Raw genomic sequence first — 51,301 nt, forward strand, 5'->3', positions numbered from 1 at the left:
ACTGCTCCCTCAATAGAATTGAGCTACAGTACCTCTTTAGATAACGGGACTTTTTCAGTGGCCTCCTGATAAAGTGGGGATGGAAGCTTCTTTTTCTGTTCATTTAGTACTCGAAGTGGGAAGGAAAATGACAAAAATGACTTTTGGAGCAGCCCCTTGATGAAAGAAGCTGATGAGTAAGGCTAGCCGGATTCGATTGAAAATAGTCGGTGGTTTAGAAATCTATGGCGGAATCCGTCGTTTTAGACTTGTAACGGAGCAATACGGCGAGGGAGGAAATGTAATTCAATCTTGCAGCCGGGCAGGAATTACGAAAGCTGCGGTGAAGTAGTAAAGTAATGACGGAAGGGCGATGACGATAACTTCACGATCCTACTACCAAGCGCAAGTCTCTCCGATCCGTTCATCGCAGGCAAGACGGCGGAAATCGTTTTTGTTTCGTTTGATGCTTGCAGCGAATAAGCTTCGGAGGTCGATATTTTGATAAAGGCTGTCATTCCCAATACGGATCTGCATGCTTCATCGATATGTCTGGGTGCCGTTCCTTTCGGCAGCACGATGGATGAGAAGGAATCGTTCCATTTTCTTGACGCGTTCGTCGATCGCGGAGGCAATTTTCTCGACACGGCGTTAAACTATGCCGACTGGTGCTCCGACGTCAAATCGGCCAGCGAAAAAACGCTCGGCAAATGGCTGAAGCAAAGGAAAGGACTCGAAGGCATCATCGTCGGCACCAAGGGAGCCTGCCCGACGGCGGAGCGTTTTTTTCGGCTGGAAANCCCGACGGCGGAGCGTTTTTTTCGGCTGGAAAGAGAGGACATATTGTCGGATCTGCACCGAAGTCTCAGCCATTTGCAGACCGACTGCATCGATCTGTATTGGCTGCACCGGGACGATCCTTCACGTCCTGTCGAAGAGATTGTCGATGTGCTCAACGAGCAGGTGCAAGCGGGTAAGATCCGGTATTTCGGCTGCTCCAATTGGACGCTGGAGAGGCTTGAAGAAGCGCAGCGTTATGCGGCGGAAAACGGTAAGCAAGGCTTTTGCGCCAATCAGATGATGTGGAGTCCCGCTCAGCCGAACGTAGATGCGATTGAAGACAAAACGCTGGTGTGCATGGATGAGGCGACCGCTCGTTACCACGAGGCTTCGGGGCTGGCTGCCGTGCCTTTCTCTTCGCAGGCCGGCGGATTTTTCAGCGGCCGTTACCGCCAGGGGGCCATACCTCCGGGGAAAGAAACGATAGCCGCGCTGTACGGCAACGACAAGAATTTCGCCAGGCTGGGCAAAGTGCTCGAGATCGCCCGGGATACGGGGAAAGCGCCGGCTGTAGTCGCGCTTTCGTATATGTTCTCGCATGCGTACCCCGTATTTCCGATTATCGGCTCTCGTACGATCGAGCAATTGAATGAAAGCTGCGAAGCGGGAAGTTTCAGGCTGGACAGCGAAATGAAACGGTACTTGGAAGCGACGTGATTCCTATGGAAAGCCGGCTGCTCTTCTAAATGAAGGGAGCCGGTTTTTGCTTTTGTATAGGAAATGATCCGAAGGTTTTCTGAGCAAATTCGCACTCGAGGCGCCATCGATCGCCGTAGTCCGAAATCGCACATTTGGAGTACGGAAACGAGGTTCCCCATGCGTTTTAGTCCGATTTTGCCTATTTGGAGAGAGGATTTCACCGTGTGCCGAGCCGAATAGCCGCTTGAAGTGGGCATTTTCGGACTGCAAGCGGGGAAAGGGGTTCAAACTTGATTCCAAGTGGGCAAAATCGGACTGGAGTAGAGGAAAGGAAAGGTATTTAGGCTCTCTTTCAAGTGGGTAAAATCGCACTACAGCCCCATGCAGCAGCGAAAGAGGAGGACGCCTAAAAAATGAAGCTAGACCAGATCGCTTAAACGGTGAAGCGTATCCTTGAGCGTCGGATAAAGGCTGCGATAAACGTCGTAATGGGCTTCATACCTCCGCTGATCGTGCGGATTCGGCTCGACGCGGTCGACCACGCGGATCCACTCCTCGCAAAGCGACGGGATGTCGCGCTTGGTGACGCCGGAGGCAGCCATGACGGCGGCGCCGAATGCCGGTCCGTCGGTCGAATTGACGGTGATGACGGGCAAACCGAAAATATCGGCGATCATTTGCCGCCAAAACCGGCTTCGCGCACCGCCGCCGTTCACGCGCAGCTCGCTTATTTGGACGGAGGACGCCTTCATCAGCTCGAACGAATCGCGCAAGCCGAATGTAATGCCTTCCAGAACGGCACGCGTTAGATGCGCTTTGCCGTGACGGAGATTTAAGCCGATGAAGGCGCCGCGCGCTTTCGGATCCGGATGTGGCGTCCGTTCGCCGGTCAGGTAAGGCAGGAATAGCAGCCCCTCGCTGCCAAGCGGCGCAGTTTCGGCTAGCTCCGTCAGCAGCTCGTATATCTCACGACCTTCCTGCTCGGCACGCTGCAGCTCTTCGAAGGCGAAGTGGTTGCGCCACCATTGAAACGAGCCGCCTGCCGCCAGCATGACGCCCATCCGGTGCCATTTGCCGGGAACGCCGTGGCAAAAGCTGTGGAGGCGATATTCGGCATCGGCGGCGTAATCGTCGTCGTGGACGAACACGACGCCCGAAGTGCCGAGCGCGACCGAGGCGATTCCGCTTTTCACGACGCCGACGCCTACCGCGCCGCAAGCCTGATCGCCGCCTCCGGCGACGACGGGGGTGCCGGCGGCAAGCCCGGTAGCATGCGCGGCTTCCTCCGTGACATAGCCGGCAATATCGTTGCTTTCATAAAGCGGAGGCAGCCATTCCGCCGGGATGCCGAGTTTCCCGGCGACTTCGCCGGACCAGCGGCGGTTCGCGACATCCAGCAGCAGCGTGCCGCTTGCATCGGCCATATCCATGCCGAAATCGCCGGTCAGCTGCAGCCGGATATAGTCCTTGGGCAGCAGCAAATGACGCGTTCTGCCGAAATGCTCCGGCTCATGGCGCTTTAGCCAAACGGCTTTCGGCGCCGTGAACCCGGTTAATGCCCGATTGCCTGTCAGCTGCCCCAGACGTTCGGCGCCGATCGTCCGTTCGATCCATTCGCATTCTGCAGCAGTCCGCTGATCGCACCAAAGCAGCGCAGGGCGAACCGGCTTGCGGTCGGCATCGAGAAAGACGGAGCCGTGCATTTGCCCGGATAACCCTATGCCTTTAATGTCTTGGCCTGAAATGTCCGCTTTCTCCAGAAGCTTGCGGATGGCGGTTGCGGAGCCGTTCCACCAATCCTCCGGTTGTTGCTCGGCCCAGCCTGGAAACGGCTGGTGAAGCGGATATGCCTCGCTGGCATCCGCGATAACATGGCCTTGCCCATCGACGATAATGCATTTTACCGCCGACGTCCCCAGATCGATTCCCAAGTAATAATCCATCATGCCACCTCGACATATAAAAGTTGATTAAAGTTTGTTTATTTGCTATACAAAGGGTTGGTATACTATATTCGCAGAAGGAGATAAAAATCCTTCTTGCCTTACAAGAAAACTTTCATAACGAACGAATACGCTGAAATTTGGTGATAGTACAGTGAACGATCAACATTTGACGAAGCAAAAGCCGGTTTCCGGCGACAGCTCGCTCCTGAAATCGATCAACCAGACGACGCTGCTTGAGCTGATCCGCCAGCTGTATCCAATCTCCCGAGCGGATTTGGCGAAGCGGACGAAGCTGACCAGGGCCACCGTGTCTGCGCTTGTAGAAGATTTAATCGCCCGCCATCTGGTTGTGGAAACGGGAATCGGCGAATCGAGCGGCGGCCGGCGACCGATGATGCTCGAAATTAACCGGGAGGCCGGCTACGTATTCGGGGTCGATCTGCGGGCGACGGATATGCTGGTTATATGCGCGAATCTTCGCGGCGAATGCATTCGCGAAACGCGTTACGATTACGACAATCCCGAAGACTCCGAGAAGACGCTCGGCCAGTTGATCGAGACGATCCGGAACGAGCGGCGGGAGCTCCCCGAAAGTCCGCTCGGTCTTTGCGGCGTCGGCATCGGCATACACGGCTTTGTCGAGCATCCCGGACAGCAGCTTGTGTTTGTGCCTCATTTCGGCTGGCGAGGGCTGCACTGGAAAGAAAAGCTGGAGGCGGCGTTCGGCGCTCCGGTATGGCTTGATAACGAAGCGAATCTCGCTGCGCTCGGCGAGCTCGAATCGGGCGCTGCAGCAGGCTGCACCGATATGGTGTACATCAGCGTCGGTGCGGGCATCGGGGCAGGCATCATCGTCGGAGGCGACGTTTTTCGCGGAAACGGCGGCTATGCGGGTGAAATCGGGCATACGACGATCGAGCGAAACGGACTGCCATGTAAATGCGGAAATTCCGGCTGCTGGGAGCTTTACGCTTCGGAAAAAGCGCTGGCCGCTTTGGCCGGTATGCCATATGCACCCGGCGTTACGGAACGTATGCTGGACAGGTTAAGATTAGGAGACGGCAAAGCGATGGATGCGCTGAACGAGGTAGGCGATTGTCTCGCAATCGGCGTCGGCAATATGATTCATACGTTTAATCCGCAGGTCGTCGTTATCGGCAATGCGCTTGCCGTCTACAGCGAGTGGCTGAGCAAGCCGGTCGAGCGTACGCTCGTTACCAGATATCCTTTTCGGCATGTTCAATCGGTCGACATCCGGTATTCCGGACTTGGAGAGAACGCGGCAGCTTTGGGCGCCGCATTTATGGGCATTCGAAATATGATGAAGCGATGAGCGGGAAGCGATCGTGAAAGATGTAAATAAAGTTAAACGGTCAAGAGAATGACTGACGGTTGAGGAGGATGCCGCATGTTTGCCGAAGAGAGGCTGCAGCGAATCGTGGAGCTGGTTAATCGCCAAGGAAAAGTGACGGTCGCGGGTCTGAGCGAAGCGCTCGGCGTTTCGCCGGTTACGATCAGACGGGATTTGGAAGGGCTTGAGCAAAAAGGCTTGCTGATGCGGACGCACGGCGGTGCGATGCCGCTGCAAAACAGTCCGTTCGATGTGGCTCGCGAAATGTCGTTCGACGAGAAGGGCGAGGCGCTGGTCGCCGAGAAGGAAAGGATTGCCGAAGCGGCGGCGCAGCTTGTGCATGACGGCGAGGCGGTTTTACTGACGCCGGGGACGACGAATATGTTTTTATCGCAAAAGCTTGCGGCGAAGAAAGAGCTGACGGTCGTTACGAATGCCGCCAATATTGCGGTCCAGCTTAGCCGGGTGACGGATTTCGACGTTATCTTGATCGGGGGAAAGCTGCGGCCCAAATCATTTGCGCTCGTAGGTCCGATGGCCGATCATGCGCTGCGGGGCATCCGGGTGGACAAGCTTTTTCTCGGGGTGGACGGCTTCGATATCGAGGAGGGGCTTACGACGCCGAATGTTTGGGAGGCGAGCGTTAACGCGCAAATGATCGCGATCGCGAAGCAAGTGATTTTAGTGGCGGATCACAGCAAGTTCGGCAAGGTGACGTTCTCGCGGATTGCGGGGCTCGACGTCGTGCATACGATCATTTCTGATCGATTGCTGCCCGATGCGGCATGCGAACGGATTCGCGGGATGGATATTGAGCTTATTCTTGCTTAAAAAGTAAGCTTCGCATGGCATGATCCCACACACGCGGTGCGAAGCTTATATGGAAACGGTCAGTTATATTAGAAATCCCCGGCGTTTACTAAAATCTCAGCAAGCATATTATCCGTTGATGGTTCGATTTCCCGGTAAACGCGTCTGCCGATAGGTTGGCGTATCCGTTTATCCTTGAAAAATGCTGTTGTCAAACATGCAGAGGATAGCATAAAATGAAATTAAACGTAAGTAAACGATCATATTCGATACTGTGGGGGAGTTATAAAGTGACAAATGTAGAGCAATTGAAGGATAAGTTTTTGCAGCTGTACGGGGGAACGCCGGAAGGGATACGGGTGTTTCATGCGCCTGGGCGCGTCAATTTGATCGGCGAGCATACGGATTACAACGGAGGTTATGTTTTTCCGGCGGCACTGACGTTCGGTACGACCTTGCTGCTGCGCAAGCGCGAAGGCTCGGCGATCCGGTTCGCTTCGACGAATTTTCCGACACATAAGGAAATCGTTCTTGAGGGCGCGTTTTACGATAAAGCAGATGATTGGATCAACTATCCGAAAGCGATGCTCGTGCATCTTGCCAAAAGAGGGTTTTCGTTCTCCGGATACGATGCATTGTATCATGGGGAAATTCCGAACGGAGCCGGATTATCGTCGTCCGCTTCGATTCAAATCGCTACAGGCTACGGTTTTATGAGCATGGAAGGGCATGAGATCGACAAAGTTCAGCTTGCGTTAACCGCTCAAGAGTCGGAAAATCAATTTATCGGCGTCAATTGCGGCATCATGGACCAGTTTGCGGTTACGATGGGGCAGGAAAATCGGGCGATTCTGCTTATGTGCAGCACGCTGGAGTACGAGCTGGTGCCGTTCGAAAGCCAAGGCTATAAAATTGTAATCGGCAACACGAACAAAAAACGCGGTCTCGTCGATTCCGAATACAATGCCCGCCGGGCGCAGTGCGAGCAGGCTGTAGCCGATTTGCAGTCTGCGTTCCCTGACCTTAAGCTGCTCGGGGAGCTTAATGCGGAGCAGCTCGCAGCGAACGAGTCGCTGATCGGGGATGCAACAGTCCGCAAACGGGCGCGCCATGTTATTGAAGAGAACGATCGCGTGCTGAGCTCGGTGAAAGCGCTGAAAGCCAGCGATATCGCGGAATTCGGCCGGCTGATGACCGCTTCGGGCGAATCGCTTCGCGTGCAGTACGAAGTGACTTGCAAGGAACTGGATGTTATGGTGGAGGAAGCGCTGAAGGCGGAAGGCGTACTCGGGTCGCGCATGACGGGCGCAGGCTTCGGCGGCTGCACGGTATCGCTCGTTCGCGCCGATGCAGTCGATGCGTTCATCGAGCAAGTCGGCAAAGCGTACGCGGAGCGGACCGATTACGAAGCGGACTTCTACGTAGCCGATATCGGCAGCGGAGTCGCCGAGCTTAAAGGCTGAGAGGTTTTAAGCATACGATACGACGGATTCGCGGATTGATTTTGAAGGAGGAAACGGTAATGGCGATTTTAGTGACAGGCGGAGCGGGATATATCGGCTCTCATACGGTGGCGGAGCTGCTTGCAAGGGACGAGCAGGTTGTCGTAGTGGATTCTCTTGCGCAAGGACACCGGGAGGCAGTACTCGGCGGCAAGTTGTACGTCGGCGACATTCGCGACGGCGCATTCATGGATCAAGTGTTCGGCGAGAACGATATCGACGCGGTCATCCATTTTGCGGCTAACTCGCTTGTTGGGGAAAGCATGTTAAATCCGGGCAAATATTTTGACAATAACGTATACGGTACGCTTTGTCTGCTGGAAAAAATGAATAAGTACGGCGTGAAAAAAATCGTATTTTCGTCTACTGCAGCCACGTACGGCGAACCGGAGCGGGTGCCGATCGAGGAAACCGATCGTACGGATCCGACCAATGCATACGGCGAAACGAAGCTGGCGATGGAGCGCATGATGCGCTGGTTCGATTCGGCTCATGACGTCAAGTTCGTGTCGCTCCGTTATTTCAATGCGGCCGGCGCGCATGAAAACGGTCTGATCGGCGAAGATCATGATCCCGAGACGCATCTGATTCCGGTTATTCTTCAAGTTCCGCTTGGCAAAAGAGCCCATGTCGGCATCTACGGAGAAGACTACCCGACAGAAGACGGCACCTGCATCCGCGATTACTTGCATGTTTCCGATCTGGCGGACGCGCACGTGCTGGCGCTCAAGCGTCTTCGCGAAGGCGGTGAAAGCGCCGTTTACAACCTGGGCAGCGGTACGGGCTTCTCCGTGAAGCAGATCATCGAAGCGGCTCGCCGCGTAACCGGTCATCCGATTCCGGCGGTCGTTTCGGAACGGCGGGCGGGCGACCCGGCGGTGCTGATCGCGTCGTCGGCCAAAGCGAAACGCGAGCTGGGCTGGCAGCCTAAGCGGGAATCGCTTGACGTGATCATCGGTTCCGCATGGAACTGGTTTAAAAACAATCCCGGAGGATACGAAAGCAAAGAGTAGGACGGTAAGCGGGAAACGACATCTTAAGCTGGAAAGAAGGAATGTGCCATGCCTTTGGAGGTGGCGGAAGCGCAGCGGAACGCGGCGAGGCTCATACAATACGGGGTCGCGCACGGGATGCTGGACGAAGCTGACCGGTATGCGGCAACGAATGCGTTGCTAGACATACTGGGGCTGGAGGAGCCGTTCGAGGGCGAGCTGGCGGAGGATACGCCGGATAGCGCGGTCGGCATCCTGGAGCCGCTGCTCGATTATGCGGCGAAGAGAGGTATTTTGCCCGAGAACACGTCGACTTACCGGGATTTGCTCGATGCCAAGCTGATGGGCGTCCTGCTGCCCCGTCTGTCGGAAACGATCCGGGCATTTTGGCGGACGGCGGAGGAAGGCTCGATCGAGCAGGCGACGGACGATTTTTACCGGCAATCGATTCGCTCGAACTATATCCGGATGGACCGGATCGCCAAGAACAAATATTGGCTTGCGTCGACACAGTACGGCGATTTGGAAATAACGATCAACCTTTCGAAGCCGGAGAAGGATCCGAAGGAAATCGCCGCAGAGCGTAGCTTGCCGCAAAAGCATTATCCGAAGTGCCTGCTATGCCCCGAAAATGTGGGTTATGCCGGAAGGCTGAACCATCCGGCGCGGCAAAATCTGCGCATCATTCCGCTGGAGCTTGCCGGAAGCGATTGGTATTTGCAATATTCGCCTTACGTTTATTATAACGAGCACAGCATCGTATTCAGCAAACATCATACGCCGATGCGGATCGGGCGGGAAACGTTCGTGCGGCTGCTCGATTTTGCCGGGAAGTTTCCGCATTATTTCATCGGCTCCAATGCGGATTTGCCGATCGTCGGCGGCTCGATTCTGAATCACGACCATTTCCAAGGGGGAAGGCATCGCTTTCCGATGGAAAAGGCGCCAGTCGAGCGCAGCTTCGCGCATCCCGAGTTTGCGGACATTCGAGCAGGCATTGTGAAGTGGCCGATGTCCGTCGTGCGATTGCAGGGACGCGACGCCGGTCGGCTGGTTGAGCTGGCGGACCGCATGCTGCAAGGCTGGCGCGGCTATAGCGATACGGACGCTGAAATTATTGCGGAAAGCGTCCAGGAAGGCGGCGTAAAGCAAGCGCATAATACGATTACGCCGATCGTGCGGCGCAATGGGGACGGAGAATTCGAGCTCGATCTCGTGCTCCGCAATAACCGGACGACCGAGGAGCATCCGTTCGGGCTGTTTCACCCGCATGAGCCGCTGCATCACATCAAAAAAGAAAATATCGGCTTAATCGAGGTGATGGGTCTAGCCGTGCTGCCGGGAAGGCTTATGCAGGAGCTGGAGCAAATCAAGACGCTGCTGAGCGGGCCGCAGGATTCGAATGGAGAGATACTCGAGCCGCTGCGTCAGGCGGAGCATCCGCTGCATAAGCATGCGGCATGGGTTGCGGAGCTCATTCAAGCGCACGGTACAGGGCTGGAAGCCGAGGGGGCCGATACGCTGCTTCGCGACGAGGTCGGACGCAAGTTCATGCAAGTGCTTGAAGATGCCGGCGTTTATAAAAGGCACGAAGCGGGCCAGGCTGCATTCGACCGCTATATGGCGCATCAAGGCTTTCACAAGCTAGCCGAATGAGGCCGCATAAGGGCCGAACCTATGACATACCAAACGTCAGAGGTCGGCCTCATGCGGTCTCTCAGTCGTGCAGGACAGCAAGACAGCGGTCAGACGAAGCGATAGGCGCCGCGCTTAAAGAAAGCTGGTGCTGCAGCTCAAGACCGTGTTATGCTGTCCGAGTAAGCGAAGCGAGAATCATGCATCGTGGCGTAAACCGGAAAAGGCTCGTTTCGGATTTTTGAGCATAACTATTTTCAAGGGGGAAGCCGAATTATGGGGAGCATTACGGTACGGCAAATCGATTATGATATGTGGGGCGCTTGCGTTCAAGTGACGAACGGGACGGTCGAGCTGGTGGCGACGATCGACAAAGGGCCGCGTATTATTCGCTACGGCTTTATTGGCGGCGCCAACATGTTTTTCGAGGACAAGAAGGATGTCATCTCAAGCTTCGGGGAAGCGTTCGAGCCGGTGGGCGGCGGCAAGTGGCATATTTACGGCGGCCATCGTTTGTGGACAAGCCCGGAATCGATTCCGCGCACGACTTATCCCGACAATGAACCGGTCGCATGGCGGGCGACGGAGCAAGGTGTCGTATTGACGCCGCCTGCTGAGCGCTGGAACCAGCTGCAGAAGGAAATCGAAATCGTGCTTGATGCCGAAAACGGCGGAGTGACGGTTCATCATCGTGTGACCAACCAGGGACCGTGGGGAGCGGAGTTTGCGCCTTGGGCGTTATCCGTCATGGCGCCGGGCGGTACGGCGATCGTGCCGCAAGCGACGCGCGATGCGGGCGTGCTGCCGAATCGGGCCATTTCCTTGTGGTCGTACACCAAGATGAACGACGAGCGCGTTACCTGGGGAGAGCGCTTCATCGTACTTAAGCAGAGCGACGTGCGCCATCCGTTCAAAATCGGCACGAACAACGAAGCCGGCTGGGCCGCTTATAATCTTGGCGATACGTTGTTCGTGAAGACGTTTCCTTATGAGCTCGAAGCGAAATATCCGGATAACGGCGTCAATTTTGAAATCTATACGAACGAGCATATCCTCGAGCTGGAGTCGCTTGGCGAGCTGAAGACGGTCAAGCCGGGCGAGACGGTTTCCCACACGGAAACATGGAAGCTGTCCGGCAATTTCGAGCTGCCTGCCGTCGCCGACGAGGCGGAGATCGCCAAACGTTTAAACGCGATTCTCGGAAGTGCGTAGAAGATTTTTTAAGGGAAAGTCGGGGTTTTTAAAGCTTTTTGCGCGAAAATGAAAGTTTTGCCGGCTGTCCCCTTTTTCTTCAAGCAAAAGAATGGTAAGATGGTCTATAGTTTAAATTGAGATAAAGGGGGAGCGGCGCTTTGCTGAAGAGAATCTTGATCGGCTTGTTCCGCAGTTTCGAGACTACAGGAGATAGAGCTAAGGATCCCGCTTTAAAAACGAAATTTTACAAGCTTTCCAAAGATAGAACCTGGGAAGAAGTCGTAACCGTTTTGAAAAAAATGAACGGCTACAAAATCCTTCACGAAGTCCCGAATGTCGGTGAAATTGTCGTCGAGAAAAAGACGGTGACGGGCCGCAAGCAGGACATCACGCTTACGATCATTCCGATCACGCCGGCCAAAACTGCGGTCGATATTTATTCCGCATCGCGCGGCTCGCTTGGGGATCTGGGCGCCAATTACCGCACCATACTGGAAATTTACCGCACACTGGAACGAAAGCTTGCCGATCATCGCTCTACATAGGTTTAGCGACTCCGATTCGAATGCAAGGATAAACGTTTGTGCCCGTAAGGGCATGGATTGCCTATGACGCAGTTTTTCAGCGCGTACGGTTTTACAGAGGAATCGAGCAATCCTTTTCGGGATTATCATAAAAAAACAGCGTGGGAACTTGCGCTCCCCCGCTGTTTTTTTAGTTTATCAGAAAGAAGATCGTGGAAAACGTCACTATACCTACGGTATACGCCTGCGTCAAAAAGACGCCGATAGGTTTATATCCTTGTGCCGTTATGTAGGCTGACCACGAACTGGCCGAACGCCGATTATACGAGTTTTTTGACCGCTTCGATCGCCGATTCGTAGTTCGGGTGGTTCGTCATTTCGCCCAGGTACTCGACGTATTGAACGGTATCGTTAGCGTCGATAACGAAAATGGAACGCATCAGCAGCTGTACTTCTTTGATCAGTACGCCGTAAGCTTCGCCGAAATTGCGCGTTTTGTAGTCCGAAAGAGTGACGACTTTATCGATGCCTGCAGCGCCGCACCAGCGGGCTTGAGCCATTGGAAGGTCAACGCTTACGGTAAGGACGGCCACATTGTCGCCGAGATTAGCGGCTTCTTCGTTGAAACGGCGGGTTTGCGCGTCGCAAACGCCCGTGTCGAGGGAAGGAACTACGCTGATCAGTTTCACTTTGCCGGCATAGTCGGAAAGGGATACTTGGTTCATCAAATCTTTGTTCAGTTGGAAGTCCGGCGCTTTGTCGCCGACTTTAACTTCGTTGCCTACCAGAGTAAGCGGGTTACCTTTAAGCGTTGCAACGCCTGTGCGTTCTTGTGCCATGATGGGAATCCTCCTCGTATTCGATAAGAATGGTTGGTAATGGACCAACTCTTATTATAATATTGGTAATGGGAGTTGTCCAATGGAAGGACGCCGGGACGGCCGAATGCTCGGCCGCGATGAAGGAATGTTCGACGGAGGGTAAGATGGAGCTTCGACAATTGCAATATTTTGTAAAAGTAGCGAAAAAACAGCATGTGACGCAAGCCTCGGAAGAGCTTCACATTGCGCAGTCGGCCGTAAGCCGCCAAATCCACCAGCTTGAAGAGGAGCTCGGGGTTAATTTATTTGTGCAGAAAGGCCGGAATTTACAGCTCACGCCGGTCGGCAAGCTTTTTTTGAACAGAGTGGAGAGCATATTCAGCGATCTCGATCGCGCGGTCAGCGAGGTGCACGAATTTCTCGATCCGAACGTCGGCGTGATCCGTATCGGTTTTCCGCATAGTCTGGGAATGAATTTGCTTCCGACGGTTGTCGCCAGCTATAAGAAAGAACGTCCGGGCGTAAAGTTCAGGCTGAAGCAAGGGACGTTTACGAGCTTGATTCGCGACGTGATGAGCGGAGAGATCGATTTGGCGTTCATTTCGCCATTTCCTGATTCGCATGATTATGTGGCGGGAGAGCTTCTGTTAACGGAGGAGCTGTATGCCATTTTGCCAAAGCACCACCCGCTAGCAGGCGAATCGGTCATTCGGCTGGAGCAGCTGAAGGACGAGCCGTTCGTCATGTTCAGCGAAGGATTTTCCCTGCAGACGATCGTGCTGGATGCGTGCAAGAAAGCGGGCTTCGTTCCAAATTTGAGCTTTGAGGGCGAAGAAACGGACACGATACGCGGCCTCGTCGCCGCGGGCATGGGAGTCAGTTTGCTGCCTGAAATGGCTTCCACCGGGTCGGGGCCGCTCCAGCCGGCCAGACTCCAGCTGCTTGAGCCGAGAGTAACGCGTACGATCGGCTTGATCCGGCGCAAAGGCGAGAAGCTGCCTCCGGTGGCGGAAGGGTTCCGCGCGTTTTTATTGGGCTACTTTAAAGGCGAGTAGCTGCGCGGCTCAAAAAGCCGCGGAGCAGCTGCCACAGGTGCCGTTGTAGGGTGCTGGTTTCGTGTGCCGGGTGGAGGTGCCGAGTGGAGGTGCCAGGTGGTAGTGCCGGGTGGTGATGCCGAGTGCTGTGGGCTGAGTGTCGGTGTCGGTGTGGTACCGGGTGGTTGTCGGGTTCTGGTGTCGGATCCCGGTGCCGAGCGCCGATGTTGGGTGCCGATGCCGAGTGTCGGTGTCGAGTGCTAGGTGCCGAGGGTCAGTGTCGGTGGTGTACCGGGTGGTTGTCGGGTTCTGGTGTCGGATCCCGGTGCCGAGCGCCGATGTTGGGTGCAGATGCCGTGGTGGCAGAGTGCCGCTTTCGTGCGTCGGTGTCGTGTGTTAGGTGCCGAGTACCGGTGCCAGTGATGATGTCGGATCCCGGTGTCGTGTGCTAGGTGCCGAGTGCAGATGCCGTGTGCTATATGCCGAATCAACCTGCGGTAGTACGCTGTATTCCCGTTCCGGCGCTGCCTCTGGCGGTAACATGCGCGTCTTACCGCGCTGAATGGGTGCTGGCTGCCCCGAAACGGGCCGGCGGAACGAAGCTCCTGCCGCCTTCTAGCTCGCCTGATACCAGGTTTCAGAGCGATTGGAAGACATCTAATTCGTAGAGAATGGCCGGCTGCTTCGATTCGCAAATCCCGTAAGCGTAATTGCTCTATCCCGATACCTTGCTGATAGAATATTGAACCAACGAGCAGGCTAATGGCTGGAGAAGCGGCGCTTACTGGAAAACATGCAGTTATTATCGGCTACAAGACTAGATAAAGGCAATTAACGGGAAAAACTCCAGCAAATTTTGGGTATAAACGCTAATTTGGGTTATTTCACTGTTTTTAGCTGTAGTTTTTCCATCAAGATTGATAAATCGTCGAAATTTCCGAAAAATAACTGTATATTTTCCATTTCGCATGTAATCGAACCGCAAGGATAAGAGCACGCAAAAGAACCTCCATTTCCGCTTGTAAGCGGGATGGAGGTTCTTCTTTGTTATATAAGCCCTTGCTTAGTCGATTAGTCGTCGTTGCGGCCGGTAAAGATCATGATGTATTTCAGCAGCTCCAGCACGGAGATTAAAGCGGCTGCGACATAAGTCAATGCTGCGGCATTCAGTACTTTCGCAACGCCATTTTCTTCTTCGTTCGAAATGAAGCCTTCGGCTACCATCAGCTCGCGCGCCCGGTTGCTTGCATTAAATTCGACCGGCAGCGTAACGAGCTGGAAAAGAACGGCGGCGGAGAAAAAGATGATTCCGAATAATAACAAGAAAGGAACTTGCTGAAAGAGCAAACCTGCAATGATCAGCAAAGGCGCAACGCCTGAAGCGATGTTGACGACCGGGAACATTTTGTGGCGGGCGACAAGCATCGGATAGTGCACTTTATGCTGAATGGCATGACCGACTTCATGACAAGCGACCGAAATGGCGGAAATCGAGTTTTCGTAATAAACCGGTTCGGATAAGCGGACGACGCGGTTGATCGGATCGTAATGGTCGCTCAGCGTGCCCGGCACAGCCTCGATCGGCACATCGTACAAGCCGTTGGCGTCAAGCATTCTGCGGGCTGCATCGTAGCCGGTCATTCCGGACATCGTCCGTTCCTGCGACCAGCGGTTAAACGTGCTTCTGACCCGGAACGACGCCCAGATCGACAAACCGAATGCGATAAAAATCAGAATGTCCATTTTGTGAAAAAACATATCAGTTCCCTCCAAAGAATCGTCTAGACGTTTCTCTTAAAGAAGCGGGCCCTTATTGAGCAGAATGAGGAGAGCTTCAATCACGGCGGCGCTTTGCGGTGTAAGCATGCTGTAAAGGTGTTTAGCCTGCTTCGGCTTCATCTGTTCGATCATCGGACCGAGCTCTTTGACTTCTTTCTCGAGCTGGTGCATATGATGCTGGATAGATGTAAGCTTATCTGCCACACCTTCGTCCGGATTGATTTTATCCCAATGCTTCAGCTTCTCCTTGATTTCCTCCAAGGTATACTTCTCTTTTTTCAATAATTCAATACGTTTCAAACGAGCGAAGGTTTCATCCGAATAGAAACGATAATTTTTGTCCGATCTCGCTTCCGGGCCGATCAAACCAAGCTTCGTATAGTAGTCGATCGTTCTGGGGCTGACCCTCGACAATTTCGCCAATTCGCCAATACGATACATCTTCATATCCCCATCGGAAATCACCCTTTCTAAGATTTTGGAGGAGCGTCTTCCCGCATAAACGCCGATTGCCGGAAAAGCTCTTCTTTAGGAGTAACGCCTATGTAGCCGTTATCTTTGAACGAAAAAACCGCGCCATTCTGCGAACGGCGAGCTTTAGATTCATCATACTGAATTTAAACCATACAGTCAAACGTGATAGTTTTGTGAAATTACTTATATGTTATTAAAACTAACACGAGTTCACGACACATTGAATTTACAAGCAAAATCTTCTCAAAAATAGGCGAAAATCATGAAAATAATTGTTGTGTTATTCGTTTTATGTAATGTATAATGACAACATAAAATATGTTATGTTATAAAACCTAACACAAAGGAGAGGTCAGAATGAAGAGGAAAGTGATAGCGTCTATTTTGGGGATGCTGCTTTTATTCCCGACACTAGCGTTCGCCGAAGACGCGACGGCTGCACAGCTGCAGGCGGCAATCAACTCGGTTTGGGTTATGGTTGCCGCAATACTTGTAATATTCATGCAAGCTGGCTTCGCCTTATTGGAGTCGGGATCTACCCGGATGAAAAACGCCGGACACGTTGCCGGCAAAACCATTTTGACCTTCGGTATTTGCGCAGTGGCCTTCTGGGCAGTCGGTTTCGGCTTTGCATTCGGGGACGGCAACAGCTTCATAGGCACGACGGGCTTTTTCGTAGACGGAACGATCGAGCAAGCGGAAGCGGCGTTTAGCTCGCTAGGTTTTTCCGATATTAACATCAGCATCAAGTTTATGTTCCAGCTTGCTTTTGCAGGGGTGTCGCTGGCAATTGCTTTCGGAGGCTTTGCGGAGCGCGGCAAGCTGTCGATTTATTTCATCTTCAGCATCCTGTTTACGGTTGTTATTTATCCGATCGTCGCACACTGGGTATGGGGCGGCGGCTGGCTTTCCAAAATCGGCATGCAGGATTTCGCCGGCTCGACGGTCGTGCATTTGCAAGGCGCAACGGCGGCATTGGTCGCTACTCTGCTTCTGAAACCGCGTATCGGCAAATATAATAAAGACCGCACGCCGAATTTGATTCCGGGTCATAACCAAGTGCTTTCGGTGCTCGGCGTCGTCATTCTATGGATCGGCTGGTTTGGCTTTAATCCGGGAAGTACGCTTAGCGCGATGGGAGACGGCTTCTTCGGCTACGTCGCCTTAACGACGAATCTTGCTGCAGCGGCCGGCGGCGTCGCGGCGCTAATCATCTCCTGGATGTACCTGGGTAAAGCCGACATTCCAAGTATGCTGAACGGCGTATTGGCCGCGCTCGTGGCCATTACCGCTGCTTGCGCTTACGTCGAGCCTTGGGCGGCGGTCGTGATCGGGGCAGTCTCAGGCGTCATCACCTTTTTTACGGCTCAGTGGTTTGAACGCGGCGGCGTAGACGATCCGGTATTCGCCTTTTCCGTTCATGGTATCGCAGGGGTTTGGGGAACGCTGTCGACCGGTATTTTCGCAACCGAGAAGCTTGCTGCACAGAACGGAGTAGGCAAAGCGGGTCTGCTGTACGGAGGCGGTTTTGAACAGCTTGGCGTTCAAGCGCTCGGCGTCTTCGGCGCATTCGTATTCGTCTTCATTATCAGCTTCGTTATTCTGGGCATTCTCAAATACACGATCGGCCTTCGCGTAACGGAGGAAGAAGAAATTGTCGGTCTCGACCTGAGCGAGCACGGCAGCTACGGCTATCCGGAGCAAATGAAAAAACTGGCCGGAGAAGGCGGAGAATCGGCACGCACGACGACTGTCTGATCAACGTGAACCATAAAAAGGGGGGGGGGGGAGCTGCATGCTGGCATTCGTTCCGGAGCAATCGGTGTTAGCGCGAATTGAGGATGCGGCCGATGTCAAGGCGCTTCGCAGCATACGTGAACTGCAGCACGGCGGATGGCTGAAGCAGCTTCCCGACTCGGACGGCGGAGACTGGAATGCGAAAATCAACGGCGTTCATGACGCTTTCATCCGCCGGGTCGTTGCGATAGCGGAGAAGAAGCTTGCGGAACAGGGAGAGGGAACTCCTCCTGTTCCTTACGTTTTTGTGCTATTCGGAAGCGGAGGGCGCTCGGAGCAAACGCTTTGCAGCGATCAGGACAACGGGCTTATTTACGCCGATTCGGGTCCGGTAACGATGATGAAGGCGGATGTTTATTTTCAAAAGCTGGCTTCAGAAATCGGAAAAGGGCTTCTGGAGCTTGGTTATCCGCCCTGCAGCGGCGACGTGTTGTGCAGCAACCGTCTCTGGAGACAACCATTGTCGGGCTGGATTCGCACGGTGCAGGAATGGCTGCACAATCGAAGCTGGGAAAATGTACGCTACTTGCTCGTCATCGCGGATATGAGGCCGATTTACGGAGAATCCGTATTGGCGATGAAGATAGCGGAGGAGCTGCGTTTTTTTGTCCGGGATTATCGCATCAGCTTGAAGGAATTGCTTGCCAATACCGTTCATCGCAAAGTTTGCTTGACCCCGTTCGGCCGTCTTGTAACGGAGCGATACGGAGAAGACGCGGGCGGTGTGGATATTAAATACGGCTGCTACATTCCGTTCGTGAATGCGGTGCGGTTGCTCGCGCTGCAGCGTGATCTGTATGCTTCGACGACGCTTGGACGAATCGCCGCTCTGCAAGCATGCGGAGAAATATCGGATAACGACGCAGGTTATTGGACGGATGCTTTTAAACGTATCATCAAGTTTCGGGCCCAAACGCCGATTCAAATAGAAGATGGCGCTTACCAGACGCGCGGAAAGCTGACTGCCGGACAACTGACCCGTCAAAGCGTGCGAGAGCTCAAGTTATGTTTAAGGGCGGGGAGAGAAGCGGCGAAGCATGTTCATAAATCGGTTGCGAACGAGCTGGCGGCTGTTCATGGGAAAAACAACCGGCCGTCCGGCGGCTAACGGAAAATGTGACATATGCTTATTGAACATATAGAGAAAGCTTCTTCGCGCCAGACGGAATTGTTAACGAGTGGAGGGGAACCGCATGAATGACAGGGGACGCTTGTCGAAAATGTGGGAATACTACAAGATGGGCGGGCTGTCCCCCGCCATTACTTCGCTGTATAACGGCAAAAGCGCTCAGCAAATGGCGTTTATTCGCTCGATGATGAAGGAGCAGCGCCAGCGGAGCTTGTTCGATATTTCGCTCTCCGGCATGGAGGCTGTCGTATTCGATTTGGAGACGACCGGTTTTTCTCCGTATCATGGAGATGAGATTATTTCGATAGGAGCCGTATCCGTTATCGGTTCTTTGGTTAAGGAAGACGAAACCTTTTACAGCGAAGTGAACCCGGAGCGCATGATCCCCGATCATATCGTCGAGCTTACGGGGATTACGAATGAGCAGGCAGCCGGGGCGCCAAGCTTGATGGAGGCGCTGCGTTATTTTCTTCATTTCGTTCAACAGAAAGTACTTGTCGTGCATGGTAGCGGACATGACAAGCGCTTTTTGAATTCTGCGCTGTGGCGGACCTCGAAGGTGAATATGACGCATCGCGTCCTTGATACGATGATGATCGCCAAATGGCTTCGCCCGGCCTCCAAATGTTACGGGCTGGATGAATTGCTGGACGCTTATGGGATCGAGCCGATGCAGCGGCATCACGCGCTGTACGATGCCGTTATGACGGCAAAGCTGTGGTCGGCCATGAACGAGGAAATATCGGAGCGCGGCGTCGCCACCCTTGGAGATTTGTATGTCGGCTTGAGCCACCATGAGGGAATGTCTCCTACAAGATAACGTATAGGGTCAAGGATAAACGGTTTCGCCGTCCTTTATAGAACAGGCGCGTTTACCGGGAAATCGAACAATCAGCGGAGATATGCTTTCTGAGATTTTGTAAAAAACCGTCCGTGAACTTTCGTTCCGGACGGTTCTTTGCGTATCCGTTTGTCTACACGCCGACTTGAAGCTGCTGCTCGTTATAGCGCCTGTCTGTAATCCGATATGCGCGAACGACAGGGTGGTGCGGATCGCGCAAGGACATGATCCAGTAAGTTTTAAAGTTCCAGCCGTTGCGCGTTTCGGCTTTCGTATCGGTTTCGGACGGAGTCGCATCCGCAGTCGGATGGGAATGAACGACTCCGATCACCTGACGGGACAGCTCGCTGTCAAGAACGATCGAAACCCAAACTTCCGGGTCGTAAACGAATGCGGAGCGGGGAAAATTCGCGACGTTCCTTATCGGCCTGTAGCCGGTTACCCGTATGACTTCGTTATCCTGCACGCCCAGCAGAACGGCGCAAGCTTCATTCGGCAAGGCATCCACGCAATAAGCCGTTAAGCGAATCATCATTTCTTGTTCCGCGATAATCATTTTTGCGCCCCCAGATATCCGTGCTACTGGAGTAATTCGACGCTGTCTTTAATTGACCTGCCCGGTCGGTTTAATAAGGAAAAAGACAAGCCCCAGCGTAATGAAGGACAGCGCGGAAACCGTAATAAATACGGATGCATGCGATTTATCCATCAGCCACCCGAACAGCGGCGGACCGAAAGCGACGCCGATAAAACGCAAGCTATTGTAAAGCGAAGTAATCATGCCGCGTTCCGCTTTTTCCACCGAACCGGTTATCATCGTATTGAGGCATGGAAGAACGAGTCCGGTGCCGATGCTGCTGAGCGTAAGCAAAGCGATAAAAACATAAAGATAGTGGTAAAGAAATATGGTGCCCAATGATGCGGCCGTCATTAAAGAGAGCCCCACAATCATGAGAATACGCATGAGCGGGCCGTTTTTCTTGATTTTGCTGCCCGTTGTATAGGAGGTTACCACCATCCCGAGCAGAGGAATGGCAAGAACGAACCCCTTCGTTACGCCTTCGATGGAATACGGAGGCTCCTCCAGCATGTTGGACAAATAAAAAAGGACGCCGAACAAAATAAACAAGGCAAGCGCTCCGGCGAAAAAAGACGTAATCAGCCAGCGGCCTTTGTCTTTGAGAATGAATAAAATTTTCTTGCAATATTCCTTGAGCTTAGGAGGCTCCGTTTCCTTCGGCGGCTCCTTGATGATCCACGTAATCGCAACGATGGCAAGCAGGCAGAAGAAAGGAAAAGCAAAAAAAGCGGCATACCAGACAATTAAAGCAAGCAGCGAGCCGAAAATGGGACTGACCACTTTTCCCGCTCCGTTCGACGCTTCCGTCAGGCCGAGTGCTTTGCTTTCGGTGCCGTCTTTATACATATCGCCGACTAAGGCCATCGCGATTGGCGCCGTGCCGGCCGCACCCATGCCCTGAAGGGCTCTTGCTACGATAATGATCCAATACGAACCCCAAACCGCCCCGAAACCCGCAAGCAAGCCTGCTGCGCCGTATACGATGAGCGAAGGAATCATGACCGCCTTCCGCGAGAAACGATCCGATAAATAACCGGATACGGGAATGACGAGCCCTGCCGTGATTGAGAAAAGGGTGATGACGAGGCTGCTTTGAAATTTGGAAATGCCGAGCTCCGTGATCATATCCGGCAAAATCGGAACCAGCATCGAATTGCCGAGAACCAGAACAAGCGGAACGGTGGCGATGGCGATGAATTCCCATACTTGCCCTTTTCTTTCGCCTTTGGGCTTGGATTGTTTTTGGCTGCCGCTTTGATCGTCGGCTTCTTGTTGCTCGATCATGCTTTCAAAAACGACGCTGAGCCGTTTTTCTTTAGCTTTGGCCATAGCTGTATTCCTTTCGTGAAGATTTATTGGGACGATTCGGTGCGACTATCGTTACTGTTCCCGCCGCACTGCAGCGGCATACTTGGTTCCAGGAGAGAAGGCAGCCATTTTTCCCAAATCGTTCACATTCGGACATGGACCAACTGGATGAAATTAGCCTGAGATTGGGTATAATAAGAGGAACTGCGTCAACAAGAAAGGATTCGTCCCTATGAAAAGAAACGCAATCGTGCTCCTGGCGGTATTGATTTTGGCCGGGTTCGCCGTTTATCAGAACAGCTCCGCTAACGACAAGGAATACGCTGCTGATACTGCAGTTCCGACGGAAACGGCGCCTAAGCCCAATTTTTTGGCACCGGGCTTTACGTTAACGGGTTTGGATGGTCAGACATACGAGGTGGGCGGCAAGAGGGACAAGCCTTTATTTTTGAACTTCTGGGCTTCCTGGTGCGGTCCGTGTGAACTGGAAGCGCCCGATTTGAAAAAAATGTACGATAAATATGGCGACAAATTCGATTTGTACGCTGTTAATATTACGAAAAACGACCGGCTCGACGATGCGAAAGATTTCGTTAAGCAATTCGACTTCAAGTTTCCGGTGCTGCTTGATAAAGACGGTAAAGTGACGGAAATGTACCGGTTCCAATATATCCCGACGACCTTCCTTATCGACCGCAACGGCGCCGTTCGTGAGATTATCCACGTGCTGGAGCCGAAAGAGCTGGAGAGAAAGATCAAGAAGCTGATCGAGAGCTAAAGAGAGCTATATCAATTGAGTGTTTTCGTCACGTGCGAACTCCCGCGCTAATAAATCAGTTGAAATAAATAAAATTCACCGCAAACGGGGTGAGTTTTATTTATTTTGTATACGTCTCTGGAACTGTCTATGTTTGCTCAATAATGGCAAATGAAGGGCGAGGCGTTTGTGTGGAAAAAAACTCCCGAACCGCTCAATTGTTAGTTGAACGAGGAGGCTGAGGACGGGGTCCTCATTGTTCGGGAGTGTGAGGGCAGGGCCCACAGCGGTTATCCAGAGGGCGGAGCCCTTGGGTCCCCCTTGCGAAAGGGGGATTTAGGGGATCGAAACGCTTTTAGGTTAAGGGTTGGGGGTCAGTGGTTCACCAATCCAAGATGTTGTCGCTGCGAATCGTGAGAGGCAACGATCGGCTGCTTGCCGATCAGGGCATAGCGCATACTGTCTACGAGCGCTTCCCAGCTTGCTTCAATAATATTATTCGAGACGCCGACTGTGCTCCAGCTGTTCTCGATATCTTGAGATTCGATCAGCACGCGCACTTTAGCCGCAGTCGTTTCCTTCTCATCGAGCACGCGAACTTTGTAGTCCGACAGATGCATCGTCTGAATGACGGGGTAAAATTGAACCAGCGCTTTGCGCAGCGCGTTGTCAAGGGCGTTGACCGGGCCGTTGCCTTCGGCGACGGTAAACATCGTTTCGCCCTGAACCGTCACTTTAACGATCGCTTCGGAAATAACCGGGCGATTGGACGTTTTTTCAACGGAAATTTTGAACGATTCGAGCGTGAACACTTCTTCCAGCTGACCGGAAGCTTGGCGAAGCAAAAGCTCCAGCGAAGCGTCGGCGCCTTCGAATTGATAGCCCTGATGCTCCAGGTCTTTGATTTTATCGATAACCGCACGCGTTTCGGCGTTATCGAGGTTCATATTCAAGTTAAGCTCCTGGGCTTTGACGAGCACGTTGCTTTGTCCGGCAAGCTCGGAAACGAGCACGCGCTGCTTGTTTCCGACGAGCTCGGGCGCGATATGCTCGTAGGTTTTGGAGTCGCGCATGATCGCGGAAACGTGAATGCCGCCTTTATGTGCGAAAGCGGCGTTGCCTACATAGGCCTGGCCTACCGGCATATGTACGTTCGCGATTTCGCTGATATAGCGGGCATTGCTAGTTAAGGAACGCAGCTGCTCATCCGAGATGCAGGAGTAGCCGAGCTTGAGCTGCAGATTCGGAATGATCGAGCACAGATTGGCGTTGCCGCAGCGTTCGCCGTAGCCATTGATCGTCCCTTGTACCTGGCGGGCTCCCGCCTGTACCGCAGCGAGCGTATTTGCCACGGCAAGCTCGCAGTCGTTATGCGTATGGATCCCTATCGGCGTCTGGATTTCAGCCGCTACACGCGAGACGATTTCGTGAATTTCGACCGGCATCGTGCCGCCGTTCGTATCGCAAAGCACGATCCAGTCCGTTCCGGCTTCCGCTGCTTTTTTGAGAGCGGCAATCGCATACTCCGGATTGTTTTTGTAGCCGTCGAAGAAATGCTCCGCATCGTAAATGGCTTCCATTCCTTTAAGCTTCAGGTACGCGAGCGATTCGGAAATCATCGCGAGGTTTTCCTCGAGCGTCGTTTGAAGAGCGGTATGCACGTGGAAATCCCAAGCCTTTCCGACGAGCGTAGCCGCAGGAACGCCGGATTCGACGATTCGGTTCAGGCTCGTATCGTGCTCGGCGACGGAATTTTTGCGTCTGGTGCTGCCGAATGCCGTAATTTTGGCTTGCATGGAATATTGCTTGATACGCTGGAAAAACTCGATGTCCTTGCCGTTGCTTCCCGGATTGCCGCCTTCAATATAATGAACGCCGAGCGCGTTAAGCTTTAAAGCGATTTTCAATTTATCGTCAGCTGTAAGGCTGATACCTTCGCCTTGCGTGCCGTCTCGGAGGGTCGTATCGAATATTGAAATTTGATTTGCCATGGTTGTGCCCCCTATAGCTTTGCATCGAAATATAATAAGTTATTATACCACACATTCCGCCTGTTGTGGACAGTTTTCCTTGCACAGAGGACATTCGGGGTGGTGGATGTGCTGTCTTATATATGGAAAGCAGTCGATATTATGAAGCCCGGCAGCGAGGAGCTGCTTAGCTTGACCGCCGTTTGCATCGCATGTATGCTGGATTTATGTATGGAGGTGTTACCGATGAATGTTAGGTATGTCGAATTCCATCCCGTTAACTTCATTGTGCAGATTGGACCCCGCAGTGCTCGTTCCGAGTGCGAATACATTGGCGGCGTCCGGTCAGCAGTTTGAGACGACGATGAAGCCGAACGACGATTACTATCCGAAAAACGGCAGAGTTGTTCTTCATATAGATATGAACGCCTTTTATTGCTCCGTTCACGAAGCGGTGGAGCCGGAGAAATATAAAGGCAAGCCGAGCGCGGTCGCCGGCAGCGTCGAGCTGCGCAAAGGCATCGTCGTCACGTCCTCCTATGCGGCGAGAGCGAAGGGTGTAAGAACGGGCATGCAAGTTAGGCAAGCGCTGAAAGTATGTCCCGATCTCGAGCTGATCCGGCCCAATTTCGAGTTGTACCGGCAATTTTCCAAGAGGTTTATGAAAATCGCCTACAGCTATTCGCCGCTCGTGGAGACGATGTCGATCGACGAATGCTTCGTCGACATTACCGGCTCGAAGCAGTTCGGTACGCCGCTGGAAATCGCTTCGACGATCCAGTCGCGAATCCGCGACGAGCTGGGACTGCCTTGCTCGGTCGGCGTCGCCCCGAACAAGCTGCTGGCGAAGATGGCTTCCGATATGAAAAAGCCGAACGGCCTTACCGTCCTGCGTTTGCGCGATGTTCCTTCCTTGCTTTGGGGCAAGCCTTGCTCGCATTTATACGGCATCGGAGGACGGACGGGTGATAAGCTGGCCAAGCTTAATATCCAGACGATCGGGGAGCTGGCGAAAGCCGATGAAGCGCTGCTTAAGCGCGAGTTCGGCGTCGTCGGCGCCTGGATGAAGCAGGCGGCGAGCGGCGTCGACCATTCGCCGGTTCAAGCGGAGCACGAGCCGAGCAAATCGATCGGGCACACGACGACCCTGCCTCAAGACGTTAAAGAAACGGCCGACGCCCAGCGGGTGTTTCTCAATTTGGCGGATCAAGTGGCTAGACGTCTGCGCAGACAGGGATTGGTTGCGTCTACGGTACAAATTACGATTCGAAATCCCGAGATGAAAACGATAACGAGATCGCTTACGCTTGAAGTGCCGAGCGAGAATATGGACGATTTCTACAGGACGGCCTGTTCGCTCTATGAGCGGAACTGGACCAAAGGAAAGCCGGTCCGGCTTCTCGGCATTACGCTGCAAAATTTGCAGCCCAAGGATGAAGCGGCCATTCAGCTTGATCTGCTTACCTTCGAGCAGCAGCCGAAGAAGGAGCAGCTAAATAAGGCGATGGACCGCATTCGCGACAAGTACGGAGAGGACGCTATCTTATCGGCCGGTATGCTGGGCGACGATCCGTCTGCGCTTATTCGCAACCATAAGCTACGGGGGACTTCTTTGCAGATGGATCATTTGAAACCCGGGGCTAACGACGACAAGCATCCTTTTGAGGAGTAACCGTTCTCGCTGTGAGCACGTTACCTTCGATTTAAAGCATTTGAACTTTCGAATGTTTTGTATTATAGTAACGATTGAGGATATTTTCGAGGAGGAATAATGACATGGCAAAATACACATGGGTCGAGAAAGATACTTGCATCGCTTGCGGAGCATGCGGCGCAACAGCACCCGACATTTACGACTACGACGATGAGGGACTTGCGGAAGTCATTTTCGACGGCGACGGCAACCACGGCGACACGGAAATTCCGGAAGATCTCTACGACGATCTGCAAGATGCACAAGATGGATGCCCTACGGACTCCATTAAAGTGGCAGACGCGCCGTTCAATAAGTAATATTCGCACGTCAACCATATAAATATAGAAAAGAAGGGCTGTCCGCCGCGTTCGCGCGTAGGACAGCCCTTCGTATTTGTTGGAGCGGACCGCAGCGGCCGGATTTATCGGTTCGCTACTACGCACGCCGCCGTCATGCAGCGAAACACCGCTTGTTGAGAGCTGTACGGGAGTAAGATCCTGGTTATCGCTAAAGGCGGCCGAGGGGATCTTGAGAATAAAGATTCCCTCGTAACATCGCCGCTCAGCGTGCGAATCACTCCGGCGATTTGAGATGGCCGAGCACCTCGTAAAGCTTGACCGGTACGCTTTTGCCCTTCATCATTTTCTCGCCGATACAGTTATACTCGAAATATTGTAACGTCCGTTCGTACGTCGCCTCCGAAACGAGCACCTGATTCGGCTCGGTGTTCGATTCGATCCGCGCCGCCGTGTTGACATTGTCGCCGATCGCCGTGTAATCGACCCGTAAGTAAGAGCCGATGTTGCCGACGACGACTTGCCCCGTATTGATGCCGATTCCGACCGCTATCGTGACGCCGTATTTGTCTTGGACGTCCGCCCGCACCTTCTCCATCCCTTTCTGGATTTCGTAGGCCGTTTTGACCGCATAGTATTCGTGATGCTTCACATCAAGCGGAGCGTTGAACAGGATCATGGCCGCATCGCCGATAAACTTGTCGATCGTACCGTGGTTGACGAGCGCTTTCTCCGTGATCAAGTCGAACATCATGTTAAGAAAGCCGACGACTTCTTCCGGTGTCAGTTTTTCTGAAAGAGGCGTAAAGCCTCTTACGTCCAGGAAAAGCACGGTAAGCTCTTTGCTGGTGCCGCCAAGCTTGATTTCCTGATCGCTTTTGGCGATTTCCTTTACGAGCTCCGGTGAGATATAACGGCCGAACTGTTTGGTTATGTAGTTTTTTTGCTTCGTTTCGAAATAAGTTTTGATCGAGATGTTGACGAGAAACGCAAGGAGCAGCGCCGTGATCGGATTGACCGTATTGATAAACAAATCCTGCGAGCTGTACAGCCAATATTGAACGATCAACAGCAGAACGGCCGCTGCGAAAACGGTGGATACGCTGATCGTCGGCTTTAACGTCCATGTTACGATAAGCGCAAAAGCGATCATCAGCGCGATCAAGGCGTAAGTAATGCCAAGGCCCGCAGTATTTATTTTATTGTCATACAAAAGCTGATTGACGATATTCGCATGAACGTAAACGAGCTTCGTTCTTTTTTCGATCGGCGTTACGCCGTCGTCGTTCTCGAAGCCGGTGGCCGTAAAGCCGACGATGACGATCCGGTCCTTCAGCTTCGGCGTTCCGCTCAATATTTTGGATACCGGCATGTAATCGAAATCCGATGAAAGCATGTCGTAACGGATTTCCATCTTTTTGTTCGGATAGCTGTCCAGCGCCTTTTTGACGTCCACGCCGGCCAGCTCCGCCGTTTTGACCGCCAGGGAATCGATCGTTCCTTCGGGCGTCTGGATTTGCAGGAACGTGTTACGGATAACCCCGTCGTTGCTCGGTGCCGCATTGATATGCGCATTATGCGTCAGTTTGTAAAATTCCGGCAGCGACGTTGTCAGTCCTTTGGCTTGGATCGGCTGATCCGGCAAATGAAGGGCCATCGACGTATTGTCGAACGAGTTAAAGCGTCCTTCGAACACGGCTTGAGCCGGGAAAATGACGTTTTTGTATTTGCCGAGCGTGCTCTCAAGCGCTTTATCGCTCTCGGGGTTGCTCTTCTCGTTGAACATGACGTCGAATGCGATCGCTTTTGCCCCCGCTTGCTCAAGCTTCTCGATTAATTCGGCGAATACTTTGCGGTCCCACGGCCAGGCGCCTAATTCTTTGAGCGATTCGTCATCAATCCCGACTACCACGATATCGTGGCCGTTCTCATGTGACATCGTCGATTTCATATTGAAATCGTACAAGGCGTTGTTCCAAACCGAAAGCGCGCTGATCAGCAAAAAGCAGATAAGCAGGGTGGGGATGTTGCCGGTGACGGCGGCAATCCATAGTTTTCTTTTCATACATCGGCTCCCGTTACGTTAATGATGAATCGGCAAGTAAGGCTATCGGCCTATCAATCTATCATCCACAATAATACAAAAATGGACGGTTCTCAACACAATAACTTGCAATCGCGATCGTTTGATGTCGAAACGGCCGATAAACCCTTATAAATATTGGAGGAATCTACATGAGCCGACAAAAATTTGATTGTCATTTACATGCCCCAAACGTACAATAATAGTAGAAAAAAATAGGATAGGGAAAGGAGATTTACGGTGAAGAGAAGGCTGTACGCATTGATGTCTCTCGTGCTTTGTTTTACGCTGCTTTTCGGCTCGCTGGCCGTCTGGAATGCTTTGCCTGCCGAAGCGAAATCGACCAGGCTTGCGATCGTGAGTGATGTCGGCGGAACCGTTAACGTTAAGAGCGCAGGAGGATCAAAGTCCTATGAAGCATATACGGATATGGCGCTTAACGAAGGGGACTACATAACGACGGAAGATGATTCTTATCTGGTAATCAAGATTAAGGATACGGAAGACGAACTGACGATCGGCGCGAATGCCGAAGTGTATGTTTCGGATCTTGCGGCTAAGGGCTCGGGCAAGAAGTCCAAGCTCAAAATGTGGGCGGGCTCGCTGTGGACATCCGTCAAGAAGCTTGCGGGAGTCGACGAGTTCGAGGTGGAAACCCCGACGGCGGTCATGGGCGTGCGCGGCACGAACGTGCTCACTCAAGTCGACCCTGTAACCGGACGCACATCGATTTCCGTCATTTCCGGCTCGGTCAGAACGCAGTCGAATACCGGTTCGGGAACCGGCGGTCAAACGTCAATCATTTACCCTTCCCAGCAATTCGGTTTGGATTCCTACGACGAACCCGGCGATTTAAATACGATGATCGGCATGATCGATCCGAGCGAGCTGATCCATAATATTTCGCCTCAAATCATCGAAGCGATCGTGAGAAGCTTGGCGTATGTCAACCAGGAACACGATGAATTCGTTCGTCAAAAGCAGGAAGAGCTCGAAGGAAAACGCGATAAAGACGAGAATTCTTCGATGCAGATTCAAAATGCCGACGATTTGGCTAAAGTATTCAAAAATTTGAATAATCTTCTCGGAAACATCGTAAAAGCGGCAATTAAGAACAATACGGTTTTAGAAGACGAAATCCGGAAGGTAATCAATTCCGCTAATCTAGAGGAAGAAGACCCGATCAGAAGATTGTACCTTGATGATGTCCAACCGCTCGACCAAACGGCTGGGGTCGATCCAGAGAAGGAGCGGAAAAGACTCGCCGAGCTCGAACGGCTTGAGAAGCTGAAAGAGGAGAAGCGGAAAAAGGATCAAGATGCAGCGGATTCGGTCAAGCAAAAGCTTCAGGATACCTTGAACAAGCTGGAGCAGGAGAAGAAAAGGATTCAGCAGGAAAACGAAAAAAACCTGAAAGCGCAGAAAGAGAAGGCTTTGCAAGTTTACTTGGACGGGCTGACTGCGGAAGAAAGGCAAAAGTTCCTGGAAGCGCAGCAAAAGAACGAACCGAAGCCGACGCCTGCAGCTACTCCGACGCCGAATAATACGGACTCGGGTTCGCCGTCTCGTCCTCCGGCTCCGTCGAACTTGTCGGCTGCCGGCGGTGACGCGAAGGTTACGCTAACTTGGAGTGCCGTCCCTCAGGCAAGCTATTCCGTATGGAGAAGCGACAGTGCTTATGCGGGGTATCAGCGTATTGCGAGTAATGTATCCGGCACGACATATACAGATAACAATGTGACGAACGAGTCAACCTACTCGTACTATGTGACGGCCGTTGTAAACGGCGCGGAAAGCGACAGGTCCCTTATAATGACCGCAAATCCGGTTAGCGGGGTCGTCAAAGTAACAGGCGTAGAGATTACTGAAAGTACAGTTCCGCCTATTTCGGTTAACGGGACTTTCCAATTGAATAAGACTGTGAAGCCTGAAAATGCGACGAATAAAAAGACGGTATGGACGTCCGACGATCCTGCCATAGCGGAAGTAAGCGAGTCTGGATTGGTGACTGGCAAAGCACCAGGAACTGCGACTATTACTGTGACGACCGAAGACGGGCATCACTCGGCATTCATTACCGTCACGGTTGTCGTACCGGTTACCGGCGTAACGGTTACGGCTCCATCATTACCGAATGGCGTGAAGCCAGGTGATATTGTTGAATTGACTGCAAAGGTTGCTCCCGCCGATGCGACTAACACAACCGTCACATGGAGCAGCGCTAATTCTAACGTAGCGACAGTCGACGGCTCGGGGCTCGTAACTGTCGTCGGCAACGGTGTGACGACGATAACCGCAACTACGGCTGACGGCAATTTTGTGGACGATTATACGATCCAAGCTGCATATGCCCCTTCACAAGGACCTTTCACCGTATCGATAGAGAACGAGCGTCCGGAAGGCTATCAGAACGGTCAAACTTTCAATCTTCTAGTCCAAGGAAAGAATCTCAACGATATTTACGGTATTCAGGTAATAGTGCCACAATCGCTTTTCGAAGGTAATGGCGAGAGCGGGCGTTTAAAATTGCATCAAGCGGAAGGAACGAATCTGAAGCCGGCCTCCGACGTGTTTACCGCTTCGGACAGCGTAAGCACATTCCATAAGACGGATTCGAATATCGTGTATGCCGCTCAATTTGATAACGGCGTGCTTCGTTCCGTCACGGCAAGCAAGGTATTTGCCAAGCTCCCGTTTCGAGTGGAGTCCTATAATGTTGAAGACGATTTTACGTTTACGGTCAAAGTCATGATTGTGGACAAAAACGGCAATGTTGTCGTCAAGCAAGATATTCAAATGACGATTCATGCACTGTTTAACCCGATGGGCTGAGAGATCCCTAAACATAAAGGAGATTACGATGAAAAAGATTCATAAAGTGCTGGCCGGTTCCTTGCTTGCCGCCGTATTGACTGGCGGCACGGGGGCTGCGGCCGCCGGACTTGACGGCGACGGCGTTTATGGAAGCGGCGATTCCTCGCAGTTGATGACGAACGTGACACAATTTGCGGGGACCGGCGATTTCGGCGATCAGGAGGGCAGCTCGGCGAAATCGACGTTCCGGGCGCCGCAAAGCGTTGCGGTGGCAGCGGACGGCTCGCTGATCATTGCCGACGCCAGAAATAATGCAATCCGCAAAATCAGCGGCGGTACGGTTCAAACGGTTGCCGGGGTCAGTAAAGTAGTCGATCAGAGAGGATTTCCGATCGGCGGGCTGCATGACGGGACATCGGATGCTTCGTTCTTTCAAGCGCCGGCTGGCATTGCGCTGGACGGCAATGGGAACATTTATGTTGCCGACTCGGCGAACAACGCCGTTCGCAAGGTCGATCCGGCAGGAAACGTAACGACGATTGCAGGAGACGGCATCATCGGAGATAAGAACGGGAAAGGGAAGGAAGCGCGCTTCCATAACCCGAAAGATGTCGCCGTTGCAGCGGACGGTACCGTATATGTCGCCGACACGCTGAACCATGCGATCCGCAAAATCGCGACGGACGGAACGGTCACGACTTTGAATGCATTATCCGATCGGGCGATAGAGAAAAAGCCGGGAACGGTCGAGCCTGCCGGCGATTTTGCAGACGGTCCGATCGCCAAAGCGAAATTTAACGAGCCGTCAGGGTTGGCGGTCGACAAGAAAGGGAATCTGTACGTCAGCGATTCCGGCAATCAGCGCATCCGCTATATCGATTTCGCTGCAGGAACCGTTACGACGGCAGCGGGTGCGGGAGAAGCGGGTAAAAACCTGTACGCCGCAGGCGATTTTGCCGACGGAGCCGCAACGAAAGCAAGATTCAATTTCCCGGCCGGACTTGGGATGACGCAGGAAGGCGGCTTATTGATCGCCGACAGCTTGAATCACTCCATCCGTTATTTATTTGAAGGCGCCGTACAGACGATTGCCGGAGACGGCGGCCAATTTTCCGGCTCGGATAACGGTCCTGACCGCGCGGCTTCCTTCAACAATCCGTCGGATGTGGCGGAAGGAGCGGACGGCTCGATCTACGTCGCGGATGCGTCCAACAATCAGATTCGTTTGATCAGTCCGTACAGGCTTCCGACCGATTTGTCAGGCGGAGACGACATTAAAGTCGTATACGAGACAAAGCAGATCGAGTTCGATGCGCAGCCGGAGCTGTCCAACGGGCGCACGATGGTGCCGGTTCGCGCTATCGCCGAGGCGGCGGGCTTTACCGTCGAATACATCGATGAGGGCAAGCTGATTTTGCTTGAGAAGGATGGCGTAACCGTCGAAATGGCGATCGGGCGGGAAACGGTTCGAACCGTCGAGAACGGCCGGGAGGATACGGTACGGCCGATCGATGCGGCGCCTTATCTGAAAGACGGCTTCACGATGGTGCCGGTTCGGTTTTTCGCCGAGCAAATCGGCATGGACGTACAATGGAATCAGGAGCATCGCACCGCCATTTTGCGCGGCAAAGCCAAGTAACATTGTTAGCGCTAAGGGACGCTTCGGTCATGGACCGGAGCGTTTTTATTTTGACGCTTCAATCCGCGCGCCCTTTTACCGATATAGTAAATAAATGTAAGGGGGTGTCGCCTTGGAAGAGGATCGTCTCTATTTGAAAAAATTCGTCCAGCAGCACCCTGAAAACAAGATGGGCTGGTATTTGCTGGGCAAGGAATACGTCGCTCAAGGCAAAGAAGCCAAGGCGGCTTATTGCTTCGCGCAAGCCGGGGAAGTTTACGAAGCTTACGAGGCCAAAAAAATCAATGTAACGCTTCCGGAGCATCTTTATATGGAAGGTGCCCCGAATGGAGAGAGGCCTGAAGCCGTTGCCGGCAAAATGACGATGAGAACGAGGCTGGTTTTGCTGCTGTTGGCGATGGTCATGTTAGCTATGATCGCAACCGCCCCGGGAGGCTGGCGCAAGCAGCCGTCCGAACCGCCGGAGCTTGTCTTGTCCGCGGCGAACGATGCGGCCGTTTTTTATACGCATGGCTTCAGTAAACCGGATGAACGAAAAAATGCGCTGCAAACGATTTTCTTCCCGCAGGGCGCTTCTTGGAAATACGCCGTGCTGGCCAAAGGAACGTTAACCTCGGACGGACAGTGGGTGTTATGGCCGCGCAAGCCGGTGATCGAGCTAACGAGCGAACGCTCTGACGTTACCGGACAACCGGACGTCGCTTATTTCGATGCGGAGAAGTGCAATTGCAAGCCGGGCGACTCGACAAAGGCGCAGCAAACGACGGATGCCTGGATGGCTGTGGAAGAACAAATCGCTGTAGTGCGTTCGGCGCTGATCTCCTATACGAAGCAGTACGGCGAAGCGCCGCCCGATACGATCGATAAGCTGGTGTCGGATTATCCGAAAAACGTCCTGCCCGGCTATACGGAAACCATGAAGCAGGCATATCCGGCTATTGCGGCCCAGCTGGCGCAGAAAAAAGCGGCTGCCGCCGATCCGCCGGCCGCGGCCGGTACGGCCCAAACACAGACTGCTGCGGTTAGCCATTACGGCAATACGCCGCTGGAAGAACCGCTTGAAATCATTGTAGACAAGCAGAATCATCGTCTTGCGCTGGTCAGCGGCAAAGTGATGATCCGTAATTATGCGGTCGGACTAGGGGGAGTCAAGACGCCGGAGCGGTCTTTTGTGATCAGCGAGAAGGTGCGCAATCCGAACGGACGCTCGAACGGCGAGTTCGGAAGCAGAGGTATGACGTTGTCCGATACGCTGTTTGCGATTCATGGAACGAACGATCCGACAAGCATAGGAAAAGACGAGTCGCTTGGCTGTGTAAGGATGCGAAAAGAAGACGTGGAGGAGTTGTTCGACATGGTACCGATCGGAACGAAGGTGACGATCGGCCAAGGCGGTCTGCCTGGCGAAGAAGTCGCCGGCGAATCGAGGTTTAAGGTGGAGCCGCTTCGCGAGGAAACGAATCCGGGCAAGGTTTACCGCTGGCTGAATTGAATTCAAGAGGCATAGCCTATAGCCCCGAACAAATGCCGTCCGATAACCGGACGGCATTCTAATTGCCTTTAGAAAGAATCAAGATACGTCATTAACTGTTGAAAATAATGAGCAGTGCAACAGCGATCACGATGACGCCAAGTACGCAAGCGGTCCAAACGATCGCTTTTTTGTTTACGGTTTCCTGCTTGCGGCGCTGAATATGTGCCGGTTTTTGTTTTCTTTTGATATTCGACATGGCGGCGTGACACCCTTTCCCGTATAAAAATCAGCAGACCATCCAAATAAAGCGCTATTATGGCTTGTCTTCATATTAGCACATCACGAAGCCCGAATGTAAGAGCCGCATAACGAACTTTGGCCGCTAACGGAGCATTTTGCGCGCGGGTGGTTGCGAGGCTCTTTTCTTTTTGCCCGGAAAGCGATAAACTGTCATTTAGACAACTGTGGAACGGAGTGTAGCAAATGTTGTATGAGAAGCTGGCCAAGCCGATATTGTTTCAAATGGATGCGGAGAAAGCGCATCATTTGATCGTAGACGGTTTCGGCACGATGGCAAAAATTCCGGGAGGCAATGCGCTCCTAAGGCAAATGTATGGCGTCAAACGAACAAAGGAGCTTGCAAGCACGCTATGGGGGATCGATTTTCCGAATCCGGTTGGACTAGCTGCAGGGCTTGATAAAAATGCGGCGGCGGTACCGATGTTCTCCTCGCTGGGGTTCGGCTTTATGGAGGTCGGTACGGTAACGCCGAAGCCGCAGTCGGGAAATGACAAGCCGAGGTTGTTTCGCTTGCCGGAAGACGAGGCGCTGATCAACCGGATGGGCTTCAATAATGTCGGGGCGCCGAAAATGGCGGAGCATTTGGCGAATGTTCCTGTTCATCGCATACCCGTTGCTGTTAATATTGGGAAGAATAAAGTAACGCCGAACGAACAGGCAGAAGACGATTATCGCGCATGTATCCGCCTGCTTTATGGCTACGGCGATTTTTTTGTGGTCAATATCAGTTCGCCAAACACGCCGGACTTGCGTAATCTGCAATATGGGGATGATCTGCGCAGGCTGCTGGAGGCGGTCAAGGATGAAATGGCCGTCCAACACCGCTCGGTCGGCGGGAAGGCGAAGCCCGTGCTCGTCAAGATCGCTCCGGATGTCGGAGACGAGGAGCTCGAAATGATGGCCGGTACGATTGCGGCAAGCGGCGTATCCGGCATCATTGCCACGAATACGACGATTAGCAGAGACGGCCTTAGGCATACCAATAAGAAAGAAACAGGCGGGCTGAGCGGCCGGCCGGTGACGCAGCGTTCGACGGAGGTCGTCCGCAGGGTTTACCGGATTACGGAAGGAAAGCTTCCGATTATCGGCTGTGGAGGTATTTTTACCGCCAAGGACGCTTATGCCAAAATACGCGCCGGCGCAAGCCTTGTCGAAGTATATACATCGTTAATCTACGAAGGGCCTGCGCTTATTCGCCGGTTGAACGACGGCTTGCTCGAATTGCTGCGCAAGGATGGGTTTACGCATATTTCGGAAGCGATCGGTGCGGATTTCCGGTAATTAGGCCGGTAGCTTCCGTATTGTTGGGAGGCGCTTGATGACCGGTTATGTACCGTAACGGAAGTAAGCTGTAGGAAGAAATGCTCGCCTTGTTGCCGCCCGCTAGTTCGGAATTGTTGCATCGAATGGAGGCACACCTATGGATGGAAGAAATTGGGCTATGTTTTTGCTGCCGTATGAACAGGCAGTTGAAGAATTAAAAGTGAAATTCAAGACGCTGCGAGGAGAACTGAAGCGCAGGGAGGAATACTCCCCGATCGAGTTCGTCACCGGCAGGGTGAAACGGATTTCAAGTGTTTTGGAAAAAGCTAAACGGCTCAGCGTGCCGATGGATAAAATCGAATCCGGTATCGAGGATATTGCCGGCATTCGCATCATGTGCCAGTTTGTAGAAGATATAGAGAAGCTGTCGTCGCTTATTTGCGCTCGCGAAGACATGACGATCGTTTACTGCAAAGACTATATCGCCAATAAGAAGGATAGCGGATACCGCAGCTTCCACATTATCGTCGAATATCCGGTACAGACGGCGCTAGGGATGAAAAAAGTGCTTGCGGAAATTCAAATCCGTACGCTTGCCATGAATTTCTGGGCGACGATCGAGCATTCCCTTAATTATAAATATAAAGAGAAATTACCTGCGGACGTAACGCACAGATTGAGCAAAGCGGCTGAAGCCGCGTTCCTGCTCGACCAGGAAATGTCCAGCATACGCGACGAAATATTGGAGGCGCAAATCATGTTCGAAGAAAAATCGAACGTTGTCTCCAAGGTGCTGAACGATATTCAGCAGCTTTACTTTTATCACCGGGTTCGCGAGGCGGCGCAGTTCCAGCTTCGGTTCAATGAGCTATGGGAGAAGGAAGAGCTTTGGGAGCTGAAGGATTTGGCATTCGAAATCGACGAATCGCTTTCCCGGGCGAAGAAGGAATTTAACAAACGGTAAGCGTCTTTGGCGGCAGCTTGCGCGGAATCGGCCTATCCTGCGGGATGTCGGCAGGTGCCGAGGGCAAGCTGCCTTTTATATATGTACCGCAAAATGCGCGGCGTACGCTGCGAAACGGTATTGGAGTTATCGGAACCTGTGCGAAAAACATGCAGTTGACCGCCTTCAACGCCATACCGCGCTTTGGAGCATACGCATCTGCTTGAAGGATCAGCTAAAGGAGGGCTAGCGATGAAAGGATATGACCGGTTATATGTGGCGTTTCTGTACTATTTTAATGTTGAAAGAGACTACTTCGAATGCCACGAGGTAATGGAGGAGCTATGGCTCGAGGAAGGCCGCAGCCCGCTGTTTCAAGGACTTTTGCAGGTGGCAGTCGGACTGTACCATCATTGGAACGGCAATGTCAGCGGCTCGATCAAGCTGTTCACGCAGGGCTTGGACAAGCTTCAGCAATATCCGGAGCACGTGCACGGAATCGATCTTGGGAAGCTTCTCGCGGACAGCCGGGAATATTTATCGAAGCTTCACCGGATACGGGAGGAGCCGTTCGACAGCTACGATCTCGACATCGTCGTAACCGATCCGGAGCTGGCAGCGCTGGTCGAGCAAATGAGGCTGGATCCCCCAAAGCATGATGAGGATTGATCAGCCGCGATCGATCGGTTATGCAGGAAAGCTAAGCATGACCTTGATGGCGCTCGCGGTACGTGCGCGGCTTTTCTCCCGTTTCGCGTTTGAAGATCGTACATAGCTGAGAATCGTTGGAAAACCCGCACTCCATTGCAATAGCCGTGACGGACAGGCGGGAGTGGCGGAGAAGCCGGGACGCATGCTCGATGCGCCGATTCAACACGTATTGCCCCGGCGAAACGCCATACGTTTCTTTAAACAAGTGGCGAAACCGGTCATAGCTGTATCCGGCCATGGCAGCCAGCGATTCGATATTCAGCTTTTGATTAAAATGCTCGTTCATGAAATTACGCGTATAAATCAGTTTTTCATCCGTTCTTTCCGATCTCTCCGGCTTGACTACCCGCATGAGCTCCACCACCAGTTCAGAGACAAGCAAATTCAGCTTTAAGCGGTAATGGCTTTTTTTGTCGTGCAATTCCCGCTCCATCGCCAGCAGTAAAACCTCCAGCTCGTTGCCGTCATTCACCTGAAAGATTCCTTCGCCAAGCGAAAACGATGCGTCATTGACATGAAATCCGACGAAGACAACCTCGGTTTCCTCGAAGCGGCGTTCGTCATGCCAAGTGTTCGGCTGTATAAGCGTAAAGGTAAACGGTTCATAATCGTAAGTAATATCCGCCAAACGAGTCGTTCCTCTTCCCGTCCGATAATAAACCAATTCATAACAGCCGTGCTGGTGCATGGAAACGTAGGTTCCTTCCTGCCGCTGTCCGTGAAACAAGAATTCCAACGTGCCGATCATCGCTTCACCCTCCCGGGACTCCATATATTCAGCCGAATCCTGTAAAAACATGACCAAATCATAAAACAAAATTGTCGTGAAACCGACTATATTTATAGTGTTCGCCGAGTTGTTTGTCTTGAGGTTATCCAAATCATAAAATAATTGCGCTCAAGTGGCAATATGGCACACAGAAAGGATGAGTAAATATGAAGCAGCCGCATATCGTCGTAATCGGTAGTTTGAACATGGATCTTGTCGTATCCGTGCCGCGGATGCCCCAAGTCGGCGAAACCTTGACGGGAACCGGCTTTAAAATGATCCCCGGCGGCAAGGGCGCGAACCAAGCCGTCGGATGTACGAGGCTCGGCGCCAAGACCACCTTGATCGGAGCCGTAGGCTGCGATGCTTTCGGCGGGCAAATGATCATGCAGCTGGAAGCGGAAGGAATCCAAACGGCGACCATCGAGCGTATCGAAAATGTGCCTACGGGAACGGCTACTATTTATCATTCGCCGAACGATAATTGCATTGCCGTCGTTCCCGGCGCAAACGAATACTGTACGCCGGAGCTTGTAAGCAGCCACGAACGGACGATCCGCGAAGCGGACCTGCTGCTCGTTCAGCTGGAGATTCCGCCCGCCGCCGTAAACAGGGCGATGGAGATTGCGGCTTCAGCAGGCGTTCCGGTCGTGTTGAATCCCGCTCCTGCGCAGCAGCTCCCGGAGGAAATGCTGAAGCTGGCCAGTTTCATAACCCCGAACGAAACGGAGTTTGAATTAATTAGCGGCAGCTCATCGGCAGAAACGGATCTTCAGCATGGAATGTTGAAATGGGAAGAGCGCTACGGGAATCAACTCATCATAACGAGAGGTAAACAAGGCAGTTCCTTCCTGCTTGACGGAGTTATGGAAACGGCGAAAGCCCCCCTCGTCGAAGTGGTGGATACGACCGGGGCGGGAGACGCCTTCAATTCGGCTTTTTGCGTGGCCTACGCCGGCGGGCAATCGAAGGAACTAGCGGTTTCTTTTGCCGTTAAAGCGGCCTCGCTGTCCGTTACGAAATTCGGCGCGCAGGCCGGCATGCCGACCTTGCAAGAAGTAATAGAAGCGTAAGTGAATATCCATAATCATTCAAATACATATAAGTAAAATGGAGTGAACCGCCGGATGAGCATATACCCCCAATTATCCCAAGAACAATTATTGCGCCGTTTGGAGCATCCTCAAGGCAAAATACGGATGGTGCTCGATACGGATACGTTTAACGAGATCGACGACCAGTTTGCGGTCATCTATGCGATGAAATCGCCGGAACGGCTTCAAGTCGAAGCGTTTTATGCCGCTCCGTTCTTTAATGAATTGTCCGAAGGGCCGAAGGACGGGATGGAGAAAAGCTATCGCGAGCTACTGAAGATCGCCTCGATTTTGCCGGAAATGTCGGGAATTCCGATTTATCGGGGATCGGAACGATATTTGCCCGGGCCGGAAACGCCGGTCGACAGCGAAGCCGCACGGAATATCGTCGAGCGTGCGATGGCTTCCGCCGAGGATGACCCGCTTTACGTCGTAGCGATCGGAGCCATTACGAACGTGGCTTCGGCCATTCTGATGGAGCCCCGAATTATCGAGCGGATTGTCGTCGTTTGGCTGGGGGGACATGCGCTCCATTGGCCGAATACGAAGGAGTTTAACCTTGCGCAGGATCTGCACGCTTCCCGTATCGTGCTGAATTGCGGAGTGCCGCTTATTTTGCTTCCTTGTATGGGCGTATCATCGCATTTGAAGACGACTTTATCCGAAATCGAGGATCATGTAAAAGAGACAGGACGAATCGGCGAGTATTTGTTCGAAACGTACCGGAGCTGCAAGGACAATCATTTTGCGTATTCGCGGGTCATTTGGGATGTCGCGGCAATCGCTTACCTGATCGATTCGAAATGGGTGCCGAACGAGCTTGTGCATAGTCCGGTTCTGTCGGAGGATTTCCGGTGGAGCGTTGACGCTTCGAGGCATTTTATCCGGTACGCGCATTATATCGACAGGGATCAAGTGTTCGAAGATTTATTCAAGAAGCTGGGCTGAATAATTATTAAATCAAGTCTAGGGGCGCATCGTACCGATACGAGCGTCCTTTTTCTGTTTGGTCTTACTTATGGTAAAATACATTTATGAAAGCGCTTTAAGTTCGTGTTCGACTCACAGAAAGCATATCTCCGTCGATTGTTCAATTTCTAGTAAACGCGTCTGCCTTAAGGGACAGCGCAGCCGGCATCGATGAGCAAACAGGAACTTTGCCGAAGAAATGAGGTTTTTAAACGTGTCCATGAGGCTATCCCTTTCCCCGAAAAGACGGCGGTTTTATATAAAACTGATTACCTACACGCTGCTGCTGTCCTTGCTGCCGGTCATTGTCCTCAGCATATTGTTTTATCATAATGCGACATCCGTCATGCAGCGGGAGCTGCAGGCCGCCAACGCCAATTATTTGAAGCAAACGGTCAACGCCCTCGAGGTTGTGATCAATCAAGTCAGCAACAGCTTCAGGCAGCTGGCTTTGGACAAAGTAATCCGCGAGTTCGAGGATTTCCCGCGCGGCACGTATTATGAAACGCTTGCCGGCACATTTATGGAAGAGGATTTGCCGGGCATGTACACCTATTTGGACAGCAAAAAACGGCTTTCCGCCAATCTGGGTGTGTTTAAGCAGTCGAACGAGTTCATTTATTCGGTATATTTCTATGATAACTCCAAGCAGCTTGTCATGACGTCCGACGGAATCGAGTATGAGAAGGAGAAGTTTTACGACAAGGGCTGGGATCAATTTGCGGAATCGATCCAAGCGTATCCGTCCTTCATGGATTTGCGCAGTGCCAAACAGATCGGCGGCGGCTCCCGCGAGGTTATTCCGATCGTTTATACGTCTCCCATTGCAGGCAACTACATGGTCGTCAATTTGGATGCGGAATCGATCTACAAAAGCTTCGTGAGCAAGCTCGACAACAAGTCGGACAGCGCATTTTTCGTGCTGAGCGGAACCGGGAAGCTGATGCTCTACGACGACAGCAATGCGCTTAATGTCAAAATCGGCGCAAGCGACATCCTGCAGCGGCTTGGAACAAGCCTGCCTCAATCGTTCGAGAGAGATTATGACGGCAAGAGAATGCTCGTTTCCTATTTGCAGTCCGATTTTCTAGGGTGGACGTTCGTGACGGCTGCGGCGCTCGACGATTTGTACGGCAGCGTGTCCAGTGTGAAGGGAATTGTGTTTCTGGCGGCCATCTTGCTTGCGCTCACGACCGTCTTGCTCGCACTGATTACGACGCGGCATATTTATAATCCGATCGGGAGCCTTATGCAGTTTATCAAATCAAAGGACCAGAACTTTCAGAACGGGGCGAATGCCGCGCACGGCGAGCTCCATATGATCCGCAGCAGTCTGGAGGAGGCTTACGGGGACCGGGAAAGCCTTCAGGTCCGCTTGAAGGAGAGCATGCCCGCCAATCAAGAAATATTTGTACGGTCGCTGCTCCGCAAACATTCGTATACACGCGAGGAAATATTCGAACGGATGCAATATTTCGGCTTCGATTTTGCGCTGGACGGCATTATGCTGATGGTCGTTTCGTTAAATGAAGCGAAAGCGGCCGTATATGGCGGCGTTGAGGACGAAAATCTGAACAAGCTGCGGCTTGTCGACCGGATCGAGCAGCTTCTGCCGCCCGAGCGCAAGCGAATCGTTCTGGAGCTGGCGGACGGCATGTTTCTCGTTATGCTGAATTGCGAGCCGGACGAGTACAAAAATTCGTTCATGCTGGCGGAGCTGATGATCACGCATGCAAGACAAAAGCTGGCGATCAGCTGTACGATCGGCATCGGCAATTATTGCAAAGACATATTCGAGCTGAAGCGGGCGTTCGAGGAAGCGCATGAAGCGCTGCGCTGCAGTACGATCGTCGGTACCGGAGAAGTCATTCATATCGAGGACGTTCGTTTGGAGGGAACGCCGCTCTTCGTTTATCCGCACGATAAGGAAGCGGCATTAAACAAATATATAGCCAACGGGGAGGCGGAAGAGGCGAAACGCGTATTCGCGGATATCGTCAAAGACCTCGCAGCACAGCAGGGGAGAGTCCATTACCATCAAATCGAGCATGCGTTTATGCAATTGCTAGGGAGCCTGGTGAAAACAGCTAACGGGCTTCGCGTCGATATGAACAAGCTGCTCGAGCGGAAAAACAATCTGTACAGCGAGCTTCTGCAGCTTAAAGGCATACCGGCGATGACCGAATGGCTCGACGATACGGTCGTGAGAATGGCGAACCGGATCGGCACCGCCTTCAAGGAAAAAAACAACCGTCATGTCGAGCAAATTACGGAGATGGTGGAGCAGGAAATCGGGGAGCCGATTTCGCTTACTTTTGCAGCCGACCGGCTGGGCTTGAATCCGGCTTATTTAAGCAGAATATTTAAGGAAAAGACCGGCGAAGCCTTCTCGGAATACGTAACGCGCGTTCGCATGGAGCATAGCAAGCGGCTGCTTGTCGAAACGGAAATGAAAATCAAAGAAATCGGAGACAGCGTCGGCTATCATAAAACGAATTATTTTATAAAACTGTTCAAGGATTACACCGGTATGACGCCGGGGGAATATCGGAAAATGCTGCAGCCGGATAAAATGGCGGAGTAATGCAGCAATGCTTCGTCTATCGGAAATGCCAATTTTTCTGCCTTATGATGCCGGTACGGGTTGCAAGGGTGGAAGAATTGGCATTTTTGCCCCATTCAACGCTGTGGAGAGGGACCATGAACATAGGGAATAAGCGGGATTCGCATTGCGAATTGCCGAATGCTAGTTTTTTTCGGTATGCCAAATATTTTACTTTTGTCATCGTTAAGGCCACGGGGTAGCAATGTTGGCATATTCATTCGGATAGACAGCGCTTACAATTGGCTCATCAGTCGATTGAATCAAAAGCCGGCCGGCAAACAGCAGGATGCTTTCATGTAACCGCTTCATTTATAGGAGTCCCTTATTATCGACATATAGAAGCGGGGGAACGGAGATGTGCGATACCGGAACAAATGAATACAGAGCGACGAGGGAGGGTTTAAGCATGTTGAAAAAATATGCGGCTTCAGCTGCGGTGATCGGATTGACTGCTTTGGCTTCATTAGGCTGTTCTTCGGGATCGGGTACGGATGATAAAAGCGGCAGCGCCTCGCCAGCGGCAACGGGAGGAACTTCAAGCTCCCCTGCGGCGGCTTCGGCCAACAAAAAAACAGAGAAAGTTTACGTGTACGCCAACCTTGGAAACTTGTCGCAGACGACGGAAACAAGTAAGCCGGAAGCTTCGGAGGAAGTAAAAAAAGCGATTCTCGACAAAACGGGCATCGAAGTTATTCCGATTATCCCGCCGAAAGGCTCGGAGAATGATAAGCTGAACATTTTGCTTGCCTCGAACGAACCGCTCGATATTTTCAAAGGCACGATGGCTGAGCATCAAGCCAAAGGCGCTGCGATGCCGTTGGACGAATTGCTGGATAAATACGGCCCGAATATTAAGAAGCTGTGGCCGGACAACTGGGGAAAGGAAGCTTGGGACGCGCTCAAAGGACAGGACGGCAAAATTTACGCCATACCGGAAATTCCGGTGCTTGCAGGCAACACGGTATTGCTGCGGGAGGATTGGCTGAACAAACTCGGACTGAAGATGCCGAAAACGATCGACGAGCTGGAAGCGGTTTTGCAGGCGTTTAAGGATAAAGATCCTGCAGGAAACGGACAAACGATTCCGCTGCTTACCGACTTATCCGGGTTGAACATGGGGCTTGCCGCCGGGTTTATGGATATCGCCTACGCCAATTGGCTCGATACGGACGGCAAAGTGAAGCCGCCGGTGCTCAACCCGGGATATAAAGATTTTGTCGTGAAAATGGCTGACTGGTACAAGAAGGGGTACATCTACAAGGAGTCTTTCTCGTCGAACCGGGATAAGCTGATCGAGCTTGTTAAGCAGAACCGTGCGGCATCGGCGGCAGTCTGGTATACGACGGTGCTCGGCAACGATTCCGTGCTCAGGCAGAACGTGCCTGAAGCGAAATACGCCGTCGCAGGCGAGCTGCAAGGACCGAAAGGCTTCGTTACGTCCACGGGCGGCGTCAGCCGGGGCGGGTATATGATCAGCAAAAACGCCAAAAATCCGGAGGCGGCCATCAAGTACATCGACTGGCTGCAGTCGGATATCGAAAACTATTTGACGGCATTTTTCGGCGTGAAGGATAAGCACTGGAAGTATACGGATCCTCAGAACAAAATTATGGAGGGCTTGAACCGCGATTATATCGGCGAATACATTACCGGCGGATCCTTCGCCATTACGGTGCAATACCGGAAGAACGACCCGGTTGCGGCTCCTCAGTTCGATTACATGGGCAAGTACATCACCGATATGACCCGTGTCAAGAAACCGTCTCTTCTCAGCGTAGAGTATAAATTCGACCAGAAAGCGATCTCCCAGAAGGTGCCGACGCTTGCGGACATCACCCGGATGATCGATCAAGAGGTCGTCAAGTTCATTATGGGCGCGAGACCGATTTCCGAGTTCGACAAGTTCCTGCAGGAGCTGAACAAAGCCGGCTTGGACAAATGGATTGACGCTTATACGAGCGAGTACAACAGAGTTAAAGGGTAATTCATGCGACAACTGTTCGCCTGATAGAGGGATGACTGGACACGGACGCCGGTCTGCGGCGATCCGTGCCGGCCGTTCCGGTAAAGAGAGGCAGGAATGGGGCTGACATACGAATGCAAACGCAAACGGTAAACGCGATCAAAAGGCATAAGCTGTATTACCTGCTTATTCTTCCAGGTGTGCTGTATTTTCTTGTTTTTCATTACGTTCCGATGTACGGGATTACGATCGCGTTCAAGGACATTGCGCCTTTCGAAGGGCTCAAGGGCATATTTACGGCGGAATGGGTGGGCTTGCAGCATTTCAAAAATTTCGCGTCCTCCTATTACTTCTGGGACATCATCGGCAATACGCTGACGATCAGCGTGTACCGCCTCGTCTTCGGCTTTCCGGCGCCGATCATACTCGCGCTCCTGATCAACGAAGCGCGGCATGTGATGTTTAAACGGACGGTGCAAACGATCTCTTACCTGCCGCATTTTATTTCGATGGTCGTGCTTGCCGGTTTAACGACGACGCTGCTCAGCACCGACGGCGGCTTTATTAACGGCTTGCTGCAGAAGCTCGGCTTCGAGCCGGTCGCTTTCTTGACCGATACGAATACGTTCAGGCCGGTGCTCGTCATATCCGCCATTTGGAAGGAAGTCGGCTGGAGCAGCATCATTTATTTGGCGGCTATCGCAGGAGTCGATCCGCAGCTGTATGAGGCGGCTAAGGTGGACGGAGCGAGCCGTTTACGGCAAATATGGCATATTACGATTCCGGGCATCAGCCATATTATCGTCATTTTGTTTATTCTGCAGATCGGTCATATCATGGATGCCGGGTTCGAGCAGGTGTTCCTGCTGTATTCGCCGCCCGTTTACGATGTGGCGGATATTATCGATACGTACGTGTACCGGAAGGGTCTCGTAGAGGTTCAATATTCGTTTGCCGCAGCGGTCGGGCTGTTCAAGTCGGTAATTGCCGTCATCCTGGTCGTCGGCGCCAATTACCTGGCGAAAAAAATCGATCAGGAAGGGATTTGGTAGGAGGTGATGAGCGATGAGACTGAATACGTCGTCAAGCAGCGAGAAAGCGTTTCAGATTTTTAATTATACTTTTTTGACCGTGCTGTCCCTTCTGTTCATCATCCCGTTTATCGTCATCGTCTCGACTTCGCTTGTCAGCGAGAACGAATTGATTCGCAGGGGTTCGTTTATTCTCATTCCGGAGAAGTTCGATATTTCGGCTTATAAAGCGCTGCTGAGTGAAGGCTCGCAATTGTACAGGGCGTACGGGGTTACGATTATGCGGGTGTTGACCGGTACGCTGCTCAACTTGCTGTTTACGTCGATGATGGCTTACGGCTTGTCGCGCAAAACGCTGCCGGGACGCAATTTTTTCATCACCCTCGTTTTCGTGACGATGCTGTTCAGCGGCGGGCTGATTCCATCGTATTTGCTGCTAAAGTTTCTTCATTTGACGGATACGTTCTGGGTTATGATTATCCCCGGCTTGATCAGCGCGTGGAATCTGTTTATCATGAAAAATTTCTTCTCGCAAATTCCGGACGGGCTGATCGAGTCGGCGACGATCGACGGGGCGTCGCCGCTGAAAATATTGATACTGGTCGTGTTTCCGCTCAGCTTGCCTACGTTCGCCACGATCGGGCTGTTCTACGCGGTCGCCCATTGGAACGCATGGTTCGATGCGACGATTTATATTAACGACGCGAATTTGATGCCGGTTCAGGTGCTGATGCGCCGCATCGTGCTGACGATGACGAGCCAGGATTTAAGCGCAGAAATTCTCGGCAGCCTGGAAAGCCGACCGACGCCGCAGAGCTTGCGCGGCGCGATGATCATCGTGACGACGCTGCCGATCGTTTGCGTCTATCCGTTCCTGCAGAAGCATTTCGTCAAAGGCGTGATGGTCGGATCGATTAAGGGTTAAGTTTCTGATGCATCTAAACTAAGGGGAGTGAGTCATGTCCATGCTGCAATCGCCCATTAACGTAACGTTTGCCGGAAAGCTGGGTACGTTCGTGACGCTGCAAGACGGGGTTATTCTGTCCATCTATGCGGAAGCAAGAAGTCCTTACGATTGGAACGATACCTCCATTACGCAAAGACTGTTCGGCCGGCGTTCGGAAGACGGAGGTCTGAATTGGGGGGAACCGGAGCAAATTTTCGAGTTCCCGGCTGCACCCGGATCCATAAAAGCGCTCGATCTGGATCATGCGCCGCTGCTTGATGCCGAAGGCACGCTTCATCTGTACGGGTTCAGGATGCTGAATTGGGATGCCGGCGTGCCTTACAGCGAGCGCATCGTCGAAATGTGGCATCTGTATTCCCGCGACGGCGGGCATTCGTGGACCGGGCCGGAGCGGATCGATTACGGACACCGGTATACGGGCTCGCTCAATGCGGTCACGCAGCTTGCTGACGGCAGAATCGTTATGCCGTTCTCGTTTATGTCGGACCGCAAATCCGGCGTTTTCGTGAGCGAAGTCATTATATCCGACGACAGCGGATACTCGTGGCGAAACGCGGGAGCCGACATCGTCATCGACAACGGCGGAGGCGCGCTGGAGTCCGGCGCGGTCGAGCCGGTCACCGTCGAGCTGCCGGACGGGCGGGTATGGATGGTCATCCGTACGCAAATGGGCCGGTTTTACGAGTCTTATTCCTCCGATGGCGGGGAGACTTGGTCCCGGCCCCAGCCGACGCCGTTCATTTCGTCCAACGCGCCCGCCGGACTTCTTCGGTTGCGCAACGGCCGGATTTTGATGTGCTGGAACCATTGCAAAGGCGAACCGATACGTCACGGGATCAGCTATGCCAGGCAGTCCCTAGTGGCGGCGATTCGCGAAGCGGACGGAGCTTGGCGGGGGTATCGCGAGATCGTCCGGCTTGCGCCCGATCAAGATCCCGATCATCTCGTCTGTTATCCTTGGATGACGGAGACGGCTGACGGAAAGGTTCTCGTAGGTTATCTTGATGTGAATTTGTCCGATTGGCACGGTACCGTGCAATACCGGACGGTTAGCATCGATCCGTCATGGGTTGCGGCAGGCAGTGCGCTGGAGCAGTGGGAGAACGGCATCGGCGTATGCTCGCACACGAAGGCGGGGGCGGATTTGGAGTCCGGGGCGGACGGAAACGTTCTGCGCTTGCATGCGGGCGGAGAGCCTGCCGGAATCACCTGGAATTTCCCTTTCGCTGTGAAAGGGGCGCTTTGCTTGCGGGTGATGATGGAGGAAGGGTTCGGCGGGGCTTATATAACGCTCGGGGAATCGTTTCTTAAACCGGGCAACCGGCAAGGCGGAACGTGCCGCTTTAGAATGGAGCCGGACGGCAGACTGGCCGCTCAATATGTGAACGAAGGACCGTACATTCCGCTAAGGTGGTCGGAATCGCTCGTTTCGGGGCAGTGGATCGATCTGGTGATCGAATGGGACTGCGGCATGGAGATCGCCCGCATTTATGCAAACGGCGCTTTGGCGGGCGTCATCATGCAGCTGGAACGAGGGCGAGGAGCTTCATACGTTCGCTTGTTTGCGGACGAATCCGGCGGCGGTTTGCGGGTAAGGCGGATGGAAAGCGAAAACAAGGCTATTGAGGGGGCGCCGGTATGAGATCCGAGCTACCGCGACGACCCTTCCTTTATGCTTCCGAAAACCGCTTGCATCGAAAGCGTATAGGACGGCATCTTTTTACTCTTTCATATCCCGACAACCAATGATTAAAAACTGAATTTCACCGGTGTTCTCCCGCACGTTCCCGGATAGGAGCGGTCTTGCCCGCTTTATATACTTAATGTATCGCAAGTTTTGGGGAAGGGAGAACCATAAATAGTCAAGTCAGGGCAGCGCTGATGTTATGAGATCTCTAATTGACGGGAGTGGAAAAAAAGATGCTGCAAAAAGGCAATGTGGTGCTGGATCTTCGTCCGGCCGAAGGAAATCCGCGCAACAGCGAAGGCGCATTTATCGAACTGAAGGATGGAAGACTGTTGTTCGCATACAGCAGATTTACCGGGGATTCGCACAGCGACGATGCAGTCGCAAGCATCGCCGCGAGAGTTTCAAGCGACGAGGGCGAAACATGGTCCGAGGACCGGATCATCGCCGTACCGGCCGATCATGAGGCGATCAATATTATGAGCGTTTCGTTCATGCGAATGGCGAACGGCGATATCGGCCTCTTTTATGTGTTTCGTTATGGCTGGCACGATACGAGACTTCATTTGCGCCGTTCTTCGGACGAAGGGCAGACGTGGGGAGAGCCGGTATGCTGCGTACCGGGCCCGGGTTATTATGTAACGAACAACGACAGGGTGGTAAGACTTTCCGGCGGACGACTGATCGTTCCGTGCGCGCTTCACCGGATGCGCGGCGAAAGCACGACCGATTGGAAATCGTTTGACGGACGGGGGATCGTTTACTTTTTTCTGTCGGATGACGACGGACTGACCTGGCGGGAAGGGAAGGAGTTTTGCGTGCTGCCCGTGCCCCGCTCGGCTAGCGGCTTGCAGGAGCCTGGCGTGCTGGAGCTGGCAAACGGCGTGCTCTGGTCGTGGAGCCGGACCGATATGGGGTATCAATACGAAATGTTTTCGCATGACGGAGGAGAAACATGGAGTCAGCCGGTTCCATCCGTTTTCACATCCCCTTGCTCCCCGTTGTCGGTCAAGAGAGAACCGCGGAGCGGTCATTTGCTGGCCGTTTGGAATCCGGTCCCGAACTACCAGACGCGGAAGCTGGAGCGGCATTCATGGGGACGCACGCCGCTTGTCGGGGCGATCAGCAAGGATGAGGGGAAGTCATGGACGCAATTTTTCGTCGCGGAAACCGAAGAGGACGGAGGAGGTTATTGCTACACGACGATTCATTTTACGGGCGATTCCGTACTGCTGGCTTATTGCGCGGGCGAAGAAGAAGACGGCATTTGCCTGGCAAGGCTGAAGATGCGCAAGATCCGGCTGGCGGATATCGATCCGGAGATGGCGTAACTGTTTATATAGGAAAAGAGCGTCAGGCTGAATTCAGCCCGCCGCTCTTTTCTTTTTGCCGCTTACCCTTTATACTTATTTAAAAATTCCGTGTATTTCTCCTTCGAGTTTTCGCCGACGATCCGGTCGACCTCTTTGCCGTCTTTATAGTAGACAAGCGTCGGAGTGCCTTCGATTTTCGATTTCTGCCAGTAGTTTTTAAATTCGGTCAGATTGAACTGCTTCATGTCGACGCCAAGATCTTTGGCGAGAGGGGACAGCATCGGCGTAACTACCGCGCAGTGCGAGCAGTCCGGCTGGAAATAATAAACGAACATCGGTTCTTTATTCTCCAGCGATTTGTCGAATGAGGCCGGCAGGATGATATTCTGGTAGTTCGGATCCTTCAGCTTCTCGACGGTTTGCGGCGTCAGCTTGGACGCTTTGACGTTGTAAAGCCTTTGGGCATCCTCGTTGCTTCCCGCCGTTGTCATCGATTTGACGACGAACAGAAGGACGAAGACGGCTACGATAGCGGATAAATACACAATAAGTTTCTTCATGGACGATAAACCACCCTTTTCCAAAAATGTCAGAAGCATTGGCTCCTCTGATTGCTCCAATTTCCCGGCAAATGCCGGTCTTCAAGATGCTCTATAGCATCATTCTAAACTATATTCAACATTTCAGATAGAACTCCTTCTATAGGTACTATAAAAATGTGAGCATATCGTGAACTGGCGGAAAGAGTGGCGAAAGAATGGGAATAAAACTGCCTGACGCGTTCGTGGAACGGATGAGCGTGATGCTTGGCGACGAGTTTGAAGCGTTTATGAGGTCGTACGACGAACCTCGTTATTACGGTTTGCGCATAAATACGTTAAAGGTGCAGGCTTTGCGTTTTGCCGGAGAGCTGTCTCCGTTCGGCCGGCTGCAGCCGGTGCAGTGGGCTTCCGACGGTTTTTATTATGAAGAAGGCGAGCGCCCGGGGAAGCATCCTTATTATCATGCCGGACTTTATTATATCCAAGAGCCGAGCGCCATGGCTCCGGTTGAGCTGCTGGACGTTCAGCCGGGGGAGAGGGTACTCGATCTGTGCGCGGCGCCGGGCGGAAAATCGACGCAGATCGCCGCGAAGCTGGGGGGAAAGGGGCTGCTGGTCAGCAACGACAACAGTGCGGAGCGGGTCAAGGCGCTTGTCAAAAACATCGAGCTGTCCGGCGTGCGCAACGCCGTTGTGCTGAATGAGACGCCGGAACGGCTTGCGCCTGTTTTCGCCGGCTTTTTCGATAAAATATTGATCGACGCTCCATGCTCCGGCGAAGGAATGTTTCGCAAGGAAGAAGAAATGGCGAAGCAGTGGGAGCGCCATTCGGTGGAGCGATGCGTGATCATGCAGCGCGATATTTTGGGACAGGCCGCTTCGATGCTGAAGCCGGGCGGCCGGATCGTGTATTCGACCTGCACGTTCGCGCCGGAGGAGAACGAATGTATGATCGCGGAGTTCGTCGCCGCGTTTCGCGATTTTCGCATCGTGCCGGCTGAAACGCAGCACGGTTTTGACAGCGGCCATCCTGACTGGGTGGCCGCGGTCAAAGCCGGCGCTGCTGAGGCCGGCAGCGAGGCGGCCGGCGCGGACGCAGCGGCGGCGGTGCGAGGCACCGTGCGGCTGTGGCCCCATCGCCTGAAGGGCGAGGGCCACTTCGTCGCGGTGCTCGAGCACACCGGCGCGAACGGCGGCGCAGCCGCAGCCGCGGCAGGGCCGCGCGAGCCCGCGCTGCGCGC

At 52.9% G+C, this 51,301-nt stretch carries 41 protein-coding genes; 30 read left to right on the top strand and 11 right to left on the bottom strand.

The genetic code is table 11. The annotated features are described in order from the left end of the window. Positions 1-480 precede the first annotated feature (480 nt). Positions 481-1,476 (top strand): aldo/keto reductase, encoded by a 996-nt coding sequence (locus tag DQG23_RS39225; protein ID WP_158560931.1) that lies wholly within the window; start codon positions 481-483, stop codon positions 1,474-1,476. Positions 1,477-1,877: 401 nt separating this feature from the next. Here DQG23_RS39225 and xylB read toward each other — a convergent pair whose 3' ends face one another. Beyond that, positions 1,878-3,401, bottom strand: a complete 1,524-nt coding sequence (xylB, locus tag DQG23_RS39230) for a xylulokinase (protein ID WP_113036512.1) — start codon at positions 3,399-3,401, stop codon at positions 1,878-1,880. A gap of 154 nt (positions 3,402-3,555) precedes the next feature. On the opposite strand from xylB, the gene DQG23_RS39235 reads away from it, so the two are divergent. The 7 genes from DQG23_RS39235 to DQG23_RS39265 all read left to right on the top strand — a co-directional run bounded on the left by DQG23_RS39235 (position 3,556) and on the right by DQG23_RS39265 (position 11,433). Next, on the top strand, positions 3,556-4,737 hold the full coding sequence (locus DQG23_RS39235) for an ROK family transcriptional regulator (protein WP_113036513.1): 1,182 nt from the start codon (positions 3,556-3,558) through the stop codon (positions 4,735-4,737). Between the two features lie 75 nt (positions 4,738-4,812). Next, positions 4,813-5,586: a DeoR/GlpR family DNA-binding transcription regulator gene (locus tag DQG23_RS39240; protein ID WP_113036514.1), complete on the top strand. Its 774-nt coding sequence runs from the start codon at positions 4,813-4,815 to the stop codon at positions 5,584-5,586. Between the two features lie 269 nt (positions 5,587-5,855). After that, entirely contained in the window at positions 5,856-7,028 is a 1,173-nt protein-coding gene (locus DQG23_RS39245; RefSeq protein ID WP_113036515.1) for a galactokinase, read from the top strand. Positions 7,029-7,087: 59 nt separating this feature from the next. Beyond that, entirely contained in the window at positions 7,088-8,080 is a 993-nt protein-coding gene (galE, locus tag DQG23_RS39250) for a UDP-glucose 4-epimerase GalE (RefSeq protein ID WP_113036516.1), read from the top strand. A gap of 48 nt (positions 8,081-8,128) precedes the next feature. Further along, entirely contained in the window at positions 8,129-9,715 is a 1,587-nt protein-coding gene (locus DQG23_RS39255; RefSeq protein WP_113036517.1) for a UDP-glucose--hexose-1-phosphate uridylyltransferase, read from the top strand. Between the two features lie 255 nt (positions 9,716-9,970). Next, positions 9,971-10,906, top strand: coding sequence for a hypothetical protein (locus DQG23_RS39260; RefSeq protein WP_113036518.1), 936 nt, complete (start codon positions 9,971-9,973; stop codon positions 10,904-10,906). A gap of 140 nt (positions 10,907-11,046) precedes the next feature. Beyond that, entirely contained in the window at positions 11,047-11,433 is a 387-nt protein-coding gene (locus DQG23_RS39265; protein ID WP_113036519.1) for a DUF1499 domain-containing protein, read from the top strand. A 299-nt stretch (positions 11,434-11,732) separates the two neighbouring features. On the opposite strand, the gene tpx is transcribed toward DQG23_RS39265, so the two are convergent. Then, the gene (gene tpx, locus DQG23_RS39270) at positions 11,733-12,251 is read right to left on the bottom strand and encodes a thiol peroxidase (protein WP_113036520.1); all 519 of its coding nucleotides are present in this window, start codon (positions 12,249-12,251) and stop codon (positions 11,733-11,735) included. A 146-nt stretch (positions 12,252-12,397) separates the two neighbouring features. Between tpx and gltC the strand changes: the two genes are divergently transcribed. Beyond that, positions 12,398-13,288, top strand: a complete 891-nt coding sequence (gene gltC / locus DQG23_RS39275) for a glutamate biosynthesis transcriptional regulator GltC (RefSeq protein WP_113036521.1) — start codon at positions 12,398-12,400, stop codon at positions 13,286-13,288. Positions 13,289-14,338: 1,050 nt separating this feature from the next. On the opposite strand, the gene DQG23_RS39285 is transcribed toward gltC, so the two are convergent. Both DQG23_RS39285 and DQG23_RS39290 read right to left on the bottom strand, forming a co-directional pair. Continuing rightward, on the bottom strand, positions 14,339-15,025 hold the full coding sequence (locus tag DQG23_RS39285; protein WP_113036523.1) for a zinc metallopeptidase: 687 nt from the start codon (positions 15,023-15,025) through the stop codon (positions 14,339-14,341). A gap of 36 nt (positions 15,026-15,061) precedes the next feature. Continuing rightward, on the bottom strand, positions 15,062-15,493 hold the full coding sequence (locus tag DQG23_RS39290; RefSeq protein WP_113036545.1) for a MerR family transcriptional regulator: 432 nt from the start codon (positions 15,491-15,493) through the stop codon (positions 15,062-15,064). A gap of 384 nt (positions 15,494-15,877) precedes the next feature. Between DQG23_RS39290 and DQG23_RS39295 the strand changes: the two genes are divergently transcribed. The 3 genes from DQG23_RS39295 to DQG23_RS39305 all read left to right on the top strand — a co-directional run bounded on the left by DQG23_RS39295 (position 15,878) and on the right by DQG23_RS39305 (position 19,266). Next, complete coding sequence (locus DQG23_RS39295) at positions 15,878-17,278, top strand: ammonium transporter (RefSeq protein ID WP_113036524.1); 1,401 nt, start codon at positions 15,878-15,880, stop codon at positions 17,276-17,278. Positions 17,279-17,315: 37 nt separating this feature from the next. Next, on the top strand, positions 17,316-18,425 hold the full coding sequence (locus DQG23_RS39300) for a DUF294 nucleotidyltransferase-like domain-containing protein (protein WP_113036525.1): 1,110 nt from the start codon (positions 17,316-17,318) through the stop codon (positions 18,423-18,425). 85 nt (positions 18,426-18,510) lie between these two features. Continuing rightward, positions 18,511-19,266 (top strand): exonuclease domain-containing protein, encoded by a 756-nt coding sequence (locus tag DQG23_RS39305; RefSeq protein ID WP_192894695.1) that lies wholly within the window; start codon positions 18,511-18,513, stop codon positions 19,264-19,266. Between the two features lie 154 nt (positions 19,267-19,420). Here DQG23_RS39305 and DQG23_RS39310 read toward each other — a convergent pair whose 3' ends face one another. Beyond that, complete coding sequence (locus DQG23_RS39310) at positions 19,421-19,843, bottom strand: M67 family metallopeptidase (RefSeq protein WP_113036526.1); 423 nt, start codon at positions 19,841-19,843, stop codon at positions 19,421-19,423. A gap of 48 nt (positions 19,844-19,891) precedes the next feature. Next, positions 19,892-21,196: an MFS transporter gene (locus DQG23_RS39315; RefSeq protein ID WP_113036527.1), complete on the bottom strand. Its 1,305-nt coding sequence runs from the start codon at positions 21,194-21,196 to the stop codon at positions 19,892-19,894. A 211-nt stretch (positions 21,197-21,407) separates the two neighbouring features. Between DQG23_RS39315 and DQG23_RS39320 the strand changes: the two genes are divergently transcribed. Beyond that, a complete protein-coding gene (locus DQG23_RS39320) occupies positions 21,408-21,953 on the top strand; it encodes a TlpA family protein disulfide reductase (RefSeq protein WP_113036528.1) in 546 nt (181 codons plus the stop codon). 353 nt (positions 21,954-22,306) lie between these two features. Here the strand turns inward: DQG23_RS39320 and cimA are convergent, their stop codons facing one another. After that, positions 22,307-23,923 carry a citramalate synthase gene (gene cimA / locus DQG23_RS39325; RefSeq protein ID WP_113036529.1) on the bottom strand — a complete coding sequence of 539 codons (1,617 nt, stop codon included), beginning with the start codon at positions 23,921-23,923 and terminating at the stop codon, positions 22,307-22,309. A gap of 343 nt (positions 23,924-24,266) precedes the next feature. Here cimA and DQG23_RS39330 point away from each other — a divergent pair, with 343 nt between their 5' ends. Both DQG23_RS39330 and DQG23_RS39335 read left to right on the top strand, forming a co-directional pair. After that, positions 24,267-25,574 (top strand): DNA polymerase IV, encoded by a 1,308-nt coding sequence (locus DQG23_RS39330; RefSeq protein ID WP_113036547.1) that lies wholly within the window; start codon positions 24,267-24,269, stop codon positions 25,572-25,574. A gap of 104 nt (positions 25,575-25,678) precedes the next feature. Then, positions 25,679-25,915, top strand: coding sequence for a ferredoxin (locus DQG23_RS39335; protein ID WP_113036530.1), 237 nt, complete (start codon positions 25,679-25,681; stop codon positions 25,913-25,915). A gap of 256 nt (positions 25,916-26,171) precedes the next feature. On the opposite strand, the gene DQG23_RS39340 is transcribed toward DQG23_RS39335, so the two are convergent. After that, a complete protein-coding gene (locus tag DQG23_RS39340; protein WP_113036531.1) occupies positions 26,172-27,959 on the bottom strand; it encodes a CHASE2 domain-containing protein in 1,788 nt (595 codons plus the stop codon). Positions 27,960-28,217: 258 nt separating this feature from the next. Here DQG23_RS39340 and DQG23_RS39345 point away from each other — a divergent pair, with 258 nt between their 5' ends. The 3 genes from DQG23_RS39345 (at position 28,218) to DQG23_RS39355 (ending at position 33,922) form a co-directional block, all read left to right on the top strand. Continuing rightward, a complete protein-coding gene (locus tag DQG23_RS39345; protein ID WP_113036532.1) occupies positions 28,218-30,809 on the top strand; it encodes an Ig-like domain-containing protein in 2,592 nt (863 codons plus the stop codon). 28 nt (positions 30,810-30,837) lie between these two features. Then, positions 30,838-32,430, top strand: a complete 1,593-nt coding sequence (locus DQG23_RS39350) for a stalk domain-containing protein (protein ID WP_238178239.1) — start codon at positions 30,838-30,840, stop codon at positions 32,428-32,430. 112 nt (positions 32,431-32,542) lie between these two features. After that, a complete protein-coding gene (locus tag DQG23_RS39355; protein ID WP_238178240.1) occupies positions 32,543-33,922 on the top strand; it encodes a L,D-transpeptidase family protein in 1,380 nt (459 codons plus the stop codon). A gap of 91 nt (positions 33,923-34,013) precedes the next feature. On the opposite strand, the gene DQG23_RS42450 is transcribed toward DQG23_RS39355, so the two are convergent. Next, complete coding sequence (locus DQG23_RS42450) at positions 34,014-34,160, bottom strand: hypothetical protein (RefSeq protein WP_158560932.1); 147 nt, start codon at positions 34,158-34,160, stop codon at positions 34,014-34,016. 227 nt (positions 34,161-34,387) lie between these two features. Between DQG23_RS42450 and DQG23_RS39360 the strand changes: the two genes are divergently transcribed. From DQG23_RS39360 to DQG23_RS39370, 3 genes are all read left to right on the top strand, one after another. Beyond that, positions 34,388-35,485, top strand: a complete 1,098-nt coding sequence (locus tag DQG23_RS39360) for a quinone-dependent dihydroorotate dehydrogenase (protein WP_113036533.1) — start codon at positions 34,388-34,390, stop codon at positions 35,483-35,485. Positions 35,486-35,624: 139 nt separating this feature from the next. Then, the gene (gene yjbM / locus DQG23_RS39365) at positions 35,625-36,431 is read left to right on the top strand and encodes a GTP diphosphokinase (protein WP_113036534.1); all 807 of its coding nucleotides are present in this window, start codon (positions 35,625-35,627) and stop codon (positions 36,429-36,431) included. Positions 36,432-36,662: 231 nt separating this feature from the next. Next, positions 36,663-37,079 (top strand): DUF309 domain-containing protein, encoded by a 417-nt coding sequence (locus DQG23_RS39370; protein ID WP_113036535.1) that lies wholly within the window; start codon positions 36,663-36,665, stop codon positions 37,077-37,079. A 31-nt stretch (positions 37,080-37,110) separates the two neighbouring features. Here DQG23_RS39370 and DQG23_RS39375 read toward each other — a convergent pair whose 3' ends face one another. Further along, positions 37,111-37,869, bottom strand: a complete 759-nt coding sequence (locus tag DQG23_RS39375; RefSeq protein WP_158560933.1) for an AraC family transcriptional regulator — start codon at positions 37,867-37,869, stop codon at positions 37,111-37,113. A 188-nt stretch (positions 37,870-38,057) separates the two neighbouring features. Between DQG23_RS39375 and rbsK the strand changes: the two genes are divergently transcribed. The 8 genes from rbsK (at position 38,058) to DQG23_RS39415 (ending at position 49,537) form a co-directional block, all read left to right on the top strand. Continuing rightward, positions 38,058-38,963 (top strand): ribokinase, encoded by a 906-nt coding sequence (gene rbsK, locus DQG23_RS39380; RefSeq protein ID WP_113036537.1) that lies wholly within the window; start codon positions 38,058-38,060, stop codon positions 38,961-38,963. Between the two features lie 54 nt (positions 38,964-39,017). After that, positions 39,018-39,932, top strand: coding sequence for a nucleoside hydrolase (locus tag DQG23_RS39385; RefSeq protein ID WP_113036538.1), 915 nt, complete (start codon positions 39,018-39,020; stop codon positions 39,930-39,932). Between the two features lie 241 nt (positions 39,933-40,173). Then, positions 40,174-42,537, top strand: coding sequence for a helix-turn-helix domain-containing protein (locus DQG23_RS39390; protein ID WP_238178241.1), 2,364 nt, complete (start codon positions 40,174-40,176; stop codon positions 42,535-42,537). A gap of 427 nt (positions 42,538-42,964) precedes the next feature. After that, on the top strand, positions 42,965-44,542 hold the full coding sequence (locus tag DQG23_RS39395) for an extracellular solute-binding protein (RefSeq protein ID WP_158560935.1): 1,578 nt from the start codon (positions 42,965-42,967) through the stop codon (positions 44,540-44,542). Between the two features lie 113 nt (positions 44,543-44,655). Beyond that, entirely contained in the window at positions 44,656-45,573 is a 918-nt protein-coding gene (locus tag DQG23_RS39400) for an ABC transporter permease (protein WP_113036541.1), read from the top strand. Positions 45,574-45,586: 13 nt separating this feature from the next. Then, the gene (locus DQG23_RS39405) at positions 45,587-46,477 is read left to right on the top strand and encodes a carbohydrate ABC transporter permease (protein WP_113036542.1); all 891 of its coding nucleotides are present in this window, start codon (positions 45,587-45,589) and stop codon (positions 46,475-46,477) included. A 34-nt stretch (positions 46,478-46,511) separates the two neighbouring features. Further along, on the top strand, positions 46,512-48,161 hold the full coding sequence (locus tag DQG23_RS39410; protein WP_113036543.1) for a sialidase family protein: 1,650 nt from the start codon (positions 46,512-46,514) through the stop codon (positions 48,159-48,161). A gap of 278 nt (positions 48,162-48,439) precedes the next feature. Next, a complete protein-coding gene (locus tag DQG23_RS39415) occupies positions 48,440-49,537 on the top strand; it encodes a sialidase family protein (RefSeq protein WP_113036544.1) in 1,098 nt (365 codons plus the stop codon). A gap of 62 nt (positions 49,538-49,599) precedes the next feature. On the opposite strand, the gene DQG23_RS39420 is transcribed toward DQG23_RS39415, so the two are convergent. Further along, positions 49,600-50,079: a thioredoxin family protein gene (locus DQG23_RS39420; protein WP_113036550.1), complete on the bottom strand. Its 480-nt coding sequence runs from the start codon at positions 50,077-50,079 to the stop codon at positions 49,600-49,602. Positions 50,080-50,276: 197 nt separating this feature from the next. Here DQG23_RS39420 and DQG23_RS39425 point away from each other — a divergent pair. Then, a partial coding sequence (locus DQG23_RS39425) for an RsmB/NOP family class I SAM-dependent RNA methyltransferase (RefSeq protein ID WP_146762471.1) occupies positions 50,277-51,301 on the top strand: 1,025 nt, incomplete at its 3' end.

This window comes from Paenibacillus contaminans (genome assembly GCF_003285015.1).
GTDB classification, from domain to species: domain Bacteria; phylum Bacillota; class Bacilli; order Paenibacillales; family NBRC-103111; genus Paenibacillus_V; species Paenibacillus_V contaminans.

Excerpts from the sequence above, each read along its gene's own strand:
- DQG23_RS39410 (WP_113036543.1), top strand. The coding sequence starts at position 46,512 with ATGTCCATGCTGCAATCGCCCATTAACGTAACGTTTGCCGGAAAGCTG.
- DQG23_RS39315 (WP_113036527.1), bottom strand. The coding sequence starts at position 21,196 with ATGGCCAAAGCTAAAGAAAAACGGCTCAGCGTCGTTTTTGAAAGCATG.
- rbsK (WP_113036537.1), top strand. The coding sequence starts at position 38,058 with ATGAAGCAGCCGCATATCGTCGTAATCGGTAGTTTGAACATGGATCTT.
- yjbM (WP_113036534.1), top strand. The coding sequence starts at position 35,625 with ATGGATGGAAGAAATTGGGCTATGTTTTTGCTGCCGTATGAACAGGCA.
- DQG23_RS39290 (WP_113036545.1), bottom strand. The coding sequence starts at position 15,493 with ATGAAGATGTATCGTATTGGCGAATTGGCGAAATTGTCGAGGGTCAGC.
- DQG23_RS39375 (WP_158560933.1), bottom strand. The coding sequence starts at position 37,869 with ATGATCGGCACGTTGGAATTCTTGTTTCACGGACAGCGGCAGGAAGGA.
- DQG23_RS39320 (WP_113036528.1), top strand. The coding sequence starts at position 21,408 with ATGAAAAGAAACGCAATCGTGCTCCTGGCGGTATTGATTTTGGCCGGG.
- DQG23_RS39240 (WP_113036514.1), top strand. The coding sequence starts at position 4,813 with ATGTTTGCCGAAGAGAGGCTGCAGCGAATCGTGGAGCTGGTTAATCGC.
- gltC (WP_113036521.1), top strand. The coding sequence starts at position 12,398 with ATGGAGCTTCGACAATTGCAATATTTTGTAAAAGTAGCGAAAAAACAG.
- DQG23_RS39370 (WP_113036535.1), top strand. The coding sequence starts at position 36,663 with ATGAAAGGATATGACCGGTTATATGTGGCGTTTCTGTACTATTTTAAT.
- DQG23_RS39415 (WP_113036544.1), top strand. The coding sequence starts at position 48,440 with ATGCTGCAAAAAGGCAATGTGGTGCTGGATCTTCGTCCGGCCGAAGGA.
- DQG23_RS39390 (WP_238178241.1), top strand. The coding sequence starts at position 40,174 with ATGAGGCTATCCCTTTCCCCGAAAAGACGGCGGTTTTATATAAAACTG.
- DQG23_RS39360 (WP_113036533.1), top strand. The coding sequence starts at position 34,388 with ATGTTGTATGAGAAGCTGGCCAAGCCGATATTGTTTCAAATGGATGCG.
- DQG23_RS42450 (WP_158560932.1), bottom strand. The coding sequence starts at position 34,160 with ATGTCGAATATCAAAAGAAAACAAAAACCGGCACATATTCAGCGCCGC.
- DQG23_RS39285 (WP_113036523.1), bottom strand. The coding sequence starts at position 15,025 with ATGTTTTTTCACAAAATGGACATTCTGATTTTTATCGCATTCGGTTTG.
- DQG23_RS39340 (WP_113036531.1), bottom strand. The coding sequence starts at position 27,959 with ATGAAAAGAAAACTATGGATTGCCGCCGTCACCGGCAACATCCCCACC.
- DQG23_RS39305 (WP_192894695.1), top strand. The coding sequence starts at position 18,511 with ATGAATGACAGGGGACGCTTGTCGAAAATGTGGGAATACTACAAGATG.
- galE (WP_113036516.1), top strand. The coding sequence starts at position 7,088 with ATGGCGATTTTAGTGACAGGCGGAGCGGGATATATCGGCTCTCATACG.
- DQG23_RS39420 (WP_113036550.1), bottom strand. The coding sequence starts at position 50,079 with ATGAAGAAACTTATTGTGTATTTATCCGCTATCGTAGCCGTCTTCGTC.
- tpx (WP_113036520.1), bottom strand. The coding sequence starts at position 12,251 with ATGGCACAAGAACGCACAGGCGTTGCAACGCTTAAAGGTAACCCGCTT.
- xylB (WP_113036512.1), bottom strand. The coding sequence starts at position 3,401 with ATGGATTATTACTTGGGAATCGATCTGGGGACGTCGGCGGTAAAATGC.
- DQG23_RS39405 (WP_113036542.1), top strand. The coding sequence starts at position 45,587 with ATGAGACTGAATACGTCGTCAAGCAGCGAGAAAGCGTTTCAGATTTTT.
- DQG23_RS39260 (WP_113036518.1), top strand. The coding sequence starts at position 9,971 with ATGGGGAGCATTACGGTACGGCAAATCGATTATGATATGTGGGGCGCT.
- DQG23_RS39310 (WP_113036526.1), bottom strand. The coding sequence starts at position 19,843 with ATGATTATCGCGGAACAAGAAATGATGATTCGCTTAACGGCTTATTGC.
- DQG23_RS39295 (WP_113036524.1), top strand. The coding sequence starts at position 15,878 with ATGAAGAGGAAAGTGATAGCGTCTATTTTGGGGATGCTGCTTTTATTC.
- DQG23_RS39255 (WP_113036517.1), top strand. The coding sequence starts at position 8,129 with ATGCCTTTGGAGGTGGCGGAAGCGCAGCGGAACGCGGCGAGGCTCATA.
- DQG23_RS39395 (WP_158560935.1), top strand. The coding sequence starts at position 42,965 with ATGTTGAAAAAATATGCGGCTTCAGCTGCGGTGATCGGATTGACTGCT.
- cimA (WP_113036529.1), bottom strand. The coding sequence starts at position 23,923 with ATGGCAAATCAAATTTCAATATTCGATACGACCCTCCGAGACGGCACG.
- DQG23_RS39330 (WP_113036547.1), top strand. The coding sequence starts at position 24,267 with ATGAAGCCGAACGACGATTACTATCCGAAAAACGGCAGAGTTGTTCTT.
- DQG23_RS39335 (WP_113036530.1), top strand. The coding sequence starts at position 25,679 with ATGGCAAAATACACATGGGTCGAGAAAGATACTTGCATCGCTTGCGGA.
- DQG23_RS39400 (WP_113036541.1), top strand. The coding sequence starts at position 44,656 with ATGCAAACGCAAACGGTAAACGCGATCAAAAGGCATAAGCTGTATTAC.
- DQG23_RS39350 (WP_238178239.1), top strand. The coding sequence starts at position 30,838 with ATGAAAAAGATTCATAAAGTGCTGGCCGGTTCCTTGCTTGCCGCCGTA.
- DQG23_RS39385 (WP_113036538.1), top strand. The coding sequence starts at position 39,018 with ATGAGCATATACCCCCAATTATCCCAAGAACAATTATTGCGCCGTTTG.
- DQG23_RS39300 (WP_113036525.1), top strand. The coding sequence starts at position 17,316 with ATGCTGGCATTCGTTCCGGAGCAATCGGTGTTAGCGCGAATTGAGGAT.